Here is a 57,671-nt window from a genome sequence, read left to right on the forward strand (position 1 = left end):
GATTGCGGCAGCTGCACTGCTTACCGGAATTATTTCACAGGCGATCTATGTCTATTTCAGCAGGCTGGAAAAACGAGGGGAGTAGGGATTCTGGTTGCCGGCTGTAAACCTCGATCGCGATCAGCAGATTTTTGTGTGACCTTTTAGGGCTTGATTTGAAACATATATTGAGAATAATCGCCTCAAATGCTTCCGAAGCTCAATCAAATCTCTTTGTTCGGCGACCGGATTTTTCTCTTTGATGGTTCTATAAACAGGCCACTCCTCCGGAGTGATTTATATTTTGTAAACCCGTAAGCAGCCCGGCACAAGACGCTGACAGGATCAGCTACCCCTGAACGCTGTCACTTCTTTGCCGTCTGCGAATAATCAAATCATGCTTTTGGAATTTCAGCGGTCCTTATTATGTTCTGCGATTGCTCGGAAAAAAATCTAACCTCAATCATTTGATCACTACGATATCATGAATAAAAAAATTCTTCTGAACGAGTCCGACATTCCCACACACTGGTATAACATCGTGGCGGATATGCCGAACAAGCCGCTTCCACCGCTCAATCCCAAAACGAAACAGCCGGCAGGACCGGATGACCTGAGTCCGATCTTTCCCAAAGGATTGATAGAGCAGGAGATGTCGGCCGAGCAGTACATTGAAATTCCTGACGAGGTCCGTGAAATCTATAAAATCTGGCGTCCAACCCCACTTTATCGTGCCACAGGCCTGGAGAAAATGCTCGACACACCCGCAAAGATTTACTACAAGTATGAAGGGGTGAGCCCGAGTGGATCGCACAAGCCGAATACCGCTGTGCCCCAGGCGTACTATAACAAGCAGGAAGGTGTGAAGAGCATCACCACCGAGACCGGAGCCGGGCAGTGGGGAACAGCACTGGCGTTTGCCTGTTCACAATTTGGTCTCAACTGCGAGGTGTATATGGTGCGCATCAGCTACGATCAGAAGCCGTACCGAAAAGTGATGATGAATACGTATGGAGCGGAAGTTCACGCATCACCAAGTAACCGGACCGAAGCAGGACGCAGAATCCTGGAAAAAACTCCCGATACCAGCGGAAGCCTGGGGATTGCAATTTCAGAGGCGATTGAACGCGCGGTGGGAGATGATGAAACAAAATATTCTTTGGGATCGGTGCTGAATCACGTTCTGCTGCACCAGACTATTATTGGTCAGGAGAGTATCAAGCAGATGGAGTATGCCGGTGACTATCCCGATATAGTTGTTGCTCCGCTTGGTGGGGGATCAAACTTTGCGGGACTATCTTTTCCATTTTTGAAAAACAACCTTAATGATGGAAAGAAGACCCGTTTTATAGCTGTTGAGCCGGCTTCCTGCCCGAAGCTTACGCGTGGGAAATTTATGTATGATCATGGTGATTCAGCCGGATATACGCCACTGCTTCCGATGTATACACTGGGCCATAATTTTACACCGGCCGCCATTCATGCCGGTGGTCTGCGCTATCACGGAGCCAGTGTTTTATGCAGCCAGTTGCTGAAAGATGATCTGATTGAGGCTACCGCTTTACAGCAGCTCGAGTGCTTTGAGGCCGGAGTGATGTTTGCCAAATCGGAAGGAATCATTGGAGCTCCTGAAGCCAATCACGCCATTGCGCAGGTGATCCGTGAAGCGAACCGGGCCAAAGAAGAAGGAACCGAAAAAACGATTCTCTTTAACATGTGTGGTCACGGTTTCGTAGATATGGCCGCCTATGACGACTATTTTGCCGGCAAGCTGAGCGATCACGAAATCGAAGATGAGACAATTGCAGGCAATATTCAGGAGATCGAAGAGCTGCAACCCGAAGGGTAGGGTTCTGTGGTTTACGGAATATGGCATACGGCATACGTGTTACGCAGACGTATGTCGTATTTTTTGCTTTTTCTTTGAAAGCGGAGTTCGATTGACGAGTTGGACTCACCATCCTTCTCCCGAAAGCATTGGGTTTTAACTCACCCCCGGCCCCTCTCTCCTCACTGTGTTCGCAAAGAGGGGAGACGTTTTAGAATTCATTTTGCACTGCGTACTTCGTATATCGTTCTCAGTAAAGCGATTGACGAATCACGAATTTACCGAACTGTGATGGACGATTTGATTCTTGAATTTCAGAATTTATTGGTGATCCAATTCTGTAAGAGCGGCTTGTTTATAGCCCGGGGTTTCAACCCCGGGAATAATCGTTAGCGTATTGTATGCGCCGAATAGAGGGATTGGTTTGGAGTATATAATCGAATTGAGGCGTTGGTACGGAGATCTTATTTCAAACGGTTTTCAGCGTACTTTTTGTCTTAGCACAAAAAGTACCAATCCCGAATTCTCGGGACCGGAAGCCTGCGAAAAGACACTGGTACTGAGTCACATTCAAGGCCTTCTCTTTACCGTGTTCTTGGAGGGGGAATGTTCTCATCTACATCCACTTTTCGTACACCGTTGGATCACCTTCCTCGAAGGCTTGGAGAGCTTCCATCAAACATTGTTCTGCTACCCTCATCCTCTCTCCGCACTGCGTTCCAAAAGGGAATGCTTCAAGCTGCATCTGGCCTTCGAAACCGAAGGCATTGCCGAGAGAATCAACGGCTTTCACAGCCATGAGACTGTTCTTTCGCATTAAAGTATTTTGAAGGGGTATTTCGACTTCGTTCGTCGCAAGCTCTTCACTGCGCCTGTCCTCCGTTGGAGACTTCGGAAGGCGGGATTAATGTGACGTTGGAGGTGAATTTGTGATCTTCTCATTCTCCTGCACTAAAGTTTTGAAAGACAATCCGACAAACTGATCATCTGTAGCTTTTGAGGAGTGCCAGATGGGGAGAGAGGCAGAGCCAGATGGTCACACTGCTGCTCAAACACCGGGTGTTCTATTACGACTCCAAAAAGTGAACGAAGTTTTTTGGTGTAACAACATTCATATCTATGCCATAGGTATCCTTAAAAGAGGAGATGGTTTTCGATGTAGCACTTACATTCCATTTCATCTCCCAGGCTTTGAGAGAACCTGATTCAGTTTCAACATAGTCGACTTCTCTTTGGTCTGTTGTTCTCCAGAAATGCATTTTTGCTCTGCTTCCTGAGTAGCTCAGCATTTTAAGGCGTTCAGAAAATAGAAAATTTTCCCATAAGGCTCCCTTATCCGTTCTTAATTTAAGGGGATTGAAATTAGAAATAATAGCATTTCGCACACCACAATCGTAAAAATAGATTTTTTTTCCTCTGCTGATCTCTTTCCTCATATTTCTGCTGAAAGAGGGAACTGTAAAAACAACATAGGTCTTTTCAAGAAGGTCGATATATTTCGCCACCGTGTTTTTATCGACCTGTAATAATTTTGAGAGTTCATTGTAGGAGACTTCACTTCCAATTTGAAGTGCCAATGCCTGTAACAGTTTCTCAAGAAGCTCCGGTTTGCGAATTCCTTTAAATGCCAACAAATCCTTATATAAGTAACTGTCGCTAAGCTGGGTAAGAACTTCATGTTCATCGTCAGGATTCATGATAACGTCAGGATACATGCCATAAAGAATCCGCTGTTCTAATTCCGATTTCGCTTCCAAATATCCTTTATACTCTGTGAACTCAATCCAGCTTACAGGAAAGAGCTGATACTCCCACTTCCGGCCGGTAAGCGGCTCATTTATCTCGTTTGCCAGTTCAAGTGATGAAGAACCTGTAACAATTAACTGCACTCCCTCGATGCCATCAATGATCAACTTTAATGTGAGACCAACATTTTTAACCCTTTGAGCCTCATCAATAAATAGTATCCTGTTTTTCCCGACTATACGTTTGAGCTCCGATAAATTAACATCTGTAAGCATGTCACGCACTATAGGCTCATCACAATTCAAATGTGCAACATCACCCCTGCCTTTTAAAATGCGCTTAACAAGAGTGGTTTTACCTGTTTGCCGGGCACCTATCAATACAATTGCCTTCCCCTTAAAAAGCTTATTTTCTATTGATTTTTGGACTGTCCTCTCAATCATAGCGGTATATTTGGTGATCGTGTTCACTGAATATACGTATATTTGGTGAATATAATCACTGAATATCTACTAATAAAGAGTTATCCATTAAAGATATGACGGCATTCCCAGTTTATTTCGGGTTTTATTAGGCCGAATTTGAACTCACCATCCTTCGCCAAGGCTTCGGATGGCAAGCCCTCTCGATCAAAGGCATTGGTATCTGACTCACCCCTCAATCCCCTCTCTCCTCACTGCGTTCGCAAAGAGGGGAGGCGTTTTAAATTAAATTTGTTGCTGCGTACTCCGTCTGGCGTAAATCGTACGCCGTATCCCGTATTCTATTCGGCTCTCGACGCTGTCAGGTCTCACCAAGATTCACTCCTTTAACCTATCGGGCAGCACGATACCGAGGCGGCCGGCGCGTTCGCGCCATTTTTGGCGGGCCAGCTTTTGCATATCCTCAATTGTGTCGATCTCATCTACAATCTCCATACCGAGCAGGGTCTCCACGGCGTCTTCCATGGTAACCACACCTGAAAATCCGCCGTATTCATCCACTACAACGGCAATATGCTCCTGCTTTTCGAGTAGCTTCTCAAACAGCTCCTTCAGCGAAGCGGTCTCCGGAACAAACATCAAATCGCGGCGAATCTCCTTCAGCTTCTTATCACCATTACCCTCAGAGAGATTGTAATAGAGATCATTTTTAAGAATATAGCCGGTGATATCCTCATCATTATCGCCATAGATGGGAATCCGCGAAACGTGAAGGTCCTCTTTCTGCTCCAAAAGTTCATTGATGGTCAGATCCTCCTGGGCCTTGATCACCACAATACGCGGGGTCATCACATCGTGAACCTTCAATGACCGGAACTTGATCAGGTTTTTGAAAATTTTTGATTCGCCCTCCTCAAATACGCCCTCCTCAAAACCAAGTTCGGCCATGGCGCTAAACTCCTCGCGGCTCACAGTCGGTTCCTTGTCCTCGCGGGAGAGCCACCTGGTGATGCCCATTGAAAGCAGCACCAGCGGGTAGGTGACATAGATCAGTCCTTTGGTAGTGTAGCCGGAAAAACTGGAGAGCTCCTTCCAATAGGTAGCCCCGAGTGTTTTGGGGATGATCTCCGAAAAGATCAGGATGGCGAGGGTGAGAATGGCGGATGTGATGCTGACGTAGGCGTTGCCAAAAACCACCTGCGCCTGTGCACCCACTCCGGCCGCACCTACTGTATGGGCGATGGTGTTGAGACTCAGAATGGCCGACAGCGGTCGATCGATATTGGTTTTCAGTTCCTTGAGGATAGCGCCAACCCGCGGTTTTTTCTTCGACAGCACGGTAACGTACGATGAGTTCATCGATAGCAGCACCGCCTCGAGGATGGAGCAGAGAAAAGAGACTCCGATTGCCAGAGCCAGGTAAAAAATGAGTAGCGTCATAAATGGTTTTCGAGGGTGATTTGATGAAACGGTTTCTAAGATAACAGAAAATGAGGAAAACTTCGTGGGTAGGTATTTGACGCCAAACTTTGCTCTGTTGTATAATATTTTTCTTCAATATATGACATTGATTCCAACTCACCCCTCAATCCCCTCTCTCCTCACTGCGTTCGCAAAGAGGGGAGGCGTTTTAAATTTTGTTTTGCTCTTCGTATATCGTAGACCGTGCTTCGTATCTCAATTGGCGAATCACCGAACGACCGAACTACGATGGTCGATTTGAATTTTGAATAATGAATTTGATGTTGCTTCAGTCCGCATCCTGAAGGGATGCAATATGAATAGCCCCGTACAAGCGCAGCGCAGTGCGGGGATAAAGAGCGAGGGATAAAGATTCCGCCGAAAAGAGGGATGGGTTTGGGTTGCTTAATTGAGTTGAGGCGGTGGTGCAGGGATCTCATTTCAAACGGTGTTCTTTGTCTCTTTTGTCTTGATATAAAGCGAACCAATCTCAAATTCTCGTGACCGACAAGCCGTTTTGGAACTCACCCCCGGCCCCTCTCTATTCTCTCCGTTCATAAAGAGGGGAGGCGTTTTAAACCAGGTTAGGTTCTTCGTAATTGGTGTTTTGGGCTTCGTGTCGTGATTGACGAATGACAGATGGACCGAACTGCGATGGACGATTTGTAGATGGAATCATAATCTAGTTGAATCCCCACCCTGAAGGGGTGCAATGTGATTAGCCCCAGGTGAAGTGAAACGAAACCTGGGGTATTAATGGCGCATTATTTTCCTCGCCGAATAGAGAGAGTGGTTTGGTGTGTAAAATTGAGTTAAGGCGGTGGTGCGGAGATCATATTTCAAACGGTTTCCAGCGTACTTTTTGTCTTGATACAAAAGAGACGTAAAAAATCAAGCCTGCCTGCGCTAAAGCTTCGGAAGGCAGGGCTGAGAAAAAAATGGGGCGTGTCGTTTCTTCGCATGCCATGAATCCAAGGCCCGCCTGCTCCGGAAAGCATTCGGGATTCGGAGGGCAGGTCTGAAAATTTTGTATTCCACCTAGTGGTTTGGCTAAGGCTTGAGGATTCATGGATTTTATGCTCACTCACTTCCACGAATACTCCCCATTTTTCTCTAGGCCGGTTTGGGACTCATCATCCTTCGCCAAGGCTATGGATGACAGGCCCTATTTCCCTCTCTACTCACTGCGTTCGCAAAGAGGGGAGATGTTTAAAACCAGGTTAGGCTCTTCGTACTTCGTAAATCGGATACCTATCATCGTTCACCGTCCGTTGTACCTCGCAAGAAATCCGACGCTATCAGGAGCAGCTGGCGCTGAACGCTGATTGGTCTCAACTCCGTAAACCGTACACCGTATCCCGTACTTCGTACCTCAAACCCTTACAAACTTTTTATACAGTTCTGTAATCCGCACGTGATCGGGATAGTTTTCTGTGGGGTCTGCCGGGGCTGAGGATGTGGATTTTGTTTCGAGGAGGGCAAACCGCTCCAGGGCGGCAAACAGGTCAGCATACAGCAGATCCAGTTCTAACGTGTCGAAGTCGTCGCCTTCAGCCTCCGCGAAAGTGAGCTCGATTTTTACCGAAAATAGCAAAATGTCGTGGACCAGCTCTTTTATCGGCACCCAATCTTTTGCGGCGTCCCGCATCTTGTAGAGGATAAATGGGATGCTGTACTGCAGCTGAGGAAATTCGAATGAACTGCCCAGATAGCCCAGGTTCATATCTTTAAAATATGCGGAAAAAAGAAGCCGGTAGAGCTCTCCTGCGTTCTCTTCCTCCAACAGGTACTCATGCTCTTCATTAAACCGGATCTTGCTATTATCGTTTTCATCCATCTTTACCAGTTCTGCAAGCGCAAGCAGCACTCTGATGCCGTGCAATAGCCAGATATCGGGTTCATCGAGTTTTCCATTTTTATACTTGCGGATATTTTCGATGTAGTTTTCGGGCCATCGCATCTCTTCCAGGAGCTGCCGGATCACTTTACGCTTCAGATATCCCATCCTTGTCAGCCTGAAAGCTCCTTCACGGTTCAGGAGAATCAGGAACTGACGGGCATTGTGAAAAAAGAAACTCTGTTCCACGTCCTTAAGCGACAAATCCCTGTTCAGATAGATTGGGGAATCGGAGTTCAGCCAGTCACATTCAAGCATCTCCTTGATTCCCTCAGATGATGGCTCCTCGTCCTCATCGTATGGGTTCAGGTAGTATTCGAAATCATCAAACGGGCCGATCTCCTCATCGCCAAATCCGTAGAAGTCATCTTCCCAAACCTCCTCCCCCTTAATGTCGCTAAAAAAACGGTCCAGGAATCTCTCTTTCTCATCATCGTTGAGATGGCTGTTGTCCCACATGGTGCCCTCATAATTGACAAGGGCGCCCATATCACCGCATCGCCGGCATTTCCAACGCACCTGTTTCGGCATATCGATCTGGGTTACCTCAATGGTTCCGTCGCACAGTTCTCCATCCTCCGTCTCCTGCCTGCAGTAGAAGCCGGACTCCAGTTTTGTTCCGGAGGGTGCCGATGTGCTGAGCTGGATATATTCGGTGTAGATATCCATCTGCTCCTCCTCTTCCTCGGGCATAAATAGAAAAGCGTCCGACACAGGGTCGGGAAATTCTGAAACGTCGATAATGGTCATGTTCTCTTTTTTCATGGCAGAAGGGATTTGTTGAGTGGTACGCTTTATAAATGTAATCGAAAGTTCTGAGAATATCGAGAGATGCGGCCACTGATAATGAATGTCGAATATTGAATAGCGAACGCCGAATGTCGAATTATGAGTAAGAAGTGAAAAGTGAAAGGTGAAAAGACCTGGCAGCGTCCGGAGATCCTGTCAGCGTCTGGGATAAGGAAAAGTTTGCAGTTGGCAAAGCTTTTATGAGTAAATTCCAAATGGTAAACCACAAATTCCAAACATCCTCCATCTACACATTGAATGTTCTATTCTTATAGGATCACCGGCGGGACGCTGAGCGATTTGGGCAAGGAAGGGAATAGGAGGAATGTAGAACAGAAGAATGAAGAACGTCCAATTTTGAACAATGTGGTCAGTCGACAGTATCTCGATTGACGAATGACAGATGGACCGAACTGCGATGGACGATTTGAATCTTGAATGATGTGGTTGCTGTATACCGCACCCTGAAGGGGTGCAATGTGATTAGCCTCAGGTGAAGTGAAACGAAACCTGGGGTGTTGATGAGGCATCATTTTCTCCGCCGAACAAAGGGATTGGTTTGGAGTGTAAAATTGAGTTAAGGCGGTGGTGCGGAGATCATATTTCAAAAGATGTTCTTTGTCTCTTTTGTCTTGATACCAAAGTGCCGTTAAAATCAAAGCCGGAGTTGGTCTGAATTCAATGGAATAGTATTAGATATAATTAATCTTACACACATCCCAAGTACTATCCCAATTAGTATATTTCAAACATACTTGCGTTTCAATATGCTTAATTAGTTAGAGAGAAAAAGAAGAGAGTGCAGGTATATAAGGTGTATTAATTTTAACGGAGAGAATTAAATCATGAGAACTTCAGGTTGTTTTCTATTCTTTGCTTTGCTTGTGTTGGCTTACAGCTGCGATTCCTACCAGGGAGATTTTGATGAGTCGTTGCCAGACCAATACACATTAACTACCACTGTTACACCGGTCGAGGGGGGAGACATTCAGCCATCGGGCGGGGAGTTTTTAGTTGGCGAAAGCAGACAGATTTTAGCGCGTCCGGCAGAAGGGTATGTGTTTGACCATTGGACAGGCGATCTTTCCGGAGAATCAAACCCGCATACTATCAAGTTTAATTCAAACAAAACGGTTAATGCACATTTTTCACTAAGAGGATATAGTCTTAACCTTGAGATTATTGGAAATGGGGCTGTCAGCGAGAGTGTCGTTGAAAGGACAACGTCAGTAACCGTCAGGCTTGAAGCGATAGCAGAAGAAGGTTGGTTTTTTGACGGATGGGAGGGTGACCTGTCCGGAAGCGACAATCCGGAAACGATCACTATAGATGGAAACGAAGAGAAGAGCGTAAAAGCTATCTTTAAGGAGATTCCACCGGAAGAGTATACCGTTACCATCAGCACACAAGGCTCCGGAACAGTTGAAAGAAATCCTGATAAGGAGGTATACATTGCAGGAGATGAGATTACCTTAACTGCAAAAGCAGCTTCGGGGTGGAAATTTATAGAGTGGAAAGGAGATCTGTCCGGTAATTCAAATCCAGTGGAAATTGTTGCAGATAAGGACAAGAAGATTACTGCTGTCTTTGAGCGGGTTGTGCTGAATGAATATACTGTTACAATCAACACACAAGGCTCCGGGACTGTTGAAAGTAATCCTGATAAGAAAGTCTACAAGGGAGGAGAGGAGGTTACCCTAACTGCAAAAGCGGCTTCGGGCTGGAGATTTAGTGAGTGGAAAGGGGATTTGTCAGGAAGTTTAAATCCCGAGACAATTATTATTGATGCGGACAAACAGATTACGGCGGTTTTTGAGCAGATTCCGCCTGAGGAGTATACCGTGACCATCAGCACTGAGGGCTCCGGATCAGTTAATAAAGATCCGAATAAGCCCACATATATAGAAGGTGAGGAGGTTACCTTAACGGCAACTACGGCCTTGGGCTGGACATTCAGCGAGTGGACGGGAGATCTGTCGGGAAGCTCAAATCCCGAGACCATTGTCGTGGATGAAGACAAACAGATCACGGCTGTTTTTGAGGAGATTCCGCCTGAGGAGTATACCGTGTCCATCAGCACTGAGGGTTCCGGATCAGTTAATAAAGATCCGAATAAGCCCACATATATAGAAGGAGAAGAGGTTACCTTAACGGCGAATGCCGCTTTGGGCTGGACATTCAGAGAGTGGACGGGTGATCTGTCGGGAAGTTCAAATCCCGAGACCATTGTTGTGGATGAAGACAAACAGATCACGGCTGTTTTTGAGGAGATTCCGCCTGAGGAGTATACTGTGTCCATTAATACTGAGGGTTCCGGATCAGTTAATAAAGATCCGAATAAGTCCACATATATAGAAGGAGAAGAGGTTACCTTAACGGCAACTGCGGATATGGGATGGATATTTAAAGAGTGGACGGGAGATCTGTCGGGAAGCTCAAATCCCGAGACCATTGTCGTGGATGAAGACAAACAGATCACGGCTGTTTTTGAGGAGATTCCGCCTGAGGAGTATACCGTGTCCATTAATACTGAGGGTTCCGGATCAGTTAATAAAGATCCGAATAAGCCCACATATATAGAAGGAGAAGAGGTTACCTTAACAGCAACTGCGGATATGGGATGGATATTTAAAGAGTGGACGGGAGATCTGTCGGGAAGCTCAAATCCCGAGACCATTGTCGTGGATGAAGACAAACAGATCACGGCTGTTTTTGAAGAAGAGCCCGACTTGGGGCTTACCGTTCAAGAAGTGAAATTTTACATCAAGGAAATGAAACTCGGCGGGACCCGCAGAACCAAGGATTTTAGTACCAAAGATTTTATTCTGAATGTACCCGTTGACGGGACACCCTTTGAGATTACACATGTTACCATACCCCCGGGGTTTTATGATGAACTCGAACTTGACATCAAAAAACCTGATAGCAAAGCTGAGGTAAATGATTCTGATTTCAGGGATGGGTCCGGCAGCTATACAGTGGTTGTGAAGGGAATCTATAATGGCTCCGGTTTTACCTATCGATCACCGGAAGATTATGAACTTGATGTATCCTTGAGTCCGCACCTTGAAATTACGAGCGGTCAGACCCGGATCATCGCTCTTACACTAGATTTTGATGGATGGTTTAAAGATGGTTCTGGCGGTTTTCTGGATCCTAATGACTCTGGAAACAGAAAACAAATTGACAAGAATATTGAAAATTCATTCAGTGATTTTGAGGATGGATTTTAGGGGACTCATCATCCTTCTCCCGAAAGCATTCGGGATTCGGATGACAGGCCCTCCCGATCAAAGGCATCGGGATCTCTAACTCACCCCCGGCCCCTCTCTCCTCACTGCGTTCGCAAAGAGGGGAGGCGTTTTAAATCAGGTTAGGCTTTTCATACTTGGTGTTCTGTGCTTCGTGTCTTTATTGACGAATGACCGATGGACCGAACTGCGATGGACGATTTGAATTTTTTAAATACGATCTGATTGAATGACCGTACCCTGAAGGGGTACAATATGATTAGCCCCGTACAAGCGTGAGCGCAGTGCGGGGTATAAAGAGCAAGGATTAGTCTCCGACGAACAGAGGGATTGGTTTGGGGTATATAATCGAGTTGAGGCGGTGGTACGGGGATCTTATTTTAAACTATGTTCTTTGTTCATTTTGTCTTGATACAAAACGAACCAATCCTAAATTCTCGGGACCGGCAAGCCGGAAGGCTAAGAAAAAAATGGGGCGTGTTGCTCCTTCGCATGCCATGAATCCAAGGCCCGCCTGCTCCCAAAAGTATTCGGGATTCGGAGGGCAGGCCTGAAAATTTTGTGTTCCACCTAATGATTTGGCTGAGGCTAGAGGATTCATGGGTTTCATGCTCACTCACTTCCACGGATACTCCCCATTTTTCTCTAGGCCGGTTTGGGACTCATCATCCTTCGCCAAGGCTATGGATGACAGGCCCTTCCGTCGCCAAGGCTTCGGACGGCAGGCCTTATTCCTCTCTCTCGATCCCGAAACTTTGGGACGGGATTCGCAAAGAGGGGAGATGTTTTAAATCGGATTTGTCTCTTCGTATATCGTGCTTCGTATCTCAATTGGCGAATGACCGAACGACCGAACTGCGATGGACGATTTGATTTTTTGAATAATGAATTTGATGTTGCTTCAGTCCGCATCCTGAAGGGATGCAATATGAATAGCTCCGTACAAGCGCAGCGCGGTGCGGGGATAAAGAGCGAGGGATAAAGATTCCGCCGAACAGAGGGATGGGTTTGGGTTGCATATTTGAGTTGAGGCGGTGGTGCGGGGGTCGCATTTCAAACGGTGTTCTTTGTCTCTTTTGTTTTGATACAAAGCGAACCAATCTCGAATTCTCGTGACCGACAAGCCGTTTTGGAACTCACCCCGGCCCCTCTCTATTCTCTCCGTTCATAAAGAGGGGAGGCGATATAAACAAATTTTGTGCTTCGTATTTCGTAAACCGTAAACCGTACCTCGTATCCCGGAAATTCGAGACGGGATTTGGATAACTGACCCTCCCGGTCAAAATCCATAGCGATCTAACTCCTCCAGGAGCGATGGCCGGTTTGAATACCTGTCTCTGATGGCACCGACCAGCTCTTTTGTTTGCTCCGCAGCTCCAAACGCGATCACTTTTTTGAGTATTCTGCACACCTTCCGATAATTTTTACGATCCGCCCGCTGCTCCAAAGAGTCCCAGATGATCTGTTCATAGATTTCAAAAATATCCTCCACAGCCGGAAATTCTCCACGCTCATTAAAATGGTGCTGATACTGCTCCAAATCATATATATTCGGCACTTTCTTTATTTCCGCAAGCAACTCTTCCCACATCTCTTCCAATGCAAAAATCTCGGGCAGCAAACGTCTTCCCATGTAATCCAGCCGCAATGCAGACAGAACATTTTTCTTCAAAAACTGATCCCACTCATTCTCTGGAATCAGGCTCTTCACCTTTACGTAGCGCTCCATACCCGGATCTTCTCTCAGTAAATCCATGCTGCGATCCAGCAGTTCCCCGGGGGAACCCTGCTTCTCCGCCACCTTCATCAGCCATTCATCCCACTCTTTTTTTAAACCCGGCGCCTGCTTCTCAAATCTTTCAATTGCCGCTTCAGCCAGTTCCTTCACCCGGTTAACCTCTTCCCGCTGCCAGGCTATATCGATCCTCTTGGCATACACACCCGTAAAATATGAATAGTTCTCCAGCAGAGCATCCGCTGCGGCTACATCATCTGTTTTTCGTAGCAGCCGGGCTTTTTGCAATATCGTTTGCTGCAATCGGTATCGCGCACTCCAGCCATCCGTATCCTTCTCCAGCGTACGAATCTTCTCATCCATCAAAGAAGAGATAGCAGCGATCTGTTTATCCGTTTGTGCCAAGCCTACCGCCATCGCCAGAAAATCATCCTCAAAGTCCCATCCTTCGTACCGCTCATCATCCAGGGATTTTAAGCACCATTTGAAGAACGTTGACTGTTCTTTTTCCGGAGGTTGCTCACAACATTCGAACAGCAATTGGGTTGCCCATCGAAGGCTTTCACCTACATCCGCGTTCGAATCATCAATAAACTGAAGGGCGGGAACCATCTCCTCCATAATCACCTGACTAATATCGAGTACATCCCGGATTGAACCGGACCTCTTCAGCTCCTCTGCCTGTTCCAGTAATTCATATACCGGCACCAGGTGTCTGCGTGCTTCGCTTCCATACATCAATCCTTTCCGGCGAGCGGGTGCCAGTGCCTTTTTTACAATTTTTCTATAATCCGTCTTTCCGGAAAACCCTTTTCCTGTTTTCATCATGGCTGTTATATGGTCTTCTAACTTTGAATCAACTATAGCTGCTTTTTTAATGGCTTCGATCAGTTCTTCCCTGGTTGCCGACTCCAGCAAGTTTGTAAAATCATCCTCTACTGTTTTAGGTGATTTGCCCTCAACCTCACTCTTTCCCTCTAACCACTCGGCGTCTTCATCCTCCATTGCAAGCAGAACGGCTGCAATATGCTTGCAGGGAGAAGTTTCGGCATAGGGACAGTTGCAATCTGCCTTCACAATCACACTTGAGTCCAATGGCTGAATTTGTATCCGGTAGGCTTCGCTTCCATGCACGGTGGCAGTCCATTGATTACCGTTTTCGAAAGTTAAATTCTGTACTCGTCCCTGATGCAAATAATTTATTCCCCGATCCAGTATGGTTCCCGGAAAATTCGAACTCAGATTTTTCCTATTGAGGTGAAAACTCATGGCGCAATACTCACAGATTCAATGACGTGTTCTTTTGTTCAACAAAGATACGGTTTAAAAACGCAAACATGAGATGGGAAATGACGAATGATGAATAACAAACGCCGAATGTTGAATTATGAGTGAAAAGTAAAAAGTGAAAGGTGAAAAGACCTGATAGCGTCAGAAGGTCCTGTCAGCGTTTGGGGAAAGGAAAAGTTTGCAGTTGGCAAATTCCAAATGGCAAACCACAAATTCCAAACATTACCTCCATCTACACATTGAACGTTCCATTCTCATAGGAGCATCGGCGGGACGCTGAGCGATTTGGGCAAGGAGGGGGCGGAATGTAGAACAGAAGAATGATGAACGCCGAATGTCGATAAAGGGGAATGTCGAACAGAAGAATAACCAACGCCGAATGTCGAAAGTGACGGGTTTGTTCGATATTCATCATTCTGCGGTTCGATATTCACTTGTTTTCCGGGAGGTTAAAGAGCCTAAAAAGATAAGAAGAAGGCATCCTGAAGCATGAATTGTAAATGATTTTCGTTACATTAATTCAACCAATCATTCATGGTTCGAATTAAACCGACACTATATATGCCAATTTCAGAATCAATAGAAAAAAGTGTTTTTGAGCTTGATGAAAAAGATCGGCTTCTTTTACTGATTAAGCTTCTCGAAAGTCTTGAACCGGAAACAAAGGATGGAAGTCAAATCGACAAATGGGTGAATGAAGCAGAAACCCGATACCAGTCATGGAAAGCTGGTGAGATGAATACTATTTCTGAGGAAACGGTTTTCCGTGAACTTCGAAATAATCCGGAAGATGATCGTTGAGTTTTTTGAAGCAGCTCTATTTGATTTGAAAAAGAGTAAAAAATACTACTCAGATATTGAACCTGATCTTGGGGAATATTTTCTCAGGGATATTGAGGGAGCACTTAGTGATATCAAAAAATTTCCCAAAGCTTGCCCTAAACATCACAAGTACAATCATCTCAGGCTAAAAACTTGTAAACGATTTCCCTTCACTGTTATTTATCATCCAATTTTTCAGGAAAAAGTAGTTTACATCGTTGCTGTAGCACATCAAAAACGAGAGCCTGACTATTGGAGAGGCAGGGCTTAAGATTTCCGTGTGCATGGTACGATTGGGATCAAGGCGCAAAAAGACGCTGACAGTGTCCGAAGGTCCTGTCGCATGAGCAGGTAAGTGTTACAGTTGGCAAAGCTTCTATGAGTAAATTCCAAATGGCAAACCACAAATTCCAAACATCCTCCATCTAAACATTGAACGTTCCATTCTCATAGGAGCACCGGCGGGACGCTGAGCGATTTGGACAAGGAAGGGGAGAATGTCGATCAGGGGAATGTCGAACAGAAGAATGACGAACGCCGAATGTCGATCAGGGGGAATGTCGAATATGAAGAACAACCGAATGTCGCGGGAATGTCGAACGAAGAATAACGAACGCTGAATGTCGACATTCAACATGTTCCCGAAAAATCGGGACTGCGAAAAGCACGCAGCAATATTTTTCTGTTCGATATTACAAAAGGTTCAACATTCAACATTCTGCGGTTCGATATTCTACGGTTAAATATTCTTCTGTTCGATATTTCCTCGTGCGTTTTTTTTCGCTGTTTGCAGGCTCTTTGCAAAAATTGAGATTAGCTCATTTACTTCTTGAAGACCGTTGCTAAGCAGGCTTCTATCTTTTAGAAAACCTTTTTTTAAAATAATTTTCATATTAATTCGCGTCTCACGCAACTCCTTTAGTATGATGCTGATTTTGTGAATAAAATCCTTACGCGATTCAGCGCTTTGTGCCTCGCCGTAGACCAGTGCCGGAGACATTCCTGAACGAATTATTTGTCCCGACAAGTAGCGCCCCGCTTCTGATTTTGGTAATGTTTCTCCAATATTTATCACCATTACCGAGAAGTCAATTAGGCGATCCTCAAGATCATAGGTTTCTCTTTTCATTATTTTCTCCAATTTTTAATGAACACTCTTGTACCATTTATATGAATCCAAAACTGCAATTTCCTTACAGAAAAAAATAAAAATATCGAATATCGAATAACGAACAGGGGAATGTCGAACAGAAGAATAACCAACGCCGAATGTCGATCAGGTGAAATGTCGAATGTTGAATAGCGAACGCCGAATGTTGATTTGTCGCTCATTGGACATTCAACATTCAATATTCTGCTGTTCGAAATTCCAACCTTCCTCAAGGTGTTCTCGTTGATATATTTTCATTTACTCAACACATTGAGTAATTTTACTCAACTAAATGAGTAGATATGGAAACATTCGAGAGATTTCACTTACAGATTCTGAAAAAACGCATTGAAAGTGAACCGATAAGGTTTATCCAGGTACTCTATGGGCCGCGTCAGGTTGGAAAAACAACGCTGGTCCGGCAGTTACTGCATCAAACGGAATTGCCGTGGCATTATAGCTCGGCAGACGGGGTGGCTGCTTCTGATGCAGTTTGGATATCACAGCAGTGGGAAGCTGCGCGCATTAAGTACCGAAGCAATGAACAACAGAGCGCAATTCTGGTTATTGATGAAGTACAAAAGGTTGAAAACTGGAGTGAGCAGGTGAAAAAAGAGTGGGACCGTGATCGCGCCGGGGAGGTTGATCTTCAGGTGATTCTATTGGGATCATCACGACTGTTGTTACAGCGAGGGCTCACAGAATCACTGGCCGGGCGGTATGAATCAACCTATATGGGGCATTGGTCCTATCCTGAAATGAACTCGGCGTTTGGGTTAAGTGCCGACGAATTCGTTTGGTTTGGCGGGTACCCAGGTTCGGCCGCTCTGATTGACGACGAATCCCGCTGGAAACAGTATGTGCGTGATTCGCTGATTGAAACCACCGTGTCGAAAGACATTTTGATGATGACCCGGGTGGACAAACCGGCACTCATGAAACAACTGTTTGAGCTTGGCTGTGAGTTTTCCGGTCAAATTCTGTCCTACAACAAAATGCTTGGTCAACTGCATGATGCCGGCAATACCACAACGTTGTCGCACTACCTGCATCTGCTCGATACAGCGGGACTTTTAGCCGGGCTGGATAAGTTTTCACCCAACAAAATCCGGCAGCGTGCATCGAGCCCCAAATTACAGGTGCACAATACCGCGCTGATGTCTGCTCAATATCCGGAATCATTTGAGAAGCTAAAAGGCCGTCCGGCCGAATGGGGACGCTGGGTTGAATCGGCCGTTGGGGCTCATTTATTGAACGCCACGCTAAACAGTGATCTCAAGCTGATGTATTGGCGCCACAGCAATGATGAAGTGGATTTTGTATTGCAAAAAGGGGAGCAGGTCATTGGCATTGAGGTAAAAAGTGGATCTGGAAAACGAACCGGCGGGATGCAGGCATTTTCAAAAAAATTCAGCCCCGAAAAAGTACTGCTCGTCGGAGATGAGGGGCTGGCCTGGCAGGAATTTTTAGAACTGAATCCAGAAGAGCTTTTTTGAATATCGAACAGAAGAATAATGAACGCCGAATGTCGAATTATGAGTGAAGAGTGAAAAGACCTGACAGCGTCCGAGGTCCTGTCAGCGTCTTGGGAATGGAAAAGTTTACAAGTTTGCAATTCGCAGTTGGCAAATCTACTTCGGCAATTCCAAACATCCTCCTTCTCTTGTTAAATGGGAACTGTTAAAAGTGATATTTTAGCGCTGAGTAAGAATAGTTTTTATCATTTTATATGAATGATCGAACGGTTTACGTTTTTCAAACACGCTAAGGAGCGGATGAAAAACTCGTGGAATTTACCGATTCAATGATTGAGAATGCAATCAATCATCCCGACAGAATCATTGAAGAAACAGAATGCAAGCGTATCTACCACAAATTTTTGGTTGAAGACCAATCAGAAAATTTACTTCGTGTTTTTGTGAATGCATGTAAAAAACCTGCACTGGTTATTGCACCGCTTATAAAACATCGAAAATCGATAAATATGAATATTAAATTTGATAAAGAAGCCGATGCCATCTATCTGAAATTGTCAGATGCCGAGGTTGCTGAAAGCGATGAGGAAAAACCTGGCATCATCATTGACAATTTGATAAGGATGGTAATATTGTTGGGATAGCGAACTACTCGATGCATCCCAAAAAACCGGCAATCCGGCAAGTGTTGTTTATGAAGTTGCCTAGAAACGGCACAGGGTATAGCCCAGATCTTAAATAAATAATGGTACATCCTCCCTCGAGGGAGGTGGATTGCGCAGCGAAAGCGGAGCAGAGACGGTAGATGTTCTTCCATTGAATCCTGAACCTTGTTTTTTTACATGGAGATACCTCGATTCCGCTTGCGCTCCACTCGGCATGACAGGGGCGTTGTTTTGAGAGGTCGGCGTATCAGGGTTCTTGCTATGCAGAGTGATTTGCCACGCCGACTGATGAGAATCGGTCCCACAGGTAGCCATGACCTGACAGCGTCCGGAGGTCCTGTCAGCGTCGGGAAAGGAAAAGTTTGCAGTTTGCAATTCGCAGTTGGCAAAGCTCTTTTGAGTAAACCACAAATTCCAAACATCCTCCATCTACACATTGAACGTTCCATTCTCATAGGAGCACCGGCGGGACGCTGAGCGATTTGGGCAAGGAAGGGGGAATGTCGAACAGAAGAATGATGAACGCCGAATGTCGATCGGGGAAATGTTGAATGATGAATAACCAACACCGAATGTCGATCAGGGGAAATGTCGAATGATGAATAATGAACGCCGAATGTCGATCAGGGAGAAATGTCGAATAGATGAATAACGAACACCGAATGTCGATTTGTCGCTCATTGGACATTCAACATTCAATATTCTTCTGTTCAATATTTTCCTTATTCCGTTATCTTCCGGCATGATAAACATACGCTGTACCCAAAAACTGCTGAAACGAATGAAGGGGCCGGATTCCCTGCCCGGCTCTGAAAGTGAACCCACATCAGACGGACGGCTTGGCGAGTGGTATGCCAACGTAAAATCACTGCCGTTCCGCGGAAAATCGGTGGTGATCTTTTTTAATGTGAACACCTACATCACAATCCTTGTGCAGGGAAACGGCACGCGGAAGATGCTGCCTGAATTTGTGGAACGAACCGGCCGCCTGCTGCAAAGGCTCGATGTCCCGCAACACCTCATTGACCGGGAGATGGACGCGATGCAGGAGATCCGCCTGCTAAAAACCGACAGCCGCAGCATCCTGGGAAGCATGAACGATATCGGCCATCACCTTGACGCCTATATTTACTACGACAGAATTGCATCCGCTAGACGAAATCAGACTAGGACCGACAGGAGTTGATTCTGACCGAGCACATTTATGGCGCGATTAACAAACGCATGCGGGAAGGGTGTGGTTTACTATCCAAGAGATGGTGATAAGATTTCTTGAAGGATCGGCGCGATGAATGTCGAAAAGTCAAATCCGTCGAAGGCGGGACAGGTTTTGAACCAAATGTCAAACAGTTAAAACGTCGAACAGAAGAATAACCAATGCCGAATGTTGATCTGAAACCTGTTCAACAATCGATATTCTGCGGTTCATTATTGGAGCGTTAAATCAATCTGGTCGGGTGCGCCGCTTTCTGGTTCCGGCATATGCAGGGACTGTAAAACGTAACAATCTGATGTCTGACCACAAGGTCAGCCCGCAGGCTGGGTGATTGTCATCAACATCCAGGAGGGGAACGTCGGTTTCCCTGACCTCATTCTGATGACGCCCGTACCGTCAAATATAATCTTTACATCATCTCCCTCTTAATGACACTCTTTAGTAAACTCCATTGCATTGACAACCCGCAGTGATTCATCTGATACTGCTTCGGCGGTGCGAAGATGGCTACTTTCTGCATGTCTGTTTTTTGTTTTATGAGTTCAATTTTGCCTGTCATTCATCTGCTATAAAAATGCCGTATGGGTGTAATATCCTGTACATTTGGTAAACAGTTTTGTCTGGTCTAAAATACTCACAATCAGCTGCTTGATTTGAATTACAAGCGTTTACTTAAAAATTTGCAGAATATTGACTCATCATAATCTGTAAATGGGAGTAGATTGTAAGCATGATACCTACACAAAAAGCAATTTTTAATGTTACACCATTTCAAAAGCATTAATCACACAAGATTTTGATAATTATTTGTACAGGCAACATAATCTATCACTAAACCTCGATCAATCATTTCAAGTAGCTCGCTAAGATTCTTTCGAGAATAATTGAATTTCCGATCTGAATACCATGAATACATTTTTTTTCTCTGATCACATTTTCCGCTACAAACATCCACACTGCGAACTTTTTCCTTGAAGTTGTAACGTCTTATTTGTTCATGATTGATGTGACACATTTTTTTAAGTATTAGAGATGTTCCTCATGCAAAACCATGTACTCAATTATTCTTATACCACTTACAATCTTTTCAACTTCACAATAATCAAAAATACAGCTATTTCGATATAAATTGATTCATCAGAATTAGATCGAATATCCTCACATCTGGTATCAGGCTACCATGCTTTTTTTCGAGACTGATACTTTTAAATGAGATACATAAGATCATAAAGTTTTCGGTCGAAAATCACAGTCAAATTCAACTCACCTTCATAAGACATTACAACTTTTTTGATCAAAGTATTCAAGCCAAAGGGCTGAGAATTAAACATTTTTGATAAAATTTATAGAATTCATTTTTGCTAATTGAATCAAATCGTACTAAGCCAGACACTCATTACCAGGCTTGTGTACAAAATGCTTTTTTCAAACTTTCCCTAAATGTGGAATCGATTCTGTCCCAGGGCCTCTGCATTTGTATTGCCCTAAACCTTATTCCAATTGCAAGATATTTAAGCATCTATAATCTCTTCTTTTCTCATTGAAAGCATATCTAAAGCTAATAGCAAATTCGCACCACGTCATTATTATATTAAGACTTAATTTTATTTTCCTGATGACTGAATCAATTTTCTACCAATTCTACTCTAAGTACTAGGACAGTAGCTATCTTTGATAGTATGTCAAATCCAACAGTATTTACCGCGCTCTATTCTACTTAGATTACCAGCATCAATATTCGCCATTGATGCTAAATGTATCGCTCAATCCTTTATTGTTCCGTAGTTCTCTATTTCATTCCTATTCTTTTCTTTCATCCTCACGATCACTCCAACCAGATAAAACAAGAATCCATAACTTGACATCATTTCCATAGACCCAATCACCATACTGATTATCTGCCGAAAAGTTTTTTTTAAAACTTTGGGGCCAACAAGTTTGCTATTATACCTCGATCACCTTCTTTAACCTGTGCATAGGCCTCTAATTTTAATTTTTCACCATCTTCTGTTATAACTTCAATCGTCTCTATCCTTAAAAATCGCTTTTTGCATAATCATTCATCTTTTTAATTGTTGTATTTACCAATTCACCGGGATATATGCAAAAAATATCGAGTTGGCAAATAAAACAATATTTTACCTAATGGTTAACCCTCTACTCGTCGTGGGTAACGCCTATTATATCTACAATCCACCCAAAGCCAATTGAGTTTTCTTTTATAGTACAAAATATCCATTCTCCAATGCAGAGGATTGGTTGTGAAGCGAAGTTGCACAGGTTATAATGATAAATTTCTCACTTAAACAATGTACTTCTTAATTCGGATTCAGGCTGGTTTTTTTATATTTTGGGTGGGATAGTATTGGAAAAACAGACGGATGGAGTTATGACACGTTCAGAAAAGGCAGAAATTTTGGAAAACTATTTGTCTCAGGAACCGGAAAATTACAGGGATACCTTTAAAACCGACATTTATCTTTTCTTCAATGAAGACTTTACAAAGGAAAATCCACTTTTAACGTTTTTGGATTCATTTGAAAATAAGAATGAAATTGAGAATTGGGTGGATTTTGTAGCTTCTCAGATCGTATTGAAATTTGATGAAGAGTTTGAGCAGATTGGTGATTTTATTGGGGAGTTTATTACAACTGAATAAAGTTTAGATTTTGATTATGGCAGAAAAGTAGAAAGATTTGAATAGAGAAAATATTCTAGAAGCAATTTCAGTGATTAAGAGCAATCCTGAAAAAAGGAATGGACGTGAATCCGCTACTTATCGATTTAGTTTATGAGGGATGAAATGTCCTCCAATTTTAGTTTTGTCAGAGGCAAATAAATTACTTGGTGGGGACGAATTAAAATTGAGTGATTTCAATAATAGTACAAATAAACCGCTTTTTCTATTCTTAAGCGAACTTGGATTTAAAGTGAAATCCCAAAACAAAATGAAGCTTCAGCACAAGAGCAGATTAATCAGAAGATACAAGAATTTATTACGCGAAGATCAAAACAAACCTGAAATGTACAAATGGCAGCTCATTAAAGAATTTCAAGATAAGTGGGATGTTGATGCAAATGACTTTTCATCAATGGTCCAGAGCATAATTTTGGAAATTTACTGGACTATAGAAGTAGAACATTCGTCAAATTTTCTCATGAATATAGTGAAGAGGCACGTACTGTTGTTTAAAATGCTATATGACGAAAAAATCCCGTTAGAAAGCCGTGTAAAAAACTTTCGGAAATAGAGCTGAAAAAATTGTTGAAAAAAATCATCCTGATATAGGAGCCTTTCAGGGATGAAAGATCAATTGCTACTTATTTAACTTTTCCGTTATCCGGATAAATACGCCTTACAGGACACAGTATTTACTGAGGGTTTCATAGCGAGTTACTTTAATATTGGTAAGAGTAAAGGCCCGGTGATAGACAGTATACACTATTTAGCGTTAATTGACGAGTTAATTCGTAATGAGTATTTCATAAGGGGCGATGTAGAACTCCTTGAGTTATCTAGAGAGTACACTGAACGGCCGACTGCTTTATCAGATGACAATTATAATATTCTGGCTCAGGACATTTTGTACAAAACCACTCAACAAGAGCAGTGATACTAATTTATCGGAAGTCGAAATATATTTGAGCCACTTATAAATAAAGCCTGGCTTGAACAATCGAACACTGATGTTTCTGAGCAGATGCCGACATGAGCAGGATGAGTGACTAATGGTCTTCGGAAAGTAAGAGCTTGGTCTCCTAGCAAGCGCAAGAGGAGCTAGACATTCCGTAACGTGAGAAGTTCTTTTCTGGGATCTGATCTTACAGTCAACTGATAATGAAGGGTTTTACAGGGGTCGCAGTTAGCTGCTAGTTCGTTTATCGAAAGGCCAATGGACTGCGACTTGCTTATGGAGTAACGTCGAAGGCAACGCTCCCGTCAATTGGGATTTAGAAGACCCATACGAGACAATGAAAGAATATTTGACCGAGATCAATACGACCTAGGACGACCAACATCGGTATGGTTCCTCTTATGTCCAAATAAGAGTTTATGATATGATCGTTTTCTACCAATAGGAATAGGATCCAGCGGCAAGGTGCGTCATTAGATCTAGATCCACCACCGATACTGCTCGAAATGATCATTCATAGGACAAATCTATGACCCATTCCAACTCTGCCTATTTCTTGATGCATCTGAAATCAACGTTATCAGAGTCAGAGAGCTTCGAGTGGAGTCGAATCCTATTGACTTGTGTAAAAATAAGTGGCTGATGTTACAATGATGATATTATCTACCGTTTCGTGAGCGCTTTGGCTACAAAGCCGTTCCTAATACTCGACCGGCCTTTCCGGCTCTGGAAAGACAAAACTCGCCCGAGGCATTTGCTGAGTGGATGTGTGATGATAAACAGTCAGATGAACCTTAGTTCCTGTTGGAGCCGACTGGACTAACCGCGAACCGTTAATTTCGGGACTATCCGAATGCCTTGATAGAAAAAGATTACGTAGGTGCCGAGATCAGGCGTTATTCAAATTGATACTTGCGGGCTGACAAGACGATCCGAATCGCCCATACTTCTCTGATTCTGGATGAAATGAATCTGAGTCATGTGGAGCGCTATTTTGCTGATTTTCTAAGTGCAATTGAATCCAAAGAAGAAATTAAACTTCATTCAGGTAGAAGAAATGGGAAGCTGATGGTAATGATGTTCCGCCCACTATAAAAATTCCTAAAAACCTCTTTATCATTGGTACGGTAAATATTGATGAAACTACCTATATGTTTAGTCCCAAAGTGCTGGACCGCGCCAATGTAATTGAGTTCAGAGTCAGCCGGGATGAACTGGCTCAGTTTTTAGAAAATCCTGCTGATGTTGAATTTAGATATACTTCGCGGTCAGGGCGCTTCCATGGCAGAGGATTTTGTTCAGAATTGCAAAAAGCAATGCCGGAACACTTATTCTGCAAAAGAGAGAAATTATCTGAAGAGCTTCTGAAATTTTTCTATGAATTAAACACCGTTGGAGCCGAATTTGGCTACCGCTCCGCTTATGAAATTCAGCGATTCGCTGCTTTATCTGAACAGCTTGCAGAAGACTGGGAGTTCGAATGATATCATGGATGCAGCGGTTGCTCAAAAACTGCTTCCAAAATTGCATGGTTCACGCCGGAAGCTGGAGAAAGTACTATTTAAGCTTGGCGATCTGTGTTATACGGAAACGAGCAGGCGAGTGTGAAGGTCTGTTCAAGAAGCCATGAGGCTATTGATTTATGAGAAAAGCTCAAGCTATCCGATTTCCTTCGAAAAAATAGTTCGTATGCATAAAGGACTTGTTGAAAACGGGTTCACCAGTTTTGCTGAAGCCTAATCATGAGCACTTCTGAAAAGATACATATTGAGCTGGCAAATGGGGAATCGGCGGAGCTTTTCATTGTAGCCGATAGTCCGGAATCTTTACGAAAAATTGAGACGTCTGAAGCTTCTGAGAATCTGGAGGCTCAGGTACAGCTTATTAGAAGGTTATCAGTATGAATATCAATTAACTAAGGGTTATTCCTTTGCAGAAAGATGAACAGGGAATAATCTCTCAATCTTAAATTAAATCCAATACCGGACGCTTATCTCCCAATATTTATGTCGGTACGATTCAGACTAGATGTTCTAAATAGTGATGAAGAGAAATGCGGAGCTGTAGAATTGGAAGTTCAGATCCCGTAAAAACTGATTACCGAACCGAATATCGCTTCATGCTCGAGGAGATCACTGAAAAATGTACTGATCTGTTAATGCAGTATACTTCTCCGGCCAATCAGCCTTTTGATGTGGACCACGATAAGGATCCGAAAACGTTATACCAGCGATTTGCTTTCTTAAAGTCTGTATTGGATTCCGAGGAATTCTGGACGGCTGTTCATCGGGTAACGACCAATCCGGTAACTGCATGGATGCAAACAGAAGAACACCGGGATATCCGCTCAGTTCGGAGAATGAACCGAAATGTAGTCAGGCAGTTGGCCGGTTCATCTAAACAGAGTGCCTCTTAAATGAGAGTCATGCTCTGTACAAACACATGAGTTCGGTTCCCGAGAAAGTGATTACCACAGGGAAGGTAGATATCTGTTGATACACCCTGAAAACCGGTTCATTAAATACGCTTTAGAAACCTTCAAGAATCTATGTGGTGATTTTAAATCAGCTTCAAAAAATCATGCAAGATTACATAAGGAGGCTGAGTTTTTAGAAGAGGAGTTAGAAGAAACTCTCAATCATGCATTATTTCAGAAAATCAGCCGTCCGGCAACGCTGCCGTTAAACAGTCCGGTTTTGCAAAGGAAAGAAGGCTATCGGGAAGTATTACGTGTTTGGCTGATGATTAATCTGGCAGCCCGGCTAACATGGAAAGGCGGTGAAAATGTGTACAGCGGAGGCAAAACGAGATGTGGCTACGCTTTATGAATATTGGCTTGTTTTTCCAACTTGACAGATTTGCTGGAGGATTTATTTGATATCAATGCCATGAAGGCAGATGATCTGATTGAAGAGACAGGTGATAAACTGGGTTTAAAGCTCAGCAGGGAGAATATCTGCCACTTAGCGGTACATTCGAAACTGAAAGCCGAAAGCTTCATGTACAATTTAGCTTTAATAAAACTTTTGGCGGAGAGAAAGAATATCCAGATGGAGGAAGCTGGACCAGACAGATGCGTCCAGATTATACTCTTAGCATTTGGCCTGAAAGGAATTGATGAAGATGAAGCTGAAAAACAAGAGTTAATTACTCATCTTCATTTTGATGCAAAATATAAAGTAGAGTCTCTTACCACTTTGTTTGGTCAGGATAATGAAAATCTGGATCAAGAAAAGGAGGAGCAAAATAAAGGCACATATAAAAGAGCTGATTTACTGAAGATGCACTCTTATCAGGGATGCTATTCGCCGTACTGCAGGCGCTTATATTTTATATCCTGGGCGGAGACGGTAAGAAAGACTGGCGCGGATTTCATGAAATAGTTCCGGGCCTTGGTGCCTTCACTCTGAAGCCAAATCGAGCAGAATGACGGAAGTGAAGATTTAAGAGATTTTTAAAAGATGTAATTCAGCATTTTCTAAACCGGACTTCTCAGCGAGAAGAAATATTCTTATCGAAACGCTATCGTACGTTCAAGACCAAACAGGATTCTGACGATCAGGTAAATGAACCGCTTCCTGAACCAATTGGTGAAAATCGTGGTCTAATTCCTGATGAGACGTTTGTTTTAGTCGGGTTATTACAAAGATGAGGACCATTTCAGGATGGATAACAGAACAGAGGGTTATATAACGCTCAGCGCCGGTTCAGCCAGAGGTTCAGCTGCAAGACTATAAGAGAGGTGAAACAGCAGGCAAGATTCTGTATTGCTGCATTCTGAAGTGAGCATTGATTACTGGTAAATTATTTGAAGATATACTGAAGGCGGGGCCGAGATCTTCAAAGGACGATCTTATTGGAAGAAGAGTATCACTGGTGAACAGCGATGACAATGTATTATCTTAGTGTATGAGGTTGGTCCGAGCTGAGTTTTAAGGAGTTAAAAAGATGTCAGAATGGGATATTCAGAGAACTTGCCAGGATTATAAAAAAGGGCATGGTTCACCACTTCCATTTTCAGTTACTTTGTCAGACTTAATGAGAGCAAAAATATGAATAAACTAACTCAGCTAAACTGTCACTACCTTACCCCAAGAAAAACCATTGAAACCATTTCAGTATCAAATGGGAAAAATGAAAAAGCTTTCTTTATCTACAACTATCACGGAGTTTCTTTTCGGGTATTTTCAACACATGAAATGTTAGACAGGTTTTGGAAAGGTGAAGCAAAAGAGGTCGGGCATTTTTCAAGCGAAAAAGAATTAGATAAATATTTGGAGCAAATTACTTTCTAAACCAACCCCACCACTCTCTTCACTTTTTCCTTATCGGCAAAGCCGGTTTTTGGGTCGCACCGGATGAAGCGGTCGCCGAAGGGAGTCAGGCCGTCGTCCACATCATCCAGGATAATGTATCGCGGGGAATGAATGATGCACCATGACTTCTGAATCTCGCAGATTCTCATGAATCCGACGCGCGTGATCTCATCGACCGCGGGTCACCGAGACCGGGGACGGGGAATGATGAATGATGAATGTGTGCAATGTTCGCAGTCCCGATTTTTCGGGAAATGTTGAATGTTGAATGAATGTCGAATGATCGGGAAATGATGCTGCGTGCTTTTCGCAGTCCCGATTTTTCGGGAAATGTTGAATTGGGGGAGTTTGGTGCTTGGGATTTGGTTTTTGAAACTTGCGGCCCGTGAATCTCGCCTCTAGCGTCTGGCATCTTGCCAATGGGACGGCTTGCGGCCTGAAAAAACTCGTCAGGCGAACCGGCGCAAAAGCACGCCGGAATTCGACAGACGAGGAGTGCCTGAAACCTACATCTTGAAACCTGCAATTCTCTTGATAACGGAATAGACAGCTCTTATCTTTGTATCAGCATCAAGAAACCCCGATAAACGGGGTTGCCAACCGACCTGCTCGGGCACGGTGGTTCAAACGATGTGGGATCACGGATCCAAAACAGCGAGTCCCGTCTTTTCCGCATCTGATCTTGATGTACGTAACGTATCACACAACTGAACCAAAACCGTACATCAAACGATACAGATCCTATGAAACAATCAAAGAACAACAATCACAGTGAACCGTCCAATAACAGCCGGGCCGAAGCTCCCCTTTCACTGAGTTCTACGCTTTCCGAAAAAGAGCGCAAAATCCTTCATCACTCCTATGTTCAGTCGGGCATCAAGTGGCTTGGGATGTTGCACGGGATTTCATCAGCCGTGGTAGAGATGAAGAACGGCCTGCTCGTGGTCACCGTAACCCTGCCGAACAACGGTTCGAAACCGGTGGAGGATGAGGTGTTTATCCGAATACTGAAGAAATGCCGGGAATGGAACCGCCTGGAGATGGAACTCCGTCTACGCCGCCTCTACCTGCTGGTGTATAGCGATAAGGGCAAGGCGGGGTTTATGCTCAGATCCGATGAACAAGACAGTGAAGAGATCCGGCGTCTCTGCCGCGAAAGCCGCGAGTTCGGCAAAACCCGAAAACTGCTCTACGATCGTATTTATGATAGGGAAGAGGTGATGGGGATGTAGGGGAAAGGCGAATTTGAGATGTTGAATGATGAATGTTGAACTTGAAGTGGAATGGTGAATACGACCGGTGGACCGATGCGGGACGCGAGGACGGGCGATGTTTTGCGAATTATCGAATGATTGAATTGTCGAATGTTGAATTTGTGGGAATTTGGAGTTTGGGATTTGGTGAGCTTGGGATTTGGAATCTTGCAGCCTGAATGAGGGATCTCGCGCTTGCTTGGCAACTGAGGCTTGCTTGCCAATCGGACGAGTAGCATCGACACATTTTTAAAACGTGTCGAAATCATCGACAGTTCAGGAGGAGAGGAGGTCGTAGAGGCGGACGTTCAGGTATAACATCTCGCGGCCCACTTGTTTGCTTTTCAGGAATCCGGCCGATTCCAGCTCCTTTAGATACTCCGCCGCTGTCTGGCGCTTGGCCAGGTTGCGCTCTACCAAAAATTTCACTTTACAATACGGCTGCTCAAACAATAACTCGATCAGCTCCTTGGAATAGACGCGGTCGGGCAGTGTTTCCTTGGCTTCCCGGATGGTCTCTTCCAGCAGCTGCTGTATGGATTCAATCCGCTTCATGGTTTTTTCTGACGTGATTTTCACAGCTTCCATCATAAACAGGATCCACGCCTCCCAGGCTTCATCTTCGGTCACCTCGCGAAGCAGCCGGTAGTAATCGGGTTTGTTGGCTATGATGTGATCACTGAGATAGAGCACCGGCTGATGCAGCATCTTTTGCCGGATCAGATAGAGGATGTTCAGGATTCGCCCTGTACGTCCGTTGCCGTCCTCAAAAGGATGAATGGCCTCAAACTGATAGTGGATCACGGCCATTTTAATCAGCGGATCGATATCGTCTTTGGCCTGGATATACTCCGACAGATTTTCCAATAGCTCCCGGATCAACTCTCTTCCCTCCGGCGGCCAGTAGATGATCTTTCGCGTTTTCGGGTTGGCGATCACCGTTCCGGAATCTTCCCGGATCCCTTCCTTCGATTCCTTGATCGTCTGCATGAGTTCCACAAAGAAATCAGGAGCGAGGTCGTTCTGTTCCAGCTTTGCGATGCCCTGCCATAAAGCCTGCCGGTATCGCAATACTTCTTTGGTTTGGGGATCCACCTTTTTGTCGTTGGCCGAAAGGGCCATGAACAACTTATCGTTGGTGGTGATAATATTCTCGATCTCAGAACTTGCCTTGGCCTCCTGCGCCACAATGCTGTTGATCAGTATAGCGGGATTGGGCAGGCTCTCCGCTTTTCCCTTCAACTCAGCCAGCGAACGGTTTGCCGCAATGGCCGCTTTCAAAATTGCGGGTGTTTCCAGATCTGCTTTGGGCGGAAGCAGCGGAAGAATATTGTATGGCTGATTGGCATAGTCTGACATAAACGGCGTATTAGGTTTCAATATGTCGAAATATACGGAATTATTCGACATATATTTTCCGCCTGTCGAAATCATCGACATATTTGGTGCTTGTGGCCCGTGAATCTCGCCTCTGGCGTCTGGCATCTTGCCATTAGAGTGAAACAGGCAAAAGGCAAAAGTGAAAAGGCAAAAATTTCAGCTTTAGGCGTGAACTGTGAGTGACCGATGACCGGGGACGGGGACCGGGGAATGATGAATGATGCTGTGTGTTGTTCGCAGTTCCGATTTTTCGGGAAATGTTGAATTTTGAATTGGGAGAGTTTGGAGTTTGGGATTTGGAAATTGGCGCTTGAGATTTGGCACTTGCGGCTTTCATCTCGTGTGCTTGCAAAATGCAGCGGAGCTGCGGGCCTGTCGTCGCCGGAGCAGAGCACCGGGACGAGGAGGGAAAATGAATGTTGAATGTTCGAATTGGGAGAGGTTTGGAGTTTCGGATTTGGAACTTGTTCTCGACAGGCTCCCGATAAACTGCATCGGGGCACGGCTGATGGATTGCTTGCAGTTTGGGACCTGAGACTTGTTGCCTGAAGCTTGTGGCCTGCAGCCTGAACTGCGATTGACCGATGGACGAACGACCGATTTGTGATATTGGGATTACCCCAGCGGGGTAAAATATCAATAGGTATTATGAAAAAGAGGACACCCTGATCAGTTTGTATCTTGATTGATCACTCTAATACATAACCAAACCAAGGAGTCCTCTTATGAACGATTCAATATATGCAGCGATAGATTTACATTCCAATAGCAGTACGCTTGGGTGCATGAGCCCGGATGGTACCTATCATGGAGAGCATACCTTTGCAACCACCGAGGGGAATTTAATTGCACACGTCAACGCGATTAACGCCAGCAAGCGATACCTGGTCATTGAACAGGGCAACCAGTCTCACTGGGCGGCCTGTCTGCTCCACAACTATGTGGACGAGCTTATTATTTGTGATCCAAACCTCAATGCGAGGGTCTACAGCGGGGTCAAAAAAAATGACCGATCCGATACCCGCGACCTCTGTGAGCTCTACCGCCTTAATGGGCTTAAGCCGATCTATTACGCGAAAGAACTGGGCAAGCGAAAACTGTTGCTTCACCAGGTCAAGGAATACGAACGTCTTAAGAAGATGATTGCATCGAACAAAAATCAGCTTCAGGCCAGCCTGCGGAATTGGGGATATCCCATTAAAATGAACAAAACGTTGTACACTCACCCTGACCGGGTGCTCTCGCAGATTGATCGGGCCGATATAAGAAAACCGTTTACCAGAAAGCTCTCGCTTATTACGAGCCTTCAACAGGCAAAGGATGCCGAAAAAGAACAGTTCAAGCAACTGGGCGCGTCTTTTTGGGAAATTGCAGAATTTAAGAAGATGCCGGGATGCGGAGATATCAGCTCCCACACCATCTCGGCCTACATCCAAACGCCTCACCGCTTTAGCAAACGAAGCGAGGTGGTCCATTTTAGTAAACTGGCCATTCGAAAGTTTACCAGCGACGGCAAGCCGGTAAAGGCTGAAACCCTGGCTCGAAGCGGGCACAGCAGCCTGAAGTCAGCCACCTATCAAATTTGGATGTCTGCCCTGAGGCGACGCGATGACAATGAGGTTAAACGATTTTACCGGCAGTCGATCGAACGGTCCGAAAACGAGACCAACGCCCGGCTGAACACACAACGAAAAATCATAAAAAGTTTATGGAGTCTATGGAAGAATAATCAACCGTATCGACCTGAAAAGTTCCTGGCCTCAACGGCCGGGGACGGGGTGTGCACCTTGTAGAACGCTCGCAGTACGCATTCGATTGCCGATCTGCGGGATTCTATAAGGGGCCGGGAAGACTCTACCTGGGGCTAACCCTGGTGGGGATCCATCAGAGGTTCACTCTTGTAGGCTAGTCTCCCGGCATGCAAACCCCACAAGACAATAGCCCGGCGGCTTCACGGGCGTCGAGGCTCAAATAAAAGCCTGGTTACATGTACGTGATACTTTCATAAAAGCCAACGTCTTATAGATAGAATACCAGACAGATCACCATGCAATTGGTACGAAACACTCAATAGCGATTCTACGAGGAATTGAAAGCCATAAAACCGGGGTGTCCTGGAAAGGTTGAAGAAATTGATTTGGGAACACCATGACAGAAATATGTCCTTGACCAGCTTCTTGAACTGCGATTGACCGATGGACGAACGACCGATTTGTGAATTATAATCACTGAGTGAATAATGGCGTAGCCATGCCTCATATTATAACGCATCAATTCATTGATGGGTTAAAAGGTAACCTAACCGATCATCCGCCGAACAGTGAGATTGGGTTGGAGCGCCTGGGCAGAGTAGAGGCGGAGTTGGCGCAGATCTATTTTTAAACCGCATTCCACCCGTCAGGCGAACCGGCACAAAAGTATGGCTGAGACTCGACAGACGAGGGTTTTCGCCACGGCGCTGCGGCTGTGGTCGCCGGGAGCCAGAGCACCGGGACGAGGATGCGAACTGACGGTTGGGTGTTTTTGTTGTGCACTCAATACGAACAGAAAATCAACTGAATAAACCCTTGCCTACTACTACATCCATCTTTATAACCAGTCTGTTTTTTGTCATGCTTCTCCCAAATTTTGGGTCAGAGCTGAAGAGTTCTGATCCCGTGAAGAACAACAATACGGAACAGATTCTTATTGATTTTAGCAACACATCTGTCGCCGGATGGCGAATTGTAAATGACAGCGTGATGGGAGGTATTTCAAGAAGCACGCTTCAGCTGCATGAGGACGGATACGCCGTGTTTAGCGGCACGGTATCCCTGGAGAATAACGGAGGATTCGCATCGATCCGCACCCGGGCACAAACGCCGGTGGATCTGTCCGGTTTTGATGGGCTTTCGGTTCATGTTCTGGGAGACGGAAAAACCTACAGCCTCAGGCTCAGAACGGTAAAAAACGGACGGCTGACACGCTACTCCTACGAGGCGCGTTTTGCGACCACGGCAGGGGAGTGGGAGACTCATAAACTGGCGTACAGCGACTTCAGTCCGGTATTTAGAGGCGATGCCGTTCGCGGCAATCCGGAGCTGAATCCAGACACGGTATTGGAGATCGGGTTTATGATTCAGGACGGACAAGAGGGACCGTTTAGTTTGGGCGTTCAGAGGCTGAGTGCGTATCGGACTGTGAGTGAGAAGTGAAAACGCAAAACGCAAAAGTGTCTATTACAACATAACTTTGTCAGAACACGGAAAAAAGCTAAAAGTCCATATTTTTCCTTGCTGGCGGGCGAGACGATTTGTTGCCCTTCATTTGTAACCTAATGCCCGCCGCTTTTTAATTTCGATCTCCTGTCATGTCGACTAAACGAGTAGAGCGAGTGCATGGAGACAATCTCTTCGATTAAGCTTGTAAATTAAAAACAAAGAAAACTTTCAATTCTGTTCAAACATCAAAACAGATGAAATGTTGAACCGCAGAACTGATGAACCGTTGAACTGTTGAACTGTTGAACTGTTGAACTGTAAAACTGATTAAGTGTGGATATGGGTTAAATCAGGCTAAATACTAAGAAAACCTTTCTCGGTTGGACATTTGTCGGTTTTTCCGTTTATCAGTTTCCTCCAACTTTCTCTGTTGGATATTTTACGGTTTCTCTGTTCCTCGGTTTAGTTCAAAGCCATCGTTTTCAAAAATATCAGTCTGCACCAAGGCCACCGTCATTTTGATTAAGCCGATTCGCCATGGCTTTCTGCATCTTCGTCCCAACTTCCTATGGTTAGGTTAAAAACACTTGAAGCTTCCTTGAATTTTGATATATTGCTTCAAACATCCTCACTATGCCTACAGTAATGAGAATTGATGTTTATCGCTTCTTTTTCTTCAGTAATGAAGGTAATGAGCCGATACATATACACGTTGAAAGTGGGGATGGTTATTGTAAGTTTTGGTTAAACCCTGTATCCCTTGCTTATTCAACCGAATACAATTCATCTGAACTTAACAGGATCAGAAAGATGGTAGAAAAGCATGCAACATTAATTGAAGATTCCTGGAATGAGCACTTCAGTAAAACATAAACCTGCAAAAGCAAATGAGCTTTGGTTCTCTGAGGATAAACTATTTGTGCGTCTTATTGACGGCAGAGAAATTGGAGTGCCACTGGAGTGGTTTCCCAAGCTGCGGGACGCCTCTGCCGGAGAACTTAATAATTGGCGGTTTATCGGAGGAGGGATTGGAATTCACTGGGAATCATTGGATGAAGACATTTCCGTTGAAGGACTCATGAATTGATGGCGTTGGCGTTTTGGTGAGTAGGAGGTACGAAATTCTGATAAGTTGGGCTATCGGCGAGAGGGGAAACTGTAAAACCGACGAACAGATAAACATGACCAACCGAACAACCGATAAAGTGTGGATATGGGTTAAATCAGGCTAATTACTCAAGAAAACCTTTCTCGTTGCTTTTGGTTTCTCTGTTTATCAGTTTCCTCCAAGTTCTGGTTTTGGTTCTGTTCCTCGGTTTAGTTCAAATGCCATGCTCTTCAAAAACTCCTTTCTCAAAGCTCCTGTCATGTCGCCACTAAACGAGTGGATACGGAGTGCATCGGATACAACTCTGCCCAAACAGCAAAACAGACGAACCAGAACTGCCCAACCGACGAACCGATAAAGTGTGGATATGAGTTAAATCAGGCTAAAATACTAAGAAAACCTTTACTCGGTTGGACATTTGTCAGTTTTTCTGTTCTTCGGTTTGATTCAAAGCAATCCTCTTTAAAAATTCCTATTATGCAAAACTCCAGTCATGTCGACTAAACGAGCGATGCGAGTACATGGAGACAACTCTTGTTCAAACAGCAAAACAGACACAATGACCAATCGTATACAAGTAATGAATTTGAGTTAAATCTGACCAAAATATAAAAAACTTTTCTCGGTTTGATATTTTACGGTTTCTCTGTTCCTCGGTTTAGTTCAATGCCATGTTCTTCAAAAACTCCTTTTCTCCAAAGCTCCTGTCATGTCGATTGAAAGAACGGATCTACTCGGATGAGCCGAAATTTCTATTGGGACGGTGACTTTTTGAATGATATGAATCACACGTTGTCTAACTTTAAACTAATATTGAGAAACTATCATCAAATATTACTTATACATTACCTACTTGCTGTGAACTTCATTTGATCTGAATAGGGTATTTCCCGTATGTTAAAAGTGTTACACAAAAATCAAAGCCCATCTGATGTGTGACTTCCCAAGAAACCAACTCATGATCATAGCTATATCTGATTTGCAGCGAAGCTGACAGGGACAGTTGTTGCCGTAGCGGAGCATCGGGAAGAGGAGGGAGTGATGGAATGGTGAATGGTCGAATGACCGTATGGACCGGGTACGGATGACCGGGCTCTGGTGAATTGGATAGAACTTCTGGAGTGAGAGTAATGGCGATACGCCATGAAGACACGATTGATAGCCCATGCGAATATCATTGGATGCGGTTAATAAGATACTCCGGGGTAAAAATCAATTACCCGCCGATAATAGAAGGGATTGGATTGGAGCTTCATGGCATGGGTAGAGGCGGTGCCTACACCCGTTCGTTTTTACAATACAGCATTCACCTCGTCAGGCGAACCGTCGAAAAAGTACGCCGGGATTCGACAGACGAGGGGATGTGAATTGCGAATCACCGATGGACGAACGACCGAATCACGGATTTTGCCAGGTTGGCCTGAGACATGCGGCTGGTGGCTTGTAGAATGCAGCGGAGCTGCAGGGTTGTCGTCGCCGGAGCGGAGCTCCGGGACAAGGAGTGAATGAACGACCGATGCGATGACCGGGGAATGATGAATTGAGGGAGTTTGGGATTTGGTGCTTGGTAATTGGGATTTGGCATTCGGTGCTTGGAATTTGAGGTTTAGTGCTTGGCGCCTCTAAAAAATCCTTCCGGACGATACCCGCGCGGAGTGAGTTCGGCCAGCCGCTGAAATCCCATGTAGCCGGACTGAAGGGCGCCATAGGGCTCCACAACCTCACCGGCCTCATCAACTGTGATGAAGCGTTCATCGAGTTCCAGCCAGGAAACCTGAAACGAACGTGGTCCACGATCCATCAACCGGGCCCATTCCAGGTATTGTAGCTCTTCAGGCTCATATTTATAGATGATCTCCAGCGATCCTGTAAATCGAACTTCTTTCAGGAATTCCTTGTGACTCGAGTTATGATATCCTCCGGAGAAACAGTGAATCGCCTCTCCCTGTCACCGGGAAAAGCCGGGTCCCAGATTTTGTAGATGGTAAAACCCTCTTCCTCGACCCGGTCATCCAGCACCGCCAGCCAGAAATGCCGCATCGATCCCTGAAATGCCTTGAACCTGTTATAATCCCAAAGAATCTGCTGCAAGAGGTCCGAAGGGGTCATCTCTGTAAACACCGGCTCTCCATCCCAGAAGGTGGTTCCACCCACATGCCTGAACTCGAAGAGGTAATAGGTGATATGAAAGCCGAGTGACTTATTGACGATTTCAAGCGGTGCCCGTGCCTCGGCTTCCAGGCGTCCCCAGAAGTTAGAGTCGAAGTGCAGCACCTCGGGATTGAGGATGACCACCGAATCGGCATTTGCACTCTCCCCGATAAATAGTTCCTGAAAGCGTCTCAGGTTCTTTCTCCATTTTTTCCCCTGATGATCAACAATGAGATCCTCCATTTCATAGACCACCGGCTTCAGCCTCAGGTTAAAATTCCTGGATTCTCCATCTTCAATGTCCAGACGGAAAATCTTGCGCTCATAGCCGATCATGGTGATGATGATCCGGTAGGAACCGGTTGGAATATTCCACAGTGCAAAGCGGCCGGACTTATTGGAATACGTGCCGATGCTGGTACCCGATAAAAAGATATGCGCTCCCTGCAGCGGCTGATTGGTTTCAGAGTCCATCAGACTGCCCTCAACAACGGTCGATTGGGCATGCAATAGCTCCATATTCCCGGAAAGGTGGAAGGATGCGGTTGCGATCAGCAGTATGAAAATGGCACGGTGCATGGATGAAACTCCGTAAAAGGATGGCATTGATCTTTGAAGCTCTATCACTATAAATATAATGCTGACGGGTTCATTTTCAAGGGGGAGGTATTGAATGATGAAAGACCGATGACCGGGGACGGGGGACCGGGGGAATTTGAATGTTGAATTTTGAGATTTGAATTGTTGTCTGTCCCTAACATAGCTTGACCACAAAATATGCAAGTTATGAACTATCGAAAACTCAATAAACGTCGAAAATTTAGCGAACAAATACGCCGCCAAGCGGTCACCGACTTTCGCTCAGGAAAGTATACTGCACAAGAGCTGGCTGATTTGTATCATTGCAGCGCGCAAACCATATACAATTGGATCTATAAATATTCACCCGGGGATTCCCCACAAATAAATGTTGTCGAAATGAGTGAAAGCACCGATCAGAAAGTCAAAGACCTTCACGATAAAATTGCCCAGTTGGAACGTGCCCTTGGCCAAAAACAGATCAAAGTAGATTTCTTGGAGAAAATGATCGACCTGGCTGAGGATGAATATGATCTGGATGTAAAAAAAAGTTCTTCTTCGAAGCCATCGAGTGGTTCCGGGCCAACAGACAAATGACCGGCTATAGTCTAAACCGTTTATACAAGGTAATCGGTATCACCAAACAAGGTGTTTGGGATCATTTTCGCCGGGAAGACGCCGAACTGGAGATGATTGAGCGGGTGATCGGCCACGTCGACAAGCGCCGAAAGGAGCATCCGGGCGAAGGGCTGGAAAAGCTCTACGATCAACTAAATCCTCAGGGGCTGGGACGAGATAAATTCTGCCGGATATTCGGGCAACTGGGCTACGGAGTTCGGCGGACTACAAACCCGATCCGCACCACTATTCCTGCTCATAAGGTCTTTAATAACCTGATTGAAGGACGTCTGGTTACCGCCCCTAATCAAGTCTGGCAGAGCGATATCACCTACATCAAAGTGGGCGATCGCTTTTACTATCTGACGTTCATCATTGATGTGTATTCGCGCCGGATAGTGGGGTATGCCGTCAGTGATAGTCTTCGGGCCGAGGCGAACATTAGAGCCTTAAAGATGGCGTTCGCTGCATGTTCTTCCGGTGAACTCAGGGGGTGTGTCCATCATTCGGATCGCGGCAGTCAATACACCGACCGGCGATACCTGAAGATGCTTCGCGGGGAGGATATGCTCATCAGCATGGGAGGTCGGGCTCAGGATAATGCCTTTGCCGAACGGATCAACGGGGTGATTAAGAATGAATACTTGATTCCCTGGTCACTGAGCAGCTTTCGTCAGCTGCAGTATTACTGCAAGAAGGCCGTCACTGATTACAATACCAAGCGCCATCATGGAAGTCTGGGAAAATGCTCTCCGGCAGACTATGAAACGGCCTGGAGGAAGCTTCCTGAAGATAAGCGACGAGTGGAGGTAATCCGCAGTGAAAACACGCCAGATTTTTCGGAGGCTAGCCTCCAAACCAACGCTATCCACAGTGAAGATTCAGTATGGGACCTTAGATTTAACGGATAAACGAGATAATGGTCAAAAAGTGAAGGAGGGATTGATATGTGGTGTTTCCAGGATGGCTAGGCGTGAGTGGGCGTGGTGGCATGCACAATGCAGCGCAGTGGCGGTGGCCGGCTCGTGAGCAGTACCTGAACGAGAGGTGGTGCAGTGAGATGGCGCCACCACGCCAGCCTGGGCTAATTATAATCTCTGAGTGAATAAATGGCGTAGCCATGAAACACATTATAGCCCATCAATTCATTGATGGGTTAAATAAATACCAAAAAACATTCGCCGAATAGAGGGATTGGATTGGAGCTCGAGGCTGGGTAGAGGCGGTGCCCACACCGTTCCGTTTTTTCAAAACGTATCCCACTCGTCGGGCGACACCGCCGCAAAAGCACTTCGGAATTCGACGGACGTGGGGATGTGAACTGCGAATCATCGATGGACGAACGACCGAATCACCGATTTCTCTTGGTCGGCCTGCGACCTGCATCTTGCGGCTAGTAAAATGCAGCAGAGCTGCGATTGTGTCGTCGCCGGAGCAGAGCACCGGGACGAGGAGTGAATGATGAAAGACCGATGACTAATGACCGGGGACGGGGGACCACAGAATGTTGAATTTCGAATTTGGGGTTTGGAATTTGGGATTTGGAGTTTGCAACCTGCAACTGCACCAGGTATTAATCTCTTTAATAGTATCCATAAAATATATTTATGGTATATCTGAGTAGTATAAATATTACTTTATGTGCCGTGAAAAAAGTAACGATTGTTTAAACCCCAAACCCTCATGCTGGATGGTATCACATGAGTAAAATAATGGCGAGATTTTTTAATGGACTTTATAGCGGATTTCCTGGTGCGATTTTTGATTCAATTTCAGTCGCCAACCCTTGGATTTTTAATTGGCGGAATGCTGGTGGCTGCTCTCGGAAGCAGATTGAAAATACCCAATGCCATCTACCAGTTTATTGTCTTTATGCTGCTGATGAAAATTGGATTGGAGGGAGGCATTGAGATCCGCGAAGCGAATCTGGTGGCGATGGCGCTGCCGGCTGTTTTCTCAATCCTGATCGGTTTATGTATTGTATGGGTAGGCAATGCCATTTTCGCGATGTTGCCCGGCATAAACAGGGAAGACGGTATTGCAACGGCGGGTCTGTTTGGAGCCGTGAGTGCCTCCACTCTTGCCGTTGCCATTGTGATGCTGGAGGAGGAATCCATCATTTTTGAGGCCTGGGCACCCGCGCTATATCCTTTTATGGATATCCCCGCGCTTATCCTCGCGATTGTAATGGCAAATATTCATCAAAAGAAGGAGGAGAAGGGCACGGATACCAGGGTTAACGTCTGGCATATTATCAGAGAGAGTCTGCGCGGTTCTGCACTGTCGGCTCTTCTGCTTGGGCTGGTGCTGGGGCTGCTTACCAATTCCGAGTCTGTCCTGAACTCTTTTTATGATCCGCTATTCCGGGGATTCCTCTCCATCCTGATGCTGGTGATGGGAATGGAAGCCTATGATCGTATCAAAGAGCTGCGCAGCGTGGCTCACTGGTACGCTATCTATGCGAGTGTAGCACCGCTGGTGCATGGACTCATCGCTTTCGGGCTGGGATATATTGCTCACCTGCTGGTTGGATTTAGTCCCGGGGGAGTGATCATCCTGTCCGTGATTGCATCATCAAACTCCGATATCTCGGGTCCGCCAACCCTGAGGGCGGGTATTCCATCAGCCAATCCTTCTGCCTATATTGGCGCATCAACCAGTGTAGGAACACCCGTAGCCATTGCGGTAGGCATTCCACTATTCATAGCACTGGCAGAAATTGTTTTTGGCCTGTGACTCGTTAACGGTGATATCAACAAACATAGAGGATAATTTACTATGACATACCATAAAGCAAAGAAGGTTGTGATTATAGCGGAAAAAATGCTTTCAGATAAAATTTGTAAGATCATCGATGCGAGCGGGGCACGTGGATACACGGTGGTTCCCGCCGGGGGAAGAGGTTCTCATCATAAACACTACACGTCGGAACGCGCCTCAGTTGTTGACGATTTTTCCACGGTCAGGATTGAGGTAATCGTCAGGGATAAATCAGTGGCGGAGAAGATTGGCAATGAGGTTGTTGAAGAGTGTTTTAAAAACTATTCCGGGATTGTTTACCTGGAAGAAGTGGAGATCCTGCGTCCGGCGAAGTTCAACGGCGAGTGAAAAGGGACTACCTCGCTGAAGCTTCGTTGGCCGAGCAAAAGGCAAAAAATTTCAAAAGTTGGTTAGAACTGCGATTAAGCGATGGACGAATGACCGAATCACCGATTTTGCCAGGTTGGCCTGGGACCTGCAGCTGGTGGCTTGCGGAATGCGAGCAGAGCTGCAGGGTTGTCGTCGCCGGAGCGGAGCACCGGGACGAGGGGAGGAGAGACTTTTGAATGATGAATGATGAATGTCGAATATTGAATTTTGCTGCGCACTGTTCGCAGTCCCGATTTTTCGGGAAATGTTGAATTACGAATTGGGGGAGCTTGGGTGTTTGGCATTTGAGATTTGGATTTAGTGTTTGGTGCTTGCAGCCTGTGGCCTGAGACCTGCGGCTTGAATTCTGCGGCCTGAAATGCACAGTGGTGGGGTAGAATTTTACTTAAAAGAAATCCCTGTTCAATACAAAAAACCAAAGAGCCACAATGGAATCCTATTGAGGTGAGGGTGCTCCAGATCGTCAAGGGCAAGGTATGCATTATCAATGCCGGTAATTTGCTGACCCGTTTTTGATGGTCCTCCGATTTCAAATGTTATGGATTGATCTACCATAAAATCGCCGGATTTTGCCAGCTCCACGGTGTGTCCCGAATTTCGAAGCTGATTCAGGAAAAAAGTTTCCCTGATAGTGCCCGGTTCAGGATCAGATCGCAAGGCGAAGGAGAAATTTGGGTTTTCAAGATAGATTTTATCAGGCTTTTGAAGCGCGGCTACACCTTTGGTTGAACGTTGCAGCAAATTCAGAAGCCGGGCCCTGTCTAAATTGTTCAGATAAATCTTAACAGTATCCCTGCCTAATCCCAATTTACTGGCAAGCTTGGAAATATTTGGCTCAAAAGGAGCCGATTCTGCAATAGCACCAAGCAGTTTCTTTATTTTCAATGTATTCGATGCAGAGTATCCCTCAACAATCTTGCAGATCAACTTCCATAACGGTATTGATTACCTGGTTGAGGAGCTGAAGAAATGCATCTCTCTTTTGTGTGATTGAAAAAGGGAAGTAGCCTGATTGCAGGTAATCCTGAAATGCGGGAAGAGGTTTGATTACTGATAAAATGGAATCTGTTATTTCTTTCGGATGGGTTAAAATATTATCCAGTGATTCGACTGAAAAACTGTGATGATCCCGTAGATTTAAAAATTCCCGGAAGGAGAGACCGGGCAGTTCGCGGGTCAGTACTCTTCTGCTACGATCTGCTTCACCTTGAAGCAATTGAAGGGCTGCTGAAGCCGTAAAAATAACCTGAAGGTCCGGATACCCATCGTATATATTTTAGTTCGCCTGACCAATTCGGATATCGATGGATTTCGTCGATAAGAAGATATTTCCACCATATTTGGAAAACTGATTCGCAACATCCAGCAGTGTATGATCATAAAACCAGGGGTGATCAGCTGTAACATAAAGAGCTTTCTTTGAGGGCGGGACATCATATTTTAGATACTGCAGAAGCATGGTTGTTTTACCCACACCACGCAGTCCGATGATCCCCAGAAATCTTGAATCCCAATCCATGTTGTGATAGAGACTCCGGAAAAATGTGTTAGAAATCCGAGCGGATACCTGTTCCTGATATTCAAAAAGTTCATTCATATTATTCGACTTGAAAATAAGTCAATTATAATTTAATATCGACTTGGAGTCAAGTCGCTTATATTCTGACTGTATGATTGTTTGATCTGCGACTGAAAGAATCACCGATTTCGCCAGGTTGGCCTTAGACCTTCAGTTCAGTGGCTTGTAGAATGCAGCGGAGCTGCGGGCTTGTCGTCGCCGGAGCGGAGCACCGGGACGAGGGGAGGAGAATTTTGAATGATGAATGATAAATGTCGAATATTGAATTTTGCTGCGCACTGTTCGCAGTCCCGATTTTTCGGGAAATGTTGAATTACGAATTGGGGGAGCTTGGGTGTTTGGCATTTGAGATTTGGGATTTCAGAGTTTGGTGCTTGCAGCCTGTGGCCTGAGACCTGCGGCTTGAATCCTGCGGCCTGAAAAAACTCGCCTCTTGCCTCTGGCATCTAGCCAATAAACAGGAGGTGCCACCACGGCGTCACTATCGATGTTCATCTTTTGTGCATGGACATGAAATCTAACTCACTATTTCCGTCAAGATCCCTGCTCGAGGAGCGTCTCGGGGCAGAGCGGTTTGATTCTATTCCAACATCACCCGGGGTGTACCGGTTTTATGATGGAGCCGGGGATCTGCTTTACGTGGGCAAGGCGAAGAACCTGAGGCGGCGGCTTTTTACCTACAAGCGGGCGAAGGCGGGACAGGTGTCGCGGAAAGTGGCGGAGATGATTGGCCGGATCGATTCGATGGTATGGGTGGAGACAGAATCGGAACGGGAAGCACTGCTTCTGGAAAACCGGATGATCCGCGGGGCGCGTCCGCCTTACAACCACGCCAACAAGGAGCCGGAAACCTACTATTTTATCTACATTAAACCTGATGAAGCCGGTGTGGAGTTTCGGCTGGCTATGCGGATTCATGAAGAAACGGATCAAAGGTTTTGGCATGGCTGCTTCAAGGGGCATGCAACGGTTCGGCGCTCACTTGGCTGCCTGCTTCGCCTGTTGTGGATGGCTGAACATAACGTGAAAAATCCCATGCACCTGCCGGTTCAGCTGACACGAAATCTGACTCCTATGCGATACACGCTGTCGTTGAATCTGACAGCGTTCAAATGTAAGGAGGATCCTGTCAGAGCCGGGGGTGAGGACGTGGATAAAGCTCGACGCTGTCAGAATCCCGAAAGCCCACCGGGAGTGCTGACAGGTCTCATTGATTCATGGATAAGGGGAGAGAGCTGTGAGATTCTGGATTGGCTGATTGTTCAGATTGAGTGTGGAGAACGGCTTGCACCGTTTCAAGTTCGTTTTCTGGAGTCACACCTCGATATTCTCAAAACATTTTATGACCGGAAGCTGGTGCCTCACCGGAAACTCCGAGGTGAGAGCCGGCATATCAAACAAGAAGAGCTGGATGATTTGCTGGTTACATAGAACGGATCGGGGTAAATTCACCGTGCAGAGATTGCTGGTGTGTTTTTAAGCGATAAATCACCGAATGAAGAATGAACTGCCTAAAGCTTGTGATCTGCGACTTAAACGACTCGCCTTTTGCTTCTGGCGTTTTAGCTAATGAGAGTGAAAAGGGCTACTTCGCTGAAGCTTCGTTGGCCGGGCAAAAGGCAAAACGCAAAAATTTAAAAAAGTTGGTAAGAACTGCGATTGACATATGGACGAATGGTTGAATCACCGATTTTGCTATGGCCGCCTGGCACCTGCAGCTGGTGGCTTGTAGAATGCAGCAGAGCTGCGGGCTTATCGTCGCGGAGCAGAGACGCGAGAAGACTGTGATTGACCGATGGACGACGACCAAGTCACCGATTTGCCGGTTGCTGAACCAGTCGGTGGCTTGAATGCAGCAGAGCTGCAGGTTGTCGCCGACGAAGCTCCGGAACGAGGGGATGTTAGTGTAAACTCGAATTAGATAACGACCGAATTGAAAATTGAAGATTACCCTGAAGGGGTAAAACATGAATAGCCCTCCCGATCAAAAACAACGGGACAGGCAAAGTAGACCTGGGGTAAGAAAGGGCACAACAATTTACACGCCGAACAGAGGGATTGGATTGGAACTTTCGGTATGGTTGAGGCGGTACCCACACCGTTTGTTTTTTCAAAACGCATTCCACTCGTCGGACGAACCGCCGCAAAAGCACGTCGGCATTCGATAGACATGGTGTATCAAGCAGCAGAGCTGCCGGGTTGTCGTCGCCGGAGCAGTAGCGCCAAGGGACGAGGAGGGTTCTCGAGGAGCTCTTTTAGACTTCCTCAAGAAAGTTTTGTTGGTTTTAAACAATAAAACCTACCAATCCCCGACAGACAGTTTATGATGTGCTCAGGGTAAAACCCAAAGTTCGAATCAAACCTGTCGGGGCAGGTAGACCGGATAACCCAAATAGTATGCAACCTTTACGATTGTAAAAGAGTCGGGATGCGGCCTACCATTGGCAGGTTTCTCATTATAATATTCGAAAAATACAGGATTCACGATGGAACTTACAATTACATGGCGATTTGTAGTAGGAATTGATATTTCAAAACAATGCCTGGACTGTTATTTATTGGATCGAAAGACTACTCAGGGGTGGGATCTACAGGTAGACAACAACCCCGAAGGATTTGCCCGGCTTGGCCGTTGGCTGGATGACCGGCAGGTGGAATGCTCCGCAGACGATTCTGATCAGTGAACACACCGGTCGTTATGGGGAGCATCTGCTTCGATGGACCACGTGCGAAGAATGGGCCCATGCCGTGGTAAAAACTACGGCTTTGAATAAAATCACACCCGAGCATCACCGCAAGGATGATCGCTACGATGCACGAGCATTAGCGGACTACGGAGTTCGCTTCAGTGACCGGTTATCTCTGAGCAAAGCCCCTAGCCCGGCCATAGGACAACTCAAGCGGCTTCAGGGCGAACGGCGAAAGATGGTTGACCGACGAGCGGCCCTGAAAAGTAAACTCACCGAAGCCGATATCCACGATGCAGACATGGACCAATTAACTGGCATGTGGACGCAGCAAATTAACCTGCTCAGCCAACACATTAAACGCCTTGAGGAAACGATGGACGAGTTGATTAGTCAGGATGAAGCTTTAACGGCTCGTCATCAGATCATGAGAACGGCTCCCGGAATCGGTCCGGTAATCGGACGGTTTTGGCTGAGTTTGTTTACCGGAGAAGACCAATTAAATGCCCGGAAAATCTCCTCTCGTTTTGGATTTGCACCTCACGGGCGCAGTTCCGGGAGTTCGGTAAAAAGCCCGGATCGATCCACCGGTTACGGAAATTCAGAAATGCGTAAATTAATGCACCAGGCTGCCCGCAGTGTGGCCAATCACAAGCCTCACTACCGGGAGTATTACGAGCGGAAAATCGAGGAAGGGAAACACGAGCTGCTCGTCATCAATAACATCATTAATAAGCTGATTCGATTGTACTGCGCTATGTGGAATAATCAATCAGAATATGATCCAAACTATATTCAGAACATGAAACAAAAATGGAAAAAATCAGCCTAATTCACTTGATTTAGTCATAGTATTCGAACTGACGGTGGATAGGCTGCTTTATCCTGCCACCTGAAAAACTTGCCTCTAGCTTCTGGCATCTAGCCAATAAAGCACGCCGGGATTCGACAGACGAGGGTATTCGCTCAATTTTCAAAAGAAAAATAGAGGCCGTAACTACCACTTAAATTTGTGACCTCTCCATTTTGTCTCTGTCCGACTAAGGAATTGAAGACAAGCTTTACTTTCAAGGATTCATTCTGCCGCTCCATCGTCATCTGTTCAACGGACAGGATTTCAACTATGCCGGCACCGGTATTGGGAAGTCCATCAATAAAAGGTTTGAGGTCAAACACTAAGTCACGATCGGTTTCCTTTTCCATGATTTGAATTTTGAGATTTTCCAAGTTCATAGTAATCGTGTAAACCTGATCACCGATCGTGGTTTCAACGTCTTGTGAATTGGACCAGAATTCAATTTCTCCCACATAGTGATCATATCCCTCTAAAGGAACCGGATGCATTCTGTTTTTTTGAACCTGGAAATTGGCAAACTCTTCACTGCTTCCTTCCTCCATCTCCCAATTGTTTACGTAGTCAATGCCGATCAGTTCGGTAACGGCTTCGGCATCGGAGACAAAATTCAGGGTATCTTTATTCTCAAGGACTTCGTTCAGGTCCTGTTCAAAATAGGGCTGAATTGACTCAACACCTTTCAGACTGAGTAAATAGTCAATTCCGGAACTGATCTGTTTTCGATCCTGAAAGGGTACGTCCGTCTCACTTTTTGTGATTGTTCCGTTTTCAGATAGCAGCCCATGTTTTCCTAAATTTTCTTCAAGCCGGCTCAGCTGACTTCTTTCAGAAACCTCGAAAGCGCTCAGCGGACCCATCGAGATCACAATAATAATCAGGAACAGTGATACCGGAATTACCCTGATATCCTTCATTTTACTGATCAGAAAATAGATCACCATGCCGGTCAGCCATACGGCCAGTGTTGCTACGAAATATCGGTTCACGGTAACCCCATACTCTGAAATCCGGACCCAGATGGAGAGCATCAGCAGAACTATAAGCGGAATGAGTGCAATATAATATCCCTTTGAAAACAGGTGCACCCATTTGTGATCGTCTTCATCCTGAATGGGATAGAGAAGCAGCAGTCCCAATATCCCGACTATCGAAAAACTGAGTACAAGATTTGCCACCCAGCCGTTTGGCCATTGCCATTCGATCAGGATTTTACCCATGTAGAGATAGAGGATGAAAATGTAGATGACAACCAGCGGGATAAGCACATATTGGACAAAAATCCTCAATCCCTTTGGGTAGGCTTTCTCTTCATCCGTTAATTGATTTGGGTGAGGGACACCGGCAAGGAAGAACCAGGTGCCAAAAATGCCGATCAAAAATATTCCCAGCTGACCATACCTAATCCCGGCGATATCAAATTCGAGAAGGACTTCCAGTGAGTATATGGCGATCGATAACCCGCTGTAGAGAACACCGACATAAAGGGTCGATAATAGAATTCTGAGAAAGAGTGTTTTATTATAGGCCCAGAAGTTCTGTACGCTTTTATCACCGAGATAGGGTGCAAATGATACCAAGAGATGGGAAGTCAGGAAAAACAGGGAGTATTTGTAGAACGCTTCCGAGTTGGAAGGCTCAAAATCTTCCGGTAAAAACAGGTAATAAACGGCCAATAAAATTACGGCGGCAGCTCTTGCGAGTTGTAATGTTAGAGGATTCCATTCCCTGCTCTCGCCGGCTGTTTTGACTGCCAAGAAAAGTGAAATGGATAGAGCTGAGATCCAGCTAAAGTTTTTGATCAGGTAATATCCATCCCGTTGATCCCAGGGTAAATCCACAAGCCATATCACCGCAAAGGTACCCAGAACAGCAAAGGTCAAAACCAGCGGAAACCTCCGAATTGTTACCGAAGCTTGTGAGGTGATTTTCTGTATGGATGGAAGGCGTATCATGTTCTGTTCTTTGTGTTTAAGTCTATATCGAAGGTAGCACTATTTGGGCGTAAAGCAAGGGGACGGGCGTGAATGGTGTATCTTGAATGACCGATGACCGATGACGGATGACCGGTTTCAAACTGCGGCCGGTGAATGTTGAATTATGAATTTTCTATGTTGAATGGTAAAGTGGGCAGTATGGGACCTGAGTCCTGTAGCTTGAACCCGGTGACTTGATTCCGACTGCCTGTAAGTGCAGCATGCGGACGGGGGATATGAACAGCGATTAACCGATGAACGAACTGACAGGATCACCGATTTCGATCGATTAGCCTGAGGCATATTAACTGCGGTCTGCAGCTTGGAAAGAACTCGTCAGGCGAACCGTCGTAAAAACACGTCGGGATTCGACAGACGAGGGTTCAATTATACGTAAATATTTGACATGGAACGGTTCTCGACGGTGCTCTTTTAGACTTCCTCAAGAAAGTTTTGTTGGTTTTAAACAATAAAACCTACCAATCCCCGACAGACAGTTTATGATGTGCTCAGGGTAAAACCCAAAGTTCGAATCAAACCTGTCGGGGCAGGTAGACCGGATAACCCAAATAGTATGCAACCTTTACGATTGTAAAAGAGTCGGGATGCGGCCTACCATTGGCAGGTTTCTCATTATAATATTCGAAAAATAAAGGATTCAAGATGGAACTTACAATTACATGGCGATTTGTAGTAGGAATTGATATTTCAAAACAATGCCTGGACTGTTATTTATTGGATCGAAAGACTACTCAGGGGTGGGATCTACAGGTAGACAACAACCCCGAAGGATTTGCCCGGCTTGGCCGTTGGCTGGATGACCGGCAGGTGGAATGCTCCCAGACGATTCTGATCAGTGAACACACCGGTCGTTATGGGGAGCATCTGCTTCGATGGACCACGTGCGAAGAATGGGCCCATGCCGTGGTAAAAACTACGGCTTTGAATAAAATCACACCCGAGCATCACCGCAAGGATGATCGCTACGATGCACGAGCATTAGCGGACTACGGAGTTCGCTTCAGTGACCGGTTATCTCTGAGCAAAGCCCCTAGCCCGGCCATAGGACAACTCAAGCGGCTTCAGGGCGAACGGCGAAAGATGGTTGACCGACGAGCGGCCCTGAAAAGTAAACTCACCGAAGCCGATATCCACGATGCAGACATGGACCAATTAACTGGCATGTGGACGCAGCAAATTAACCTGCTCAGCCAACACATTAAACGCCTTGAGGAAACGATGGACGAGTTGATTAGTCAGGATGAAGCTTTAACGGCTCGTCATCAGATCATGAGAACGGCTCCCGGAATCGGTCCGGTAATCGGACGGTTTTGGCTGAGTTTGTTTACCGGAGAAGACCAATTAAATGCCCGGAAAATCTCCTCTCGTTTTGGATTTGCACCTCACGGGCGCAGTTCCGGGAGTTCGGTAAAAAGCCCGGATCGATCCACCGGTTACGGAAATTCAGAAATGCGTAAATTAATGCACCAGGCTGCCCGCAGTGTGGCCAATCACAAGCCTCACTACCGGGAGTATTACGAGCGGAAAATCGAGGAAGGGAAACACGAGCTGCTCGTCATCAATAACATCATTAACAAGCTGATTCGATTGTACTGCGCTATGTGGAATAATCAATCAGAATATGATCCGAACTATATTCAGAACATGAAACAAAAATGGAAAAAATCAGCCTAATTCACTTGATTTAGTCATAGTATTCGAACTGACGGGGGTAAACAGCAGAGCTGCCGGGCTGTCGTCGCCGGAGCGGAGCACCGGGACGAGAAAGAACTGCAAATCACCGATGGACGAACGACCGAATTGCGAATTGGAAGATTACCCTGAAGGGGTAAAATATCAATAGCCTCAGGTGAAACCTGGGGTAACAAAGGCACCCTAAAATCATTCGCCGAATAGAGAGAATGGTTTGGAGCACCGGGCAGAGTTGAGGCGGAATGCTTGAAACTTGTGGCCTGAAGCATGGTAAAACTCGTTAGGCGAATAGGTGTAAATATGTTTTGGCATTTGGCATGGAACGGTTCTCGACGGTGCTCGAATTGACGGAGAATTACAGCAGAGCTGCGGGGTTATCGTCACCGGAGCGGAGCACCGGGACGAGGGGGGATTTTCGAACCGAAGAGCTGCCCCGAGGCCTGAAAATCTTTGCAATTCAACAAGGTTGGAGAACGAAATCACAAATTTGTTGATTAAACTAGATGTTAAATCTACAGGATTTAAAAACTACGGATAAAACTTAATGGTACTTTATTAAGTAAATAAAGTTCAACATTGAATGAATTCTGTTTTTATTTTAATGTCTTTCATCCAAGTCAATAATCAGCAAAACAAATAAAGAATATGATTTCTGTGATAGCTTTTATCCTAACGTTTGGATCCGCATTCTTGACGGATATAGATCATTCTGCAGCTGATACGGTTCGGGATCGGGGCACAATCACAATAGAACTGGAGACGCTTGAAAATTATAAAGGATCTATTCGGCTCTCCCTATTTACCGGAAAGGATGGTTTTCCGGATGAGTGGGAGAAAGCGTTCACCTCAAAAACGGTCGAAATCACACCGGAATTGAAAGAAATACTGCTCGAAGATATTCCATATGGGAGGTATGCTCTAGCCATCATTCATGACGAAAATGAAAACTTTGAGCTCGACACCAACTTTTTTGGTGTACCGAAGGAAGGGTATGGTTTTTCAAACAACGCAAGAGGCCGTTTTGGTCCGCCGGATTATTCAGATACAGAATTTACGCTGGAGACGGAAACTTTGGTTCTACAGATTGAAATGAATTATTAACAGCTATCCATGCGAAAAAAAATAATCGTTATCGGAGGGGGATTCGGAGGACTTTCCGCGGCTATACGCCTGGCCGCAAAGGGTCACGATGTTACTGTTTTTGACAAGAGAGATAAACTGGGTGGGAGGGCATACCAATATGAGATGGACGGATTTAAATTTGATGGCGGGCCCACCGTAATTACAGCGCCCTACATTTTTGATGAGATATTCGAAGCTGCGGGTAAAAGCCGTCACAACTATTTCGAATTAAAGCCGCTTGATCCATTCTACAGGATTTTTAACAGCGACGGAGATCATTTTGATTACATGCGAAATGAGGAGGATATTCTCAAACAGATCGACCGCTGGAATCCGGCGGATAAAAAGGGATATCGTAAGTTCACGGAAAATACGATTGATATCTTCAGCCTCTTCCATCCATACACCGATAAGCCGTTTCTGAAGTTTAAAAAGATGCTGAATATTATGCCCGGTGTGATTCGGCTGGGCGCATACAAAGGCACCTATCGTCATGTCAGAAAGTATATCAAGCACGAATTTCTCAGAAAGGTTTTCTCATTTCATCCGCTGCTTATCGGCGGTAATCCTTTTGATACGCCTTCGATCTACCTGCTGATCATGCAGTTTGAGAAGGAGTGGGGCGTACACTACGCTGTGGGTGGCGTGGGGTCAATTGTTGAGGGATTCAGTCGATTAATGAACGATCTTGGCGTGGATATTCGACTCAATTCGGAAGTAGACCGGATCATGGTGGATCAGCAAAAAGTTACAGGTGTTCAGCTGAGAGACGGGTCCACATACGACGCTGATATTGTCATATCCAATGGGGATGTCGCATTTACATACAGGAACCTGATCCCCGAAACGGCCCGGAAAAAATATTCAAATAGATCGATCGACAGAAAAAGCTACAGTTCGTCTCTCTTTGTCATCTATTTTGGAACCAAAAAAAGATACCTCGACTCGAAGCTTTCCCATCACAATATCATATTTGGCAAAGAGTATAAAAAGCTGATGAGAGAGATTTTTAAAGGCACCAAACTGCCCGACAATCTGTCTCTCTACCTGCACATGCCCACAATTTCTGATGAATCTATTGCTCCGGAGGGAAGTGAGCTGTTTTATGTGCTCTCTCTTGTCCCGAATCTGAAAGCGGACATTAACTGGGAGGAGATTGCCGAAGAGTATAAGGATAAGGTTCTCGGCTACCTGGAGGAGCACTACTTGCCCGATTTGAAGGAGAATATTGTAACGGAACACTACATCGATCCCCCTCATTTCCAGAACACGCTGAACAGTCATTATGGAGCAGCCTTTTCGTTTACACCGAGTCTGCTGCAGTCAGCATTTTTCAGGCCGCATAATCGATCGGAGGAGTTCGATAATCTATATTTTGTTGGAGCCGGAACACATCCGGGAGCTGGGGTGCCGGCTGTTCTATCTTCAGGTAAAATTGCGGCCGAGCTGATCGATCCCACACCTCAAAACGGAGATAGCTAATGCGAAAAGCGTACGATATAGGGTTTGGAGTATCTGAACAGGAGCTGGTTATTGATGAGCTTTCGCTTAACGGCAAGCTGCCGGAGTGGATTGAGGGAACGCTGCTGCGCAACGGACCCGGTACGTTTAAAGCGGGTGATCAGAATTACAGGCACTGGTTCGACGGCCTGGCTATGCTTCACAAGTTTACATTTCGCGGGGGAAAGGTTTCGTACGCCAACAAATACTTGGAGTGCAACGCTTACCGTGAAGCTATGGACAAGGGAAAAATCGCCTATTCTGAGTTTGCGACCGATCCATGCTACTCCCTTTTTGATCGCGTTAAGGAGGTTTTTGATCCTCAGTTTACCGATAGCGCTAAAGTTAATGTAGGAGAACTACACGGCAAGTTTGTCGCACTTGGAGAGCCTTCGCTACAAGTCGAGTTTGATCCTGAGACATTGAAATCCGTGGGTGTGTTTGCCTACGATGGGAAAGTAAAACAGCATGTAACCACCGTTCATCCTCATATCCATAATGATGAGATTATCAACCTGACGACCCGCTTTGGTCGGGTGAGCAACTATCGGTTTATGAAGCTTGAAAGGGAACAGTCGCCGGAGCTCGTGGCCAAACAGCGCGTTAAGGAGCCGGCTTACATTCACAGTTTCGGGATGAGTCCGAACTACCTGATTCTCACCGAATATCCATTTGTTGTAAATCCTCTCAGCATTCTGTTCCATGCCAAACCGTTCATCGAAAATTTTAAATGGAAACCGGAACGTGGAACAAAGATCTACATTTTTGATCGCCATACAGGTGAGTTGGTTAAAAAGACCATCACCGATTCGTTTTTTGCCTTTCACCACGTAAACGCGTTTGAACAAAATGGGGAGCTCATCTTTGATATCGTTGCCTATCCTGATCCGGAGATCATCGACTCTTTTTATTTGGATAGAATTCGTGCTGAAGATCAGGTTCTGCCCGGCGGTGAAATCCGAAGATATCGTTTAAATCCAACCGGAAACGGAGGGGTCGACTACGAGATACTCAGTGACGAGGGGATTGAATTGCCACGGTTTGATTACGATTCATTGAACATGGATGGTTCCTACCAATATATTTATTCGATTGGGATCAATAAATCCAAAAAGAATAGTTTCTATGATCAAATTGTGAAAACAGATCTAAAAAGCGGAAAATCGAAGGTCTGGAGTGAGGAGAACTGCTTCCCGGGAGAGCCTGTATTTCTTCCTGATCCGGCGGGTAAAAAGGAGGATGACGGTGTGAATCTCTCCGTTGTTCTGGATGAAGCCAATGGAAATTCATTCCTGCTTGTACTGGATTCCTCTTCGTTTACCGAAATTGCACGGGCCACTATTCCCCAGCCTGTTCTTTTCGGCTATCACGGCAACTTCTACAACAACATTTAACTCAACATCAGCATGAATCAGGTATGATGTTTATCAGCTACATATTGGCCCTGTTCATGGTGTTGAGCGGAATTGATCCGGATGGTGACAATAACGGTACGATTGCGGGTCAGATTATGGATGCCCGGAATCTTCAGCCGCTTACCGGCGCAACGATTATGATAGATGGTACGGATCGGGGAACCGCAACGGATCGGGAAGGGAATTTTTTGATCGAAAATGTACCTGTTGGGAGCTATAATCTCACGATCCGTTTTTTAGGCTACAGAACCGTGAGAAGAAGTAATGTGATTGTGAATCCGAATAGGACAACGACTTTGGAAATCCGAATGGAGGAAGAGCTGATTGAAGGAGAAGAACTTGAAGTACGCGGGGATTTTTTTGAAAGGCCACGGGATGCAATTGTAAGCAGCCACTCGATGGATTTTGAAGAGATACGGCGCAGTCCCGGTGATTTGGTGGACATACAGCGGGCTGTTCAGGCACTGCCGGCGGTTACATCGGGAAGCGATCAGTTGAATGAGATTATTGTCAGAGGCGGCAATCCCGGTGAAAATCTCTTTGTGATGGATCATATTGAGATACCGAACCCGAATCATTTTGCTGTGCAGGGGGCAGGGGGCGGGCCGATCAATCTACTAAACAGCTACATGGTTAGAGAGATCGACTTCTATGCGGGTGCTTTTTCCGCCCGGTACGGAGATAAGGCTTCGTCTGTAATGAATATCACCCTTCGAAACGGAACCGGTGATAGATTTCGAGGAGAGGCTTCGATGGGAATGGCAGGGGCCGGTGCGCTATTTGAGGGTCCGATATCCTCAAACGGGAGTTTTATTTTTTCGGCACGCCGCAGCTACCTCGATTGGATTGTGCCTGCAACTGGATTAACCGCCATCCCGAATTATTACAATACCCAGGGCAAGCTGACTTTTGACCTGGGGAGCAATCAAACCTTGTACATCAATGGTGTATATGGGAATGATAATATTAATATTGAAGGAGGAGATCAGGCAGGCTACGGCAGAGGCGCTGAAAACCTGGATACGAAAAACTCCCAGTATATTGCCGGTGCCACACTGAGATCGCTTTGGTCTGACAGGCTATTCTCGTTCACTACGCTTTCATCGGTTCAGAATAACTATTTTGTTGAAGTCTACGATTTGCCGGGAAGGGATATATTTTTTACGAATAACTCTGTTGAGACAGAAAATACTGTAAAAACAGACGTCACCTATCTGGCAAACAAAAATATTGAGTTAAGTTTTGGAGCTTCATTTAAAGATGTAAACTTTCAATACGACCTGGTAAACGAGGCTGATACACTTTTTACCTACGATCAGGGCCAGGAGGATCAGGTTACCGGAATCTATGATATCTATCCGGAATACAGGGTTAAAGTGGATGTGGGATCCTACAAAACTTCGGCTTACACCCAGCTTACATTAGACCTGCTTCGTTCATTTCGGGTTACAGGCGGCATCCGCTACGACTATTTTGAATACAATGATTTCTCGTCGCTGAGTCCGCGGCTGGGTTTTTCATATTTCCTGAACTCCGACACTTCACTGAATCTTGCCTATGGCAGACACTTTCAGTCTCCCGCCTATAACGATCTCGTGGCCAATGAAGCCAACCGGAATCTGGATAATAAATTCACGGATCAATATGTAATCGGCCTTGAGCACATTTTCAGAGAGGATTTAAAATTTGTTGTGGAGGGATATTATAAAGAGTACGATGATGTTCCGGTTCGCCGGACTCTGACCACAACAGATCCTCTTGATTTTGATGACGGCACCTTTCTGAATGCAGGCAGTGCAGAAGCGAAAGGGATTGAACTCTTTCTGCAAAAGAAGCTGATCAACAATTTTTCGGGTATTGTGAGCTACTCCTATTTTGAGTCGAAAGCTATTGATCCTAGAAATAACAGCACCTACAACTGGGATTATGACCATCGAAATATGCTCACACTGATATCCGGATACCGGGTCCGATTCGGAGGCAAAGATTGGTATGAGAGGATGAAATCGAAATGGTGGTTTCATACCGTTTCCTGGCTTCCGTTTATGCCGTCGGATGAATTTGAAATCAGCCTCAAATTCAGGTATCTGGGTGGTCGCCCGTTCACTCCTCCGGTTTATCGGCCTGAACTGCGCGAGTGGATTGTGGATGAGACTCAAGCGCTGAATACGGAGCGATATCCCGCATATCATAGGCTTGATCTGAGAATTGATAAATGGTACTCCTACCGAAACTGGAATTTCGTGATCTTTTTTGATCTCGTGAATATCTACAATAATGACAATATCTGGAGCTATCAATACAATGATGATGGCACCGTAGATGAAGTGCTGCAGTTTAACACTCTTCCCGTTGGTGGAGTTACCATCGAATTTTGATCGGATGACTCAGAACTGACAGCGTCGGTTTGCGACTTGCGGTTTACGGCGTACGGGAGACGGTGAACGGTCTATGAATTGACTGAGAGAATGCAGAGGAGCTGCGGAGTGCCGTCGCCGGAGCGGAGCACCGGGACGAGGAGTCAGCGATTTGAACTGCGATTGACCGATGGACGAACGACCGATTTGTGAATTGGAAGATTACCCTGAAAGGGTAAAATATCAATAGTCCTCCCGACTAAATACACCGGGACAGGCAAGGTGAAACCTGGGGTAGAAAGGTCAATCCCAACAATCCGCCGAACAGTGGGCATGGTATAGAGTGCCAAACATGGTTGAGGCGGTAGCAATTTGAGTGTGAATACCGACACAACTATTTACTGCAGAGCTGCAGGGTTATCGTCACGGGAGCAGAGCACCGGGACGAGGGGGATTTGAATGGTGAATAGTGAATGGTGAAGTTAGAAGTATGGGACCTGCGTCCTGCAACCTGAAAAACTCGCCTCTTGCGTCTGGCATCTAGCCATCTTACCACCTTAACCGATTCTAACGAATGTGGGTCTGCGCGGGGAAAAGTGCGATTCACATGGAATAATTGCTGATTTCAGGCTATCCAAAATACTTAACAGATATTAGATCATTCGTAATAGATTGGAATTCATGTTCTTATGCATTTTATTCATCAGAATCATCTTGTACAGTACCTCATTTGTTTAATTCTCAAGTAATCTATCACTACATGAAAAAGCGCTACGATCTACCATTTCAAAAAATCATATTATCCATTTGCCTGGTTTTCTTTACCTGGATATTCACCTTTTCTGCACAGGCACAACAATCCGACCGACCTTTTTCGGTTGAATTGAATGCCGGCGGCGGACTCATCGGAAACTCCACAACCAATACCGCATTTCAACCGGAGATCGGAATCAATTATATGCCGGGAAAATGGGGAGTAGGACTAAATGCCGGACTCTACTCCTATGGCTCAGGTTTCAATGCCGATCAATATCGAACGGGATATGAGCAGTTTACTGTAGCAGAACAGAGTTCTGACGAGTGGAACGCAATCTCTATCAACGTCGGCCCCCGGTTTCAACAAAGTTTGAGCCGGTTTATCAACCTGAATTTGGGTCTTGATTTGGCTATGAATTATCAGGAAGGTCCGTCACAATCGGTCCGGTTTAATGATCCCACCGGGGAGTTGGAGAGTTCCGGTATGGATACAGATATTGTTCTGGCTCAAATGGATGGTGAGGACTCTGCCGGATGGAATACCGCTATCCGCCCACAACTACAGCTGGAATTTCAACCGGGATTCAGCAACCGCTT

54 protein-coding genes and 1 riboswitch (2 of these 55 cut by a window edge) are annotated in these 57,671 nt (G+C 45.4%); of the genes, 40 read left to right on the forward strand and 14 right to left on the reverse strand.

All coding sequences use genetic code 11. The annotated features are described in order from the left end of the window. A protein-coding gene (locus U5K35_RS09950; RefSeq protein ID WP_322571303.1) for a hypothetical protein crosses the window boundary here: on the forward strand, positions 1 to 85 show its end. The gene continues 836 nt to the left of window position 1, outside the view; 85 of the gene's 921 nt are visible here — the last part of the coding sequence; the start codon falls outside the window, past its left edge; the stop codon is at positions 83 to 85. A 378-nt stretch (positions 86 to 463) separates the two neighbouring features. Next, positions 464 to 1,828 carry a TrpB-like pyridoxal phosphate-dependent enzyme gene (locus tag U5K35_RS09955; protein WP_322571304.1) on the forward strand — a complete coding sequence of 455 codons (1,365 nt, stop codon included), beginning with the start codon at positions 464 to 466 and terminating at the stop codon, positions 1,826 to 1,828. 595 nt (positions 1,829 to 2,423) lie between these two features. Here the strand turns inward: U5K35_RS09955 and U5K35_RS09960 are convergent. The 4 genes from U5K35_RS09960 to U5K35_RS09975 all read right to left on the reverse strand — a co-directional run bounded on the left by U5K35_RS09960 (position 2,424) and on the right by U5K35_RS09975 (position 8,098). Then, entirely contained in the window at positions 2,424 to 2,606 is a 183-nt protein-coding gene (locus U5K35_RS09960; protein WP_322571305.1) for a hypothetical protein, read from the reverse strand. Positions 2,607 to 2,874: 268 nt separating this feature from the next. Beyond that, positions 2,875 to 3,996, reverse strand: coding sequence for an ATP-binding protein (locus tag U5K35_RS09965; RefSeq protein ID WP_322571306.1), 1,122 nt, complete (start codon positions 3,994 to 3,996; stop codon positions 2,875 to 2,877). Positions 3,997 to 4,353: 357 nt separating this feature from the next. Continuing rightward, positions 4,354 to 5,415 (reverse strand): CNNM domain-containing protein, encoded by a 1,062-nt coding sequence (locus U5K35_RS09970; protein ID WP_322571307.1) that lies wholly within the window; start codon positions 5,413 to 5,415, stop codon positions 4,354 to 4,356. Between the two features lie 1,393 nt (positions 5,416 to 6,808). Beyond that, positions 6,809 to 8,098, reverse strand: coding sequence for a hypothetical protein (locus tag U5K35_RS09975; protein ID WP_322571308.1), 1,290 nt, complete (start codon positions 8,096 to 8,098; stop codon positions 6,809 to 6,811). A gap of 869 nt (positions 8,099 to 8,967) precedes the next feature. Between U5K35_RS09975 and U5K35_RS09980 the strand changes: the two genes are divergently transcribed. Then, positions 8,968 to 11,355: an InlB B-repeat-containing protein gene (locus U5K35_RS09980; protein ID WP_322571309.1), complete on the forward strand. Its 2,388-nt coding sequence runs from the start codon at positions 8,968 to 8,970 to the stop codon at positions 11,353 to 11,355. 1,297 nt (positions 11,356 to 12,652) lie between these two features. Here the strand turns inward: U5K35_RS09980 and U5K35_RS09985 are convergent. Then, complete coding sequence (locus U5K35_RS09985) at positions 12,653 to 14,377, reverse strand: SWIM zinc finger family protein (protein ID WP_322571310.1); 1,725 nt, start codon at positions 14,375 to 14,377, stop codon at positions 12,653 to 12,655. Between the two features lie 582 nt (positions 14,378 to 14,959). Between U5K35_RS09985 and U5K35_RS09990 the strand changes: the two genes are divergently transcribed. Together U5K35_RS09990 and U5K35_RS09995 are read left to right on the forward strand one after the other, a co-directional pair. Further along, positions 14,960 to 15,199, forward strand: coding sequence for an addiction module protein (locus U5K35_RS09990; RefSeq protein ID WP_322571311.1), 240 nt, complete (start codon positions 14,960 to 14,962; stop codon positions 15,197 to 15,199). Beyond that, complete coding sequence (locus U5K35_RS09995) at positions 15,189 to 15,491, forward strand: type II toxin-antitoxin system RelE/ParE family toxin (protein WP_322571312.1); 303 nt, start codon at positions 15,189 to 15,191, stop codon at positions 15,489 to 15,491. The genes U5K35_RS09990 and U5K35_RS09995 overlap by 11 nt, the downstream gene beginning before the upstream one ends. 468 nt (positions 15,492 to 15,959) lie before the next feature. Here the strand turns inward: U5K35_RS09995 and U5K35_RS10000 are convergent, their stop codons facing one another. Continuing rightward, positions 15,960 to 16,349, reverse strand: a complete 390-nt coding sequence (locus U5K35_RS10000; RefSeq protein WP_322571313.1) for a four helix bundle protein — start codon at positions 16,347 to 16,349, stop codon at positions 15,960 to 15,962. Positions 16,350 to 16,672: 323 nt separating this feature from the next. On the opposite strand from U5K35_RS10000, the gene U5K35_RS10005 reads away from it, so the two are divergent. From U5K35_RS10005 to U5K35_RS10055, 11 genes are all read left to right on the forward strand, one after another. Next, on the forward strand, positions 16,673 to 17,866 hold the full coding sequence (locus tag U5K35_RS10005; RefSeq protein WP_322571314.1) for an ATP-binding protein: 1,194 nt from the start codon (positions 16,673 to 16,675) through the stop codon (positions 17,864 to 17,866). Between the two features lie 308 nt (positions 17,867 to 18,174). Beyond that, positions 18,175 to 18,489, forward strand: coding sequence for a DUF2283 domain-containing protein (locus U5K35_RS10010; RefSeq protein WP_322571315.1), 315 nt, complete (start codon positions 18,175 to 18,177; stop codon positions 18,487 to 18,489). Between the two features lie 763 nt (positions 18,490 to 19,252). Then, positions 19,253 to 19,696: a DUF6933 domain-containing protein gene (locus U5K35_RS10015; protein WP_416221609.1), complete on the forward strand. Its 444-nt coding sequence runs from the start codon at positions 19,253 to 19,255 to the stop codon at positions 19,694 to 19,696. 2,419 nt (positions 19,697 to 22,115) lie between these two features. Then, positions 22,116 to 22,385, forward strand: coding sequence for a hypothetical protein (locus tag U5K35_RS10020; RefSeq protein WP_322571317.1), 270 nt, complete (start codon positions 22,116 to 22,118; stop codon positions 22,383 to 22,385). 1,888 nt (positions 22,386 to 24,273) lie between these two features. Continuing rightward, a complete protein-coding gene (locus U5K35_RS10025) occupies positions 24,274 to 24,456 on the forward strand; it encodes a hypothetical protein (RefSeq protein WP_322571318.1) in 183 nt (60 codons plus the stop codon). 56 nt (positions 24,457 to 24,512) lie between these two features. Then, a complete protein-coding gene (locus tag U5K35_RS10030) occupies positions 24,513 to 24,845 on the forward strand; it encodes a hypothetical protein (protein ID WP_322571319.1) in 333 nt (110 codons plus the stop codon). 258 nt (positions 24,846 to 25,103) lie between these two features. Beyond that, positions 25,104 to 25,265: a hypothetical protein gene (locus tag U5K35_RS10035; RefSeq protein WP_322571320.1), complete on the forward strand. Its 162-nt coding sequence runs from the start codon at positions 25,104 to 25,106 to the stop codon at positions 25,263 to 25,265. A 149-nt stretch (positions 25,266 to 25,414) separates the two neighbouring features. After that, positions 25,415 to 25,777, forward strand: a complete 363-nt coding sequence (locus U5K35_RS10040) for a DUF2357 domain-containing protein (RefSeq protein WP_322571321.1) — start codon at positions 25,415 to 25,417, stop codon at positions 25,775 to 25,777. 76 nt (positions 25,778 to 25,853) lie between these two features. Further along, entirely contained in the window at positions 25,854 to 26,189 is a 336-nt protein-coding gene (locus U5K35_RS10045; RefSeq protein WP_322571322.1) for a DUF2357 domain-containing protein, read from the forward strand. Positions 26,190 to 26,210: 21 nt separating this feature from the next. Then, positions 26,211 to 26,744 (forward strand): nuclease domain-containing protein, encoded by a 534-nt coding sequence (locus tag U5K35_RS10050; RefSeq protein ID WP_322571323.1) that lies wholly within the window; start codon positions 26,211 to 26,213, stop codon positions 26,742 to 26,744. A 669-nt stretch (positions 26,745 to 27,413) separates the two neighbouring features. After that, on the forward strand, positions 27,414 to 27,656 hold the full coding sequence (locus U5K35_RS10055) for a hypothetical protein (RefSeq protein ID WP_322571324.1): 243 nt from the start codon (positions 27,414 to 27,416) through the stop codon (positions 27,654 to 27,656). Here the strand turns inward: U5K35_RS10055 and U5K35_RS10060 are convergent. After that, positions 27,653 to 27,826, reverse strand: coding sequence for a hypothetical protein (locus U5K35_RS10060; protein WP_322571325.1), 174 nt, complete (start codon positions 27,824 to 27,826; stop codon positions 27,653 to 27,655). The genes U5K35_RS10055 and U5K35_RS10060 overlap by 4 nt on opposite strands. A 413-nt stretch (positions 27,827 to 28,239) precedes the next feature. After that, a riboswitch (SAM-I-IV-variant riboswitch) is annotated at positions 28,240 to 28,341 on the forward strand. A gap of 79 nt (positions 28,342 to 28,420) precedes the next feature. On the opposite strand from U5K35_RS10060, the gene U5K35_RS10065 reads away from it, so the two are divergent. Continuing rightward, entirely contained in the window at positions 28,421 to 28,909 is a 489-nt protein-coding gene (locus U5K35_RS10065) for a hypothetical protein (protein WP_322571326.1), read from the forward strand. A gap of 32 nt (positions 28,910 to 28,941) precedes the next feature. Further along, complete coding sequence (locus tag U5K35_RS10070; RefSeq protein ID WP_322571327.1) at positions 28,942 to 29,109, forward strand: hypothetical protein; 168 nt, start codon at positions 28,942 to 28,944, stop codon at positions 29,107 to 29,109. A 97-nt stretch (positions 29,110 to 29,206) separates the two neighbouring features. Here the strand turns inward: U5K35_RS10070 and U5K35_RS10075 are convergent, their stop codons facing one another. Continuing rightward, positions 29,207 to 30,415: a Fic family protein gene (locus tag U5K35_RS10075; protein WP_322571328.1), complete on the reverse strand. Its 1,209-nt coding sequence runs from the start codon at positions 30,413 to 30,415 to the stop codon at positions 29,207 to 29,209. A gap of 318 nt (positions 30,416 to 30,733) precedes the next feature. Here U5K35_RS10075 and U5K35_RS10080 point away from each other — a divergent pair, with 318 nt between their 5' ends. The 7 genes from U5K35_RS10080 to U5K35_RS10105 all read left to right on the forward strand — a co-directional run bounded on the left by U5K35_RS10080 (position 30,734) and on the right by U5K35_RS10105 (position 35,985). Next, a complete protein-coding gene (locus U5K35_RS10080) occupies positions 30,734 to 30,859 on the forward strand; it encodes a hypothetical protein (protein ID WP_322571329.1) in 126 nt (41 codons plus the stop codon). 176 nt (positions 30,860 to 31,035) lie between these two features. Continuing rightward, positions 31,036 to 32,103, forward strand: coding sequence for a transposase (locus tag U5K35_RS10085; RefSeq protein ID WP_322571330.1), 1,068 nt, complete (start codon positions 31,036 to 31,038; stop codon positions 32,101 to 32,103). 457 nt (positions 32,104 to 32,560) lie between these two features. Then, complete coding sequence (locus U5K35_RS10090) at positions 32,561 to 32,692, forward strand: hypothetical protein (RefSeq protein WP_322571331.1); 132 nt, start codon at positions 32,561 to 32,563, stop codon at positions 32,690 to 32,692. A 185-nt stretch (positions 32,693 to 32,877) separates the two neighbouring features. After that, entirely contained in the window at positions 32,878 to 33,504 is a 627-nt protein-coding gene (locus tag U5K35_RS10095; protein WP_322571332.1) for a CIA30 family protein, read from the forward strand. A gap of 651 nt (positions 33,505 to 34,155) precedes the next feature. Next, on the forward strand, positions 34,156 to 34,383 hold the full coding sequence (locus U5K35_RS19685; protein WP_416221626.1) for a DUF4160 domain-containing protein: 228 nt from the start codon (positions 34,156 to 34,158) through the stop codon (positions 34,381 to 34,383). Further along, positions 34,361 to 34,597 carry a DUF2442 domain-containing protein gene (locus U5K35_RS10100; protein WP_322571333.1) on the forward strand — a complete coding sequence of 79 codons (237 nt, stop codon included), beginning with the start codon at positions 34,361 to 34,363 and terminating at the stop codon, positions 34,595 to 34,597. Before U5K35_RS19685 ends, U5K35_RS10100 begins: the two co-directional genes overlap by 23 nt. 1,202 nt (positions 34,598 to 35,799) lie before the next feature. After that, positions 35,800 to 35,985 carry a hypothetical protein gene (locus tag U5K35_RS10105; RefSeq protein WP_322571334.1) on the forward strand — a complete coding sequence of 62 codons (186 nt, stop codon included), beginning with the start codon at positions 35,800 to 35,802 and terminating at the stop codon, positions 35,983 to 35,985. Positions 35,986 to 36,224: 239 nt separating this feature from the next. Here U5K35_RS10105 and U5K35_RS10110 read toward each other — a convergent pair whose 3' ends face one another. Beyond that, positions 36,225 to 36,419: a hypothetical protein gene (locus U5K35_RS10110; protein ID WP_322571335.1), complete on the reverse strand. Its 195-nt coding sequence runs from the start codon at positions 36,417 to 36,419 to the stop codon at positions 36,225 to 36,227. An 83-nt stretch (positions 36,420 to 36,502) separates the two neighbouring features. Further along, positions 36,503 to 37,375: a carboxypeptidase-like regulatory domain-containing protein gene (locus tag U5K35_RS10115; RefSeq protein ID WP_322571336.1), complete on the reverse strand. Its 873-nt coding sequence runs from the start codon at positions 37,373 to 37,375 to the stop codon at positions 36,503 to 36,505. A gap of 180 nt (positions 37,376 to 37,555) precedes the next feature. Between U5K35_RS10115 and U5K35_RS10120 the strand changes: the two genes are divergently transcribed. The 5 genes from U5K35_RS10120 to U5K35_RS10140 all read left to right on the forward strand — a co-directional run bounded on the left by U5K35_RS10120 (position 37,556) and on the right by U5K35_RS10140 (position 41,303). Further along, the gene (locus U5K35_RS10120; RefSeq protein ID WP_322571337.1) at positions 37,556 to 37,945 is read left to right on the forward strand and encodes a transposase; all 390 of its coding nucleotides are present in this window, start codon (positions 37,556 to 37,558) and stop codon (positions 37,943 to 37,945) included. Then, on the forward strand, positions 37,942 to 38,877 hold the full coding sequence (locus U5K35_RS10125; RefSeq protein WP_322571338.1) for an IS3 family transposase: 936 nt from the start codon (positions 37,942 to 37,944) through the stop codon (positions 38,875 to 38,877). Before U5K35_RS10120 ends, U5K35_RS10125 begins: the two co-directional genes overlap by 4 nt. Positions 38,878 to 39,694: 817 nt before the next feature. Continuing rightward, the gene (locus U5K35_RS10130) at positions 39,695 to 40,702 is read left to right on the forward strand and encodes a sodium-dependent bicarbonate transport family permease (protein WP_322571339.1); all 1,008 of its coding nucleotides are present in this window, start codon (positions 39,695 to 39,697) and stop codon (positions 40,700 to 40,702) included. 42 nt (positions 40,703 to 40,744) lie between these two features. After that, positions 40,745 to 41,074, forward strand: a complete 330-nt coding sequence (locus U5K35_RS10135; protein WP_322571340.1) for a P-II family nitrogen regulator — start codon at positions 40,745 to 40,747, stop codon at positions 41,072 to 41,074. A gap of 58 nt (positions 41,075 to 41,132) precedes the next feature. Further along, the gene (locus tag U5K35_RS10140; RefSeq protein WP_322571341.1) at positions 41,133 to 41,303 is read left to right on the forward strand and encodes a hypothetical protein; all 171 of its coding nucleotides are present in this window, start codon (positions 41,133 to 41,135) and stop codon (positions 41,301 to 41,303) included. Positions 41,304 to 41,518: 215 nt separating this feature from the next. Here U5K35_RS10140 and U5K35_RS10145 read toward each other — a convergent pair whose 3' ends face one another. From U5K35_RS10145 to U5K35_RS10155, 3 genes are read right to left on the reverse strand one after another with little or no spacing between them, the layout of a single operon-like run. After that, positions 41,519 to 42,043 carry a hypothetical protein gene (locus U5K35_RS10145; RefSeq protein WP_322571342.1) on the reverse strand — a complete coding sequence of 175 codons (525 nt, stop codon included), beginning with the start codon at positions 42,041 to 42,043 and terminating at the stop codon, positions 41,519 to 41,521. Beyond that, positions 42,024 to 42,332, reverse strand: a complete 309-nt coding sequence (locus tag U5K35_RS10150; RefSeq protein ID WP_322571343.1) for a hypothetical protein — start codon at positions 42,330 to 42,332, stop codon at positions 42,024 to 42,026. Before U5K35_RS10150 ends, U5K35_RS10145 begins: the two co-directional genes overlap by 20 nt. Positions 42,333 to 42,392: 60 nt before the next feature. Beyond that, positions 42,393 to 42,713: an AAA family ATPase gene (locus U5K35_RS10155; protein ID WP_322571344.1), complete on the reverse strand. Its 321-nt coding sequence runs from the start codon at positions 42,711 to 42,713 to the stop codon at positions 42,393 to 42,395. A gap of 492 nt (positions 42,714 to 43,205) precedes the next feature. Here U5K35_RS10155 and U5K35_RS10160 point away from each other — a divergent pair, with 492 nt between their 5' ends. From U5K35_RS10160 to U5K35_RS10175, 4 genes are all read left to right on the forward strand, one after another. Then, positions 43,206 to 44,126 carry a nucleotide excision repair endonuclease gene (locus U5K35_RS10160; RefSeq protein ID WP_322571345.1) on the forward strand — a complete coding sequence of 307 codons (921 nt, stop codon included), beginning with the start codon at positions 43,206 to 43,208 and terminating at the stop codon, positions 44,124 to 44,126. Between the two features lie 364 nt (positions 44,127 to 44,490). After that, a complete protein-coding gene (locus tag U5K35_RS10165; protein ID WP_322571346.1) occupies positions 44,491 to 44,616 on the forward strand; it encodes a hypothetical protein in 126 nt (41 codons plus the stop codon). 565 nt (positions 44,617 to 45,181) lie between these two features. After that, positions 45,182 to 45,379 carry a hypothetical protein gene (locus tag U5K35_RS10170; protein WP_322571347.1) on the forward strand — a complete coding sequence of 66 codons (198 nt, stop codon included), beginning with the start codon at positions 45,182 to 45,184 and terminating at the stop codon, positions 45,377 to 45,379. After that, the gene (locus U5K35_RS10175; protein WP_322571348.1) at positions 45,312 to 46,214 is read left to right on the forward strand and encodes a transposase; all 903 of its coding nucleotides are present in this window, start codon (positions 45,312 to 45,314) and stop codon (positions 46,212 to 46,214) included. The genes U5K35_RS10170 and U5K35_RS10175 overlap by 68 nt, the downstream gene beginning before the upstream one ends. A 134-nt stretch (positions 46,215 to 46,348) precedes the next feature. On the opposite strand, the gene U5K35_RS10180 is transcribed toward U5K35_RS10175, so the two are convergent. Further along, positions 46,349 to 48,190: a DUF4153 domain-containing protein gene (locus tag U5K35_RS10180; RefSeq protein ID WP_322571349.1), complete on the reverse strand. Its 1,842-nt coding sequence runs from the start codon at positions 48,188 to 48,190 to the stop codon at positions 46,349 to 46,351. A 684-nt stretch (positions 48,191 to 48,874) separates the two neighbouring features. Here U5K35_RS10180 and U5K35_RS10185 point away from each other — a divergent pair. From U5K35_RS10185 to U5K35_RS10210, 6 genes are all read left to right on the forward strand, one after another. Then, positions 48,875 to 49,906 (forward strand): IS110 family transposase, encoded by a 1,032-nt coding sequence (locus tag U5K35_RS10185; protein WP_322570620.1) that lies wholly within the window; start codon positions 48,875 to 48,877, stop codon positions 49,904 to 49,906. Positions 49,907 to 50,569: 663 nt separating this feature from the next. Continuing rightward, positions 50,570 to 51,025 carry a DUF2141 domain-containing protein gene (locus U5K35_RS10190; protein WP_322571350.1) on the forward strand — a complete coding sequence of 152 codons (456 nt, stop codon included), beginning with the start codon at positions 50,570 to 50,572 and terminating at the stop codon, positions 51,023 to 51,025. 9 nt (positions 51,026 to 51,034) lie between these two features. Further along, positions 51,035 to 52,528 (forward strand): phytoene desaturase family protein, encoded by a 1,494-nt coding sequence (crtI, locus tag U5K35_RS10195; protein ID WP_322571351.1) that lies wholly within the window; start codon positions 51,035 to 51,037, stop codon positions 52,526 to 52,528. Continuing rightward, a complete protein-coding gene (locus U5K35_RS10200; protein ID WP_322571352.1) occupies positions 52,528 to 53,940 on the forward strand; it encodes a carotenoid oxygenase family protein in 1,413 nt (470 codons plus the stop codon). Before crtI ends, U5K35_RS10200 begins: the two co-directional genes overlap by 1 nt. Before the next feature lie 23 nt (positions 53,941 to 53,963). Then, positions 53,964 to 56,339 (forward strand): TonB-dependent receptor, encoded by a 2,376-nt coding sequence (locus tag U5K35_RS10205; protein ID WP_322571353.1) that lies wholly within the window; start codon positions 53,964 to 53,966, stop codon positions 56,337 to 56,339. 739 nt (positions 56,340 to 57,078) lie between these two features. Then, a protein-coding gene (locus U5K35_RS10210) for a hypothetical protein (protein ID WP_322571354.1) crosses the window boundary here: on the forward strand, positions 57,079 to 57,671 show its start. 2,785 nt of this gene lie beyond the right edge of the window; 593 of the gene's 3,378 nt are visible here — the first part of the coding sequence; its start codon is at positions 57,079 to 57,081; its stop codon lies beyond the right edge, outside the window.

The sequence above is a fragment of the Rhodohalobacter sp. genome (assembly GCF_034521535.1).
Classification (GTDB): Bacteria; Bacteroidota; Rhodothermia; order Balneolales; family Balneolaceae; genus Rhodohalobacter.

Coding starts and splice junctions, on each gene's coding strand:
- U5K35_RS19685 (WP_416221626.1), top strand. CDS start 34,156: ATGAGAATTGATGTTTATCGCTTCTTTTTCTTCAGTAATGAAGGTAAT.
- U5K35_RS10205 (WP_322571353.1), top strand. CDS start 53,964: ATGATGTTTATCAGCTACATATTGGCCCTGTTCATGGTGTTGAGCGGA.
- U5K35_RS10030 (WP_322571319.1), top strand. CDS start 24,513: ATGTTTAGTCCCAAAGTGCTGGACCGCGCCAATGTAATTGAGTTCAGA.
- U5K35_RS10010 (WP_322571315.1), top strand. CDS start 18,175: ATGATTGAGAATGCAATCAATCATCCCGACAGAATCATTGAAGAAACA.
- U5K35_RS10000 (WP_322571313.1), bottom strand. CDS start 16,349: ATGAAAAGAGAAACCTATGATCTTGAGGATCGCCTAATTGACTTCTCG.
- U5K35_RS10200 (WP_322571352.1), top strand. CDS start 52,528: ATGCGAAAAGCGTACGATATAGGGTTTGGAGTATCTGAACAGGAGCTG.
- U5K35_RS10090 (WP_322571331.1), top strand. CDS start 32,561: ATGCCTCATATTATAACGCATCAATTCATTGATGGGTTAAAAGGTAAC.
- U5K35_RS10055 (WP_322571324.1), top strand. CDS start 27,414: ATGAATAAACTAACTCAGCTAAACTGTCACTACCTTACCCCAAGAAAA.
- U5K35_RS10040 (WP_322571321.1), top strand. CDS start 25,415: ATGCGGAGCTGTAGAATTGGAAGTTCAGATCCCGTAAAAACTGATTAC.
- U5K35_RS09995 (WP_322571312.1), top strand. CDS start 15,189: ATGATCGTTGAGTTTTTTGAAGCAGCTCTATTTGATTTGAAAAAGAGT.
- U5K35_RS10155 (WP_322571344.1), bottom strand. CDS start 42,713: ATGAATGAACTTTTTGAATATCAGGAACAGGTATCCGCTCGGATTTCT.
- U5K35_RS09965 (WP_322571306.1), bottom strand. CDS start 3,996: ATGATTGAGAGGACAGTCCAAAAATCAATAGAAAATAAGCTTTTTAAG.
- U5K35_RS10015 (WP_416221609.1), top strand. CDS start 19,253: ATGATAAACATACGCTGTACCCAAAAACTGCTGAAACGAATGAAGGGG.
- U5K35_RS10120 (WP_322571337.1), top strand. CDS start 37,556: ATGAACTATCGAAAACTCAATAAACGTCGAAAATTTAGCGAACAAATA.
- U5K35_RS10080 (WP_322571329.1), top strand. CDS start 30,734: ATGTTCGAATTGGGAGAGGTTTGGAGTTTCGGATTTGGAACTTGTTCT.
- U5K35_RS10135 (WP_322571340.1), top strand. CDS start 40,745: ATGACATACCATAAAGCAAAGAAGGTTGTGATTATAGCGGAAAAAATG.
- U5K35_RS09960 (WP_322571305.1), bottom strand. CDS start 2,606: ATGGCTGTGAAAGCCGTTGATTCTCTCGGCAATGCCTTCGGTTTCGAA.
- U5K35_RS10185 (WP_322570620.1), top strand. CDS start 48,875: ATGGAACTTACAATTACATGGCGATTTGTAGTAGGAATTGATATTTCA.
- U5K35_RS09955 (WP_322571304.1), top strand. CDS start 464: ATGAATAAAAAAATTCTTCTGAACGAGTCCGACATTCCCACACACTGG.
- U5K35_RS10035 (WP_322571320.1), top strand. CDS start 25,104: ATGAGCACTTCTGAAAAGATACATATTGAGCTGGCAAATGGGGAATCG.
- U5K35_RS10020 (WP_322571317.1), top strand. CDS start 22,116: ATGACACGTTCAGAAAAGGCAGAAATTTTGGAAAACTATTTGTCTCAG.
- U5K35_RS10110 (WP_322571335.1), bottom strand. CDS start 36,419: ATGGATCGTGGACCACGTTCGTTTCAGGTTTCCTGGCTGGAACTCGAT.
- U5K35_RS10115 (WP_322571336.1), bottom strand. CDS start 37,375: ATGCCATCCTTTTACGGAGTTTCATCCATGCACCGTGCCATTTTCATA.
- crtI (WP_322571351.1), top strand. CDS start 51,035: ATGCGAAAAAAAATAATCGTTATCGGAGGGGGATTCGGAGGACTTTCC.
- U5K35_RS10060 (WP_322571325.1), bottom strand. CDS start 27,826: ATGAGAATCTGCGAGATTCAGAAGTCATGGTGCATCATTCATTCCCCG.
- U5K35_RS10130 (WP_322571339.1), top strand. CDS start 39,695: ATGGACTTTATAGCGGATTTCCTGGTGCGATTTTTGATTCAATTTCAG.
- U5K35_RS10105 (WP_322571334.1), top strand. CDS start 35,800: ATGCGGTTAATAAGATACTCCGGGGTAAAAATCAATTACCCGCCGATA.
- U5K35_RS09990 (WP_322571311.1), top strand. CDS start 14,960: ATGCCAATTTCAGAATCAATAGAAAAAAGTGTTTTTGAGCTTGATGAA.
- U5K35_RS10165 (WP_322571346.1), top strand. CDS start 44,491: ATGGACGACGACCAAGTCACCGATTTGCCGGTTGCTGAACCAGTCGGT.
- U5K35_RS10100 (WP_322571333.1), top strand. CDS start 34,361: ATGAGCACTTCAGTAAAACATAAACCTGCAAAAGCAAATGAGCTTTGG.
- U5K35_RS10070 (WP_322571327.1), top strand. CDS start 28,942: ATGTTGAACTTGAAGTGGAATGGTGAATACGACCGGTGGACCGATGCG.
- U5K35_RS10160 (WP_322571345.1), top strand. CDS start 43,206: ATGAAATCTAACTCACTATTTCCGTCAAGATCCCTGCTCGAGGAGCGT.
- U5K35_RS10125 (WP_322571338.1), top strand. CDS start 37,942: ATGACCGGCTATAGTCTAAACCGTTTATACAAGGTAATCGGTATCACC.
- U5K35_RS09975 (WP_322571308.1), bottom strand. CDS start 8,098: ATGAAAAAAGAGAACATGACCATTATCGACGTTTCAGAATTTCCCGAC.
- U5K35_RS09970 (WP_322571307.1), bottom strand. CDS start 5,415: ATGACGCTACTCATTTTTTACCTGGCTCTGGCAATCGGAGTCTCTTTT.
- U5K35_RS10075 (WP_322571328.1), bottom strand. CDS start 30,415: ATGCCAGACGCCAGAGGCGAGATTCACGGGCCACAAGCACCAAATATG.
- U5K35_RS10180 (WP_322571349.1), bottom strand. CDS start 48,190: ATGATACGCCTTCCATCCATACAGAAAATCACCTCACAAGCTTCGGTA.
- U5K35_RS09980 (WP_322571309.1), top strand. CDS start 8,968: ATGAGAACTTCAGGTTGTTTTCTATTCTTTGCTTTGCTTGTGTTGGCT.
- U5K35_RS10005 (WP_322571314.1), top strand. CDS start 16,673: ATGGAAACATTCGAGAGATTTCACTTACAGATTCTGAAAAAACGCATT.
- U5K35_RS10190 (WP_322571350.1), top strand. CDS start 50,570: ATGATTTCTGTGATAGCTTTTATCCTAACGTTTGGATCCGCATTCTTG.
- U5K35_RS09985 (WP_322571310.1), bottom strand. CDS start 14,377: ATGAGTTTTCACCTCAATAGGAAAAATCTGAGTTCGAATTTTCCGGGA.
- U5K35_RS10170 (WP_322571347.1), top strand. CDS start 45,182: ATGGAACTTACAATTACATGGCGATTTGTAGTAGGAATTGATATTTCA.
- U5K35_RS10065 (WP_322571326.1), top strand. CDS start 28,421: ATGAAACAATCAAAGAACAACAATCACAGTGAACCGTCCAATAACAGC.
- U5K35_RS10085 (WP_322571330.1), top strand. CDS start 31,036: ATGAACGATTCAATATATGCAGCGATAGATTTACATTCCAATAGCAGT.